Source organism: uncultured Winogradskyella sp. (assembly GCF_947501905.1).
Classification (GTDB): Bacteria; Bacteroidota; Bacteroidia; order Flavobacteriales; family Flavobacteriaceae; genus Winogradskyella.
Map to the genome: position 1 here is coordinate 1 of NZ_CANMXL010000006.1, position 57671 is coordinate 57671.

Sequence of the window (57671 nt, forward strand, 5' to 3'; positions counted from 1 at the left end):
TTCGTAGAAGGTGGTAGTACAGTGATTACTTGGACATTCGATGATGGTAATGGTAATTCTATTGATGTCAACCAAACGTATAACTATGACGATACTACGGCGCCAGTACCTAATGTGATGAGTCTTCCTGATGTTACTGGTGAATGTTCTGCAACTATTGCTACTGCTCCAACTGCCAATGATAATTGTGGAGGTACTATTACGGGTACAACTACAGATTCCCTGACAAGTTCAACTCAAGGTACCGCTACTGTAACTTGGACCTTTGATGATGGCAATGGAAATACATCTACGCAAACTCAAAATATTGTGGTTGATGATAATGTAAATCCTATTTGTGTAACTCAAGACATAACTATTCAACTAGATGGAACAGGTAATGCTACTATTACTGCAAATGATATTGATAATGGATCAAGTGACAATTGTGGAGTAGCATCTATATCTGTATCTCAAACTGCATTTACCTCATTAGATATTGGAGATAATGTAGTGACATTTACAGTTACAGATGTAAATGGCAATTCTTCAATGTGCAATGCTACTGTAACTGTAGAAGATACTGCACTAGGTATTGATGATGATAAATTTGAAGTCTTTAGTATTTCTCCAAATCCATTTAGAGATAATATAGTTATTAAGGTTCCAGCAAAACTATCTGGTGAAACTTTTAATATTGTAATCTATGACTTAAATGGACGAAGAGTATTTAATGAAGTAAAAGGTGTAAACAATAATGAGATTAACCTTAATGGTCTCAGTCGATTAGAAATAGCGCCTTACATAATTAGAATTACTAATACATCTTCAAATAGTGTATTTAGCTCAAGATTAATCAAATACTAATCTAAATAATTATAAAAAAAGTGGTGAAAATTAAAATTTTGCCACTTTTTTATTAAAAATAAATAACTGAAAATCAATTACTTATAAAAAATAAGTGCATTTCATCGAATTTATTTGCATTTCATAGAGTTAGTCGGTATGTTTGTACCGTAATATAGTCCCAAACTATAAAATTTAACCGCTTTATGAAAACTTATTACGCTTACTCAGTAAAGGCACTTGTCTTTATACTATTTGTTTTTTTGGCTTCAAATAATGTATTTGGCCAATGTACTACCACTATTACTTCTTATCCTTATAATGAAGGATTTGAATCTGGAATTGGTTCTTGGACACAAGACACTTCCGATGATAGAGATTGGACTCATCGTACTGGAGGTACTCCTTCTAGTAATACTGGTCCGAGTGGAGCCAATGGAGGTTCTTACTATATGTATACGGAAGCAACTAGTAATTTCAATTTAGTTTTTAATTTTGAAAGTCCTTGTTTTGATTTAACTTCAGAAACAGCCGCTTATTTCTCTTTCTACTATCATATGTATGGTACTAACATGGGAACTCTAGATGTAGAAGTTAGTACAGATGATGGTGCCACATTTTCAGCTCCATTATGGTCACAATCTGGTGAAGTACAAACTAGTAATGGTGCTGCTTGGATTTTAGCCGAAGTAGACTTGAGAGATTATCTTGGTCAAACTATAATGATACGGTTCAATGGTACAACTGGTCCTCAATTTACTAGTGACATGGCTATTGATGATGTTCAACTATCTAATACGCCTAGACCAGAAATAGATATACAGAGTAATGCTATAACCATAGCAGATGGTGATACTACTCCATCAATCTATGACAATACAGATTTTGGAACAACAGACACAGGAACACCAGCTGTCTATACATATACAATACAAAACTTAGGGCTTGCAAACCTAAACTTAAGTTCATGGACAAGTAGTGCTGGAGAATTTGTTGTTAGTGCTCCAGCATCAACAAGTTTAGCACCAGGTGCATCAACAACATTTACAGTAACTTTTACGCCATCTGGTACAGCAACTTATACTGGTACAATTACAATAAATAATAATGATAGTGATGAAGGCGTATATAATTTTGATGTAACTGGTATAGGCGCAGCAGCATTATCTTGTAGTTCTGCCACAATCACTCTACCATACAGCGAAAGCTTTGAAAGTGGCTTAAACGGATGGTCTTCTGGTGGTTCAGATGCTACAAGAGTTAATAGTCCTGGCACATCTTACGACAACAATTATAGTCTTAATATTAGAGCCAACTCTGGCAATGGGTCGTCTTTCTGTTCGCCATCAATAGACATAACTGCTTATGATAAAGTAGATTTTAAGTTTTTCTTTTATGCATCTGGCTTTGAACAAGACGAAACGTTCACAGTTGAGTACAGTTCTAATGGAGGTACTTGGCAAGTTCTAAGAAGTTTTAAAGCAGGAAATACCGCTCCTGCTAGTAAAAGTGGAGATTTTCAACTTGGTACTACTTCTACAAGTTATTATGTAAGAACTGCTACAGTTTTAAAAAGCAACTATACATTTTCTAATGATGTACGTTTTAGAATACAGTCAAAAGCTAGTGATACAACAGATAATATTTATGTAGATAATATATCAATAACTGGTACTACATATAATTCTCCTACCGTCGGTCCTGGTGGTGTAACTTCAGATTTAAGTCTCTGGCTTCAAGCAGATAAATTAAATGGTGCAACAGTTGGTACAGATGGAGCTGCCGTATCACAATGGACAGATACTGGTATTGGTAATAATGCCGAGGTAACAGCATCTGGTCATGAACCAGTTTATAGAAATAATACCGGTAGAAATATCAATTTTAATCCAGTAATAGACTTTACAAATAATAACACTACGGCCTCAGGTGATTTAACATATCTAGATGGACGAGAAGTTTTACAAGGAACTGCAGGTTTTAATAGTAATGACATATTTATGGTAGTAATGCCTGATACACCAATAACAACAACAACCATACCTCTAGATACTTTTACAAGCTATGATATTGTAGATAATCAATCTTATGTAGAAGATGTAACTGGTTTTGGTTTTGGAAATTATTCTGCACGTTTAACTAATGAACTTTTTGGATATGCAATTGGTGCTACTTCTGGATCTTCTCCTTATCCTGGTTTCGGTAAAGGTGCAACTGGTGCAGCAGTAAGTGCTACAAACTTAAACCAAGTAAACATCATAAATACTAGACATACTTCATCTAATACAGATATAGAAATATTCATGAACGCAAATCAGATCAGTGATATCTCAAATGACACTGGTGATTTCTCTACTGTAAGAGAACAGCGTTTTTGGTTAGGTAGAAGTCAGTATTGGCAAGGTAGCTTTGATGGTCGCATTGCTGAAATTATTACTTACACAGCTAGAAAAGATGACGCTAATGCTACTCAAGAACGTAATAGAATACAATCTTACTTAGCTATAAAATACGGAATTACTTTAGAGCCTACAATAACAGCTAGTGTTATACAGGATGGTAATCTTGATTATGTAGATAGTGATGGCACTATTTTATGGGATGTGTCGGATAATTCAGGTATTTACAACTATGATATTGCTGGTATTGGTAGAGATGATGCTTCAGGTCTTGATCAAAGACAGTCTAGTAGTATTAACTCTATTGTTGATGGTACTGGTGAAACCAGAGGAATTGTTACAATGGGATTAACGAGTATAGAAACAACAAATTCAGAAAACAGAACTGTAAACTCTACATCTTCATTTACAGATAAAAACTTCTTAGTCTGGGGTAATAATAATGCTAGTTTAGATGCAGCTCCTTCTACTATAGCTGTAGATATGAGTGCTAATATTTCTGGTTTGAATACCAATGTACAATTTATTGGTATGCAACGTATTTGGAAAGTTGTAGAAACTGGAGATGTAGGTAGAATTCAAATATCAATACCGGAGAATGCCGTAAGAAATATTACACCTCCAGGAAACTACTTAATGTTTATTTCTGAAACAGGAGTTTTTACACCTACTGCTCAATATAGAGTAATGAGCTCTGATGGAAGTGGCAACTTATTAGCTGAATATAATTTTCCTGCAAACTCTGAGAGGTTTATTACCTTTGGATATGCACCAGAAATTATAGTAGAAAGATCAATTAATTTTGATGCTAGTGCTCAAAACTATATCGATGTTGAAGATAATTTAGATTTAGATGAAGATTCTGATGATACAGCTGCACCAGGCGCAAGTGTATTCACCATATCTACATGGATTAAAAGAGAATCTGGTTCAACTAATACGTCTATTGTCTCAAAAAGAGATGTTGCCTATACTGAAGGTTATGATTTAAAAATCAACTCTTCTAATAGAGTAGAAATGAACTGGATAAATGGTTCGACAAGAACTATTCAATCTAGTGTGGCTATCCCTGAGAATGTATGGCACCATATTGCAGTTACCCATGATGGTACAACTGCTAGATTATATATAGATGGTGTTTTAGAAACTACTGAGACATTACCTTTACCTCTTGATACAAGTAGATCTTTCTTAATAGGAGCTGCAGGTAGAGATGGTAGTGCAACAGCCTATTTTGATGGAAACATTGATGAAGTTAGAGTTTGGAATGCAGCTCTTACTGCAGATCAACTTAGATTTTTAATGAATCAAGAATTGGAAGACAATGCTGGTACAATTGGTAAATACTTTGATGACAATAGTATTTTACCAACAAAGAATGATGCTTCTGGTTTAGATTTTACAAACCTTAGAGCTTATTTCCCAATGTCAAGATATACATATACTAACACAAATGACGATTCAGGAAATGACTTAATAGGTTACTTAAGACAATTAAGAACTGTAGATTTTCAAACTGCTCCACTTCCATATATATCAACTCAAGATGGAAACTGGACAGATGCTACCACTTGGACAAATGGAAATGTACAAACTATACCTGGAGCACGCTCATTAGCAGATAATGAGATATCTGTTGATTGGAACATTGTGCAAACCGGACATAATATCACAATAGATAACACATCTTTAGATGATGATACTGTAGTAAATGCCCCTGACCCAGACGGTAATGATAACGAAGGTAACAGAACTGTTTTAGCTCATATTCATGATAATACAGCTGTGTCTCCAGCAATTACTACACTTACTGTAAGTGGTGATAATACTACAAAAACAGGGTTTGGTTACACTGTAACGCATTATCTAGAACTAAATGGTAAAATAGATTTAGAAGGTGAATCGCAATTAATACAGACAACAGATAGTGATTTAGTTATAGGTGCTGATGGTGTTCTTGAAAAAGATCAACAAGGGGTAACAGACACTTACCATTATAACTATTGGTCTGCTCCTGTTGGAGAGACTAGTATCGATCCAACAAATACAGTAAATGAGAATAGATACTCTTACTCCGTAACAGATATTATGTTAGATAATGGTACTACAATTAATTTCTCAAATACAGGTTATGATGGAGATGGTGACACTTCACCTGTAACAATTGCCGATTATTGGATATGGAAATTTGCGAATAATACAGATGGCGATTACTCACAATGGGAACATGTTAGACGCACAGGAACAATTGAACCTGGTGAAGGATTTACTATGAAAGGCCCTGGCCAAGCAATAGTACCTATAGCAGAACAGAATTATACATTCTTAGGAAAACCTAACAATGCAGATATTAATCTTACTATAAATCAATACAATGATTACCTAGTTGGTAACCCTTATGCTTCAGCAATTGATGCAAGACAATTTATATTAGATAATGGCCCAACTTTATTTTATGACGGTAGCGGAGATCCTTCTCCACCAGATCCTTCAGAAGATGCAATTACAAGTGGTACATTGTACTTCTGGGAACATTGGGGTGGTTCTGACCATATATTAGCTAACTATCAAGGTGGTTATGGTACTTACAACTTATCTGGTAGCCTTGAAGCGCCATTTAGTTTGGCTGGAACTTCTGATCCAGATGTGTCAGCAACTGGCTCTGGTACTAAAGCTCCAGGAAGATACATTCAGGTTGGACAAGGATTCTTTGTAGTCGCTGACAATGGTGGTACAATTAACTTTAATAATGGACAACGTGTTTTCAAAAAAGAATCTACAGCTAATGGTGAATTTTTTAGAACTACAGCAACACAAAGCACATCAGATACAACAACTGATGATGCCGACCCTAGATCTAAAATTAAGTTAAGTTATGAGTCTCCTGCTGAACAGCATAGACACTTACTATTAACTATTGATGAGAATACTACTCCTGGAGTAGATTGGGGTTACGATGCTGTAACTTATGATTACAAAGATGATGATATGTTCTGGGGAATAGAAAACAACTTCTATGTTATTCAGGCGTCTGATAATATGAATGATGACACAAGCTATCCTTTAATAATTTATACAGCTACTGATGGTAATAACATCATAAAAATTGAAGAACTAATTAATATAGATGCAGAGCAAGAAGTGTTCTTACATGATATAGAATTAGATTTCTATCAAAACCTTAAAGAAGGAGACTATGAAATTTATCTTAACGCCGGATACTATGATGGACGATTCGAGATAGTGTTTAGTAATCAAAATGCAAGTTTAGGTACAGACGATGACATCTTAAATGATGAGAAATTAGATGTACGCTATGCAAACGCTATAGACAAAGTAGTACTTATTAATCCTCATGGATTAGAGGTAAAAGATATTCAGATATTTAATCTTTTAGGACAACATGTTGTTGCCATAGAAGACATTAAAACTGGAAATATGACAGAATACAATGTTGGGAACTTAAGTTCTGGAGCTTATATCATTAAATTAAATACTGTAAGCGGTTCGGTATCTAAAAAAGTATTGGTAGATTAATCCATAAAAGACTTAAACTCAACTCAAAGAGGCTTTCTGAAAAGATGGCCTCTTTTATTTTTTTGAAACTTATATACCTTCTTCAAAAGAATAAAATCATAGTCTAAATGAGCAAAGATATTTTATGTATAAGCTCATAAATGATTACATTAGAGCACTGAATTGTTCAATTTATCAATCTAACCCACATGAAAATTTCACTTTCTACAAGTATTCTACTTGCAATTATCTTAATGTTTTCTATAGAAACATATGCCCAAGAAGCGGATAAAAAAGATGCAGACTCCACAAAAAAAGCTACAAAGGAGTTACCACTAGAGCCAGAACGAAAAATATCATTTACTACTGATAATGGTACTTGGATTTCTGTAGATGTGCATCCAGATGGCAAAACTATCATCTTTGATATGATGGGAGATTTATACACCATTCCAATTTCTGGAGGCACCGCAAAGCGAATTACAGAAGGCATGCCTTATGATGTACATCCGCGTTACAGTCCTGATGGAAAATCTATAGTTTTTATCTCAGATAAAAGTGGCTCTGATAATGTTTGGACTATGGATTTAGAAACCAAAGAGCAAAAACAATTAACTAAAGACAAAAATAAGTACCACGTATCTGCAGATTGGAGTCCTGATGGAGACTATATCGTTGGCACTAGAGGTCGAAGAAATATAAAACCATTTATTTTGCACAAAGATGGTGGATCAGGAGCTGCATTACTTGCAAAAAATAAAACTCAAAAATTAATTGACCCTGCTTTTAGTGCAGATGGTAATCATATTTATTTTTCTTCCCGAAATGGTGCTTGGAATTATAATGCACGATTACCACAATACCAAATTGTAAGTTACGACCGTGAAGATGGTGATACTGAAACTATAACTTCAAGATATGGTTCTGCATTTACACCTACATTCTCAAATGATGGAAAATGGATGGTATACGGAAGTCGTTTCGAAGAGCATACCGGACTTGTTATTAGAAATTTAAAGACTGGTGATGAGCGTTGGTTAGCTTATCCTGTTCAAAGAGATGAGCAAGAATCTATAGCGCCTTTAGGGGTTTTACCTGCCATGTCATTTACTCCAGATAATAAGAGCTTAATTGCGTCTTATGGTGGAAAAATATATTCAATATCTATAGAAAATAATGAAGCCAAAGAAATTCCATTTACAGTAAATCTGGATATAGATATGGGACCAATGGTGTCTTTTAAATATCCTATTGAAGATACTACAGAAGGCATTGTGACTCAGATTAGAGATGCAGTACCGTCGCCAGATGGTTCAAAAATTGCATTTACAGCATTAAATCGTTTGTATGTCATGAGCTTGCCTGATGGAACACCAAAACGATTAACAAAAAATGATTTTACAGAAGCACAACCAACTTGGTCACCCGATGGTAAAGAAATTGTGTTTACGACATGGAAAAATGGTGGTGGGCATTTATATAAAGTAAACGCTAACGGCGGGAGAACAACTCAATTAACCAATGAACCAGGAATTTACACAAATCCGGCATGGTCATATCAAGCAAATAGAATTGCATTTGTAAAAGGCTCTGCACAGTCCTATGATAATGCAATAGGTCCTTTTGCGGCAGGTGCTGCAGATGAACTCGCATGGGTTTCAACAGATGGCGGAAGCATTAATATTATTGATAAAACTAAAGGACGAAATACGCCACACTTTACTAAAATTAATAATCGTGTATATCTAAATCACGGTAGAAAAGGATTAATCTCTATAAGATGGGATGGTACAGATGAAAAAGAACATCTAAAATTAACCGGCATTAAAACCTATGGTTCTTCAGATGTTTTTGGTATTGAACACGATGTGCATGCAGCAATGCCAACTCATGAAGAAGGTTGGAGAGAAAATAACACGGCATCTAGACCAGCAGTGATTAAAATTTCTCCAGATGGTACACATGCGCTCACAAAGATTAATAATGATGTGTATTCTGTAATTATTCCTAAAATAGGAAAAACACCCTCAATTTCTTTAGCTAAAGCAGAAAGTGCTGCTTTCCCAGCTCATAAATTAACGGTTATGGGTGGAGAGTTTCCAGCATGGTCATCTAATAGTAAAAAAGTGCATTGGTCATTAGGCGCAAGCCATTTTGTTTATGATTTGGAAAAAGGAAAAGCTTTTACGGATAGTTTAAAACTTGCGAAGAAGAAAGAAAAAGAGCTTAAAGACGCTAAAAAGGCAACGGATTCAACAAAAACAGATGACAAAAAGGATAAAAAGAAGAAAGAAAAGCCTCGTTTTAAAGCGGATGAATATAAAGTCATTGTAAAATACAAGCGCTCTATTCCTAATGGAAAAACACTATTAAAAGGCGGAAGAATTATTACCATGGAAGGTGATAAAGTCATTGAAAACGGAGATATATTAATAGATAACAATCGAATAGTAAATGTAGGTGCATCTGGAAGCTTCTCAGTACCAAGTGATGCAAAAGTCATTGATGTCTCTGGTAAGACACTAACACCAGGATTTGTAGATACGCATGCACATATGTGGCCAAATTGGGGTGTGCATAAAAATCAAATTTGGATTTATTCGGCAAATCTTGCATATGGTGTCACTACAACAAGAGACCCACAAACGGCTACTACAGACGTACTTACTTATTCAGATATGGTAGATGCAGGAATGATGCATGGACCTAGAGTATACAGTACAGGACCAGGTGTTGGTTTTTGGGCATATAATATTAAAGATTACGACCATGCCAAAGACGTTTTAAAACAGTACAGTGAATATTATAACACTAAGACTATAAAAATGTATTTGGTTGGTAATCGTCAACAACGTCAATGGGTTATAAAAGCTTGTAAAGAGTTAGAGTTAATGCCAACAACTGAAGGCGGTTTAGATTTTAAACACAATATGGCTAATCTTATTGATGGCTTTCCAGGACACGAACACTCCTTCCCTATTTATCCAATCTATGATGATGTCATTAAAACTGTCGCAGAATCTAAAATGGCAGTGACACCAACCTTATTAGTATCTTATGGTGGTCCTTGGGCAGAAAATTATTTCTACTCAAGAGAGAATCCGTATAGTGATGCAAAAATGCAATACTTCACACCTTATGCTGAATTGGCTCAGAAATCAAGACGTAGGCCAGGTTGGTTTATGGATGAAGAACATGTCTTTAAAAAACATGCAGAATTCATGAAAGACCTCATCGAAGCAGACGGTATTGGTGGTGTTGGAAGTCACGGACAGTTACAAGGTTTAGGTTTTCATTGGGAGCTTTGGGCAGTTGCTAGCGGTGGTATGAGTAATATGGATGCACTAAAAATTGCTACGATAAAAGGTACAGAAGCGCTAGGTCTAGATAATGATTTAGGAAGTCTAGAAACTGGAAAAATTGCAGACATCTTAATTATGGATAAAAACCCATTAGACAATTTAAGACATACAAATACATTAACTCATGTGGTTAAAAACGGCATTGTATACGATGCAAATACACTAGATGAAGTAGCACCAGTTGCTAAAAAAGCTGATAAATTTAATTGGCAAACAAAACGACCAGATAATATTCCAGGTATTAAAAACTAAGCGTTAAAAACAACTCAACTAAAAACGCCTCCAATATGGAGGCGTTTTTTATTTTAATTTAGTCATTAAATCTTCTAAAGTGAGTTTCTGTTGTTCTCCCGAAGACATATCCTTTAAGGTGAAACTATTTGTTTTTAGCTCATCATCACCTACTAATACCACAAATGGAATTTCGCGTTTGTTAGCGTAGTTCATTTGTTTTTTCATTTTAGCAGCATCAGGATATAACTCTGCATTAATACCATTATCTCTTAGCGATGAAACTGCTTTTAAACACGCCATAGCTTCATCTTCACCAAAGTTTATAAACAAGACTTTTGTATTGTCTATTACTGACTCTGGGAACAAACCTAATTCTTCAAGAACTAAATAAATGCGGTCTAAGCCAAAACTAATACCAACCCCACTCATATTTTTTAAACCAAAGATACCCGTTAAATTATCATAACGGCCACCGCCACCAATCGAACCCATATTTACACCTTCTGGTGCAGAAACTTCAAAAATAGCGCCTGTATAGTAGTTAAGACCACGTGCAAGCGTCACATCGAATTGCAGTTGTGCTGTTTTTAATTCTAATGAAGAAATCGCAGTATTAATAAACTCTAATTCTTCTATACCTTTTAATCCAATTTCTGAAGTGCTTAAAATAGATTTTAAACTTTCAATCTGTGAACCAAAATCACCTGTAAGCTCAAATAAAGGCTGAAGTTTATCAATACCAACTTGAGAAATACCTTTACCGAGCATTTCTTCTTTTACCTTCTCCTCACCTATTTTATCTAGCTTATCTAATGCAACAGTAAAATCAATCAACTTATCTTGTGCACCGATAACCTCAGCAATACCTGATAAAATTTTACGATTATTAATTTTTATGGTTGTACCACTAAGATTAAGCGCTGTAAATACACCATCGTACAATTGGATAAATTCAACTTCTTGAAATAAAGAGGCACTACCTACAACATCTGCATCACACTGGTAAAACTCTCTAAAACGTCCTTTTTGCGGTCTATCTGCACGCCAAACAGGCTGAATCTGGTAACGTTTAAACGGAAATTCAATCTCATTTTGGTGTTGCACCACATAACGTGCAAAAGGTACCGTTAGGTCATAACGAAGGGCTTTTTCAGAAATTTTAGGTGTAAGTCTTGATTCCGAACGCTCTTCATAATCAGTATCAGAGATTTTTTTGAGATAATCACCCGAATTCAAAATCTTAAAAATCAAGCGATCACCTTCTTCGCCATATTTACCCATTAAGGTATCAGAGTTTTCGAAACTTGGTGTTTCTATTGGCTGAAAGCCATATATCTTAAATTGCTGCTTTATAGTTTCAGTAATATAACTACGCTTTGCAACAACTTCAGAATTAAAATCTCTAGTCCCTTTTGGTATGCTTGGTTTTTGTGCCATAGTAATTTCCCACTTAGGTGGAAATTCTTTTCGTTAGTCTCAATAAGTCACAAAAATATTATAAATTTTAGAGGCAAACCCAAGTAATTTCAAATTTGTAGTAACTTTATTGACATTAAGTAGTCTTATAGCAAACCGACTCTAACTTTAGGCTTAAAATGAAAGTTTCTCTTTTTAAAGAAAATATAAAAATTGCTCTTGGTTCTATCAAAGGTCAATTACTAAGAACTATACTCACAGTTGTAATTATTGGAATAGGCATTATGGCACTTGTAGGCATCCTAAGTGGTGTTTCTGCATTAGAAAATACCATATCAAGTGATTTTTCCTCAATGGGTGCTAACACCTTTAATATTCAACGCTACGAGTTTAATACACAACGTCAAAGTAGTCGTGAACGCCAGAAAATAAACCCTGTAATTACTTATAGAAATGTAAAAGACTTTCAGGATAGTTATGATTTCCCATTTACAAAAACATCAGTATCATTTATAGGAACTAGAGCTGCAGAGATAAAAACCGAAGCTAAAAAAACCGACCCAGAAGTTAGAATTTTAGGAGCAAACGAACATTTTTTAGAAAATTCTGGTTTAGAAGTTGAAGGCGGTCGTGGTTTTAATGTTTTTGATGTTACTAACAACAATGCAGTCTGTGTCATTGGTAGTGATTTGGTAAAAGCATTGTTTAAAGATGTTAATCCTGTTGGGCAAACTATAAGTGTTAGAGGTTCAAAATTTAAGGTTATTGGACATCTGAAAGAGAAAGGTGCAACCTTTGGTAATAATCAAGATTTAAGAGTTATTCTTCCTATTCAAAAGGCGCGTTCTATTTTTACAAATCCTTTTATTAATTATAGTCTAAGTATAAAAGTCGATAAAAAAGACATGCTTGAAGGCGCGCAAGACGATGCCATACTTACGTTTAGAAATGTTAGAGGATTAAATCCAGTTGAAAAAAATGATTTTGGTTTAGAACGTAGTGAAGATTTAATAAACAGAATTAGTAATATCTCTAGCTACCTGTATTGGGCAGCATGGATTATTAGTATAGTAACCATCTTTGGCTCTACTATCGCCTTAATGAACATTATGCTGGTATCCGTGAGTGAACGTACTCGTGAGATTGGCGTAAGAAAAGCATTAGGTGCAAAACGTAAAACTATAGCTACCCAATTTTTTATTGAAACTGTAGTTATTGGGCAATTAGGTGCGCTTTTAGGAATTATACTTGGTATCTTTATAGGATGGCTTCTTGCTTCGGTATTTGATCTTAAATTCTCTACACCATGGTTTGCTATGTTTTGGGGCGTCACTATTGCATTTATTGTAGCTGTTGTCTCTGGAGTATATCCTGCCACTAAAGCTGCTAAACTAGACCCGATAGAGTCTTTAAGATACGAGTAGTTACTAATGGCTAATGGCTAATGGCTAAACTAAGACTTCTGCCCTATTAGCTTTTCGAAATACTGAAACAATTCGCCTTTAGTGATATTAGCACCTTGCTGAATCATTTTAAAAATGTCCATGTGCTTATCATCTGAATAGTCTTTTTTAGCATTAAAAAACTCAATACTATCTGATAATAGATTATCTCTTAACCACTGAAAGCCTTCTTTTTTTGTAAAATTTATAGCTGTATTATTAATTTTCAGAGCAATAAGATGCATGTCTTTTTCTCTACACTTAAATAAGTGAATTTGTTGTGGTGAAATGTGTTCTAAATACTCAACTTTACTCAGCACTCCAAACCAAACCAAGTCACTAAACACATCCAGCTCCTGCTCTGCTGCTTCAGGTTTATTTACTTTAATATCTTTCCACTCATCTGCCGTAATAGACTGTGTTGCTAAAAAGTTAATGAACTCTAGGTGGAGTTCTTCAAACTGTTCTTTTGTGAGTCTCGTATATTTCATTTTAATAATCTTATTTCTTTATTTCTTTGGCAACTGCAAATGGTCTATCCGTAGCTAACATATCTATGCCAAGATTTAACCAATCACTATATAATTTATCGCCTCTAGCTTCTGCCCTTTTATCTAAGTTACCAAGTGTTCCCAACATGCATAGAATATCATTATCATGCAATTTTTTGAATAATGATTTGTCGGATAATCGTGTCCCTGTAAAAGCAATCAGGTTTTTTGTTGGGATATCTGTACTTAACAAGGCGTTTAATTCTAACTCATTTCTAGCAGAAACTGATAGCATCATATCTGGTGCAAGTGCAAAAGCACTTTCGGCTTGTTTTAAATCGTAAGTAATGATAATGCAAACATCTTCTGCTTTAGCTTCTTTAATGGCTTTAATGACTTCGCTTTGAGGTACACTTCGTTTTATATCTACACTAAGCACAATATTATTTTGCTTGCTCCATTCTAAGACATCCTTAAATAATGGTATTTTAAACTTTGTTTCATTCCCATAATCATCAACGAGATTGTACTTTTTTAGCTGGCTGTAAGTTTTACTCTTGACTAAGCCTGTTCCATTAGTCGTTCTGTCAATAGAATTGTCATGCATTAAGACCATTTTTCCGTCTTTAGTTTTAGCAACATCAATCTCATAAATGGCATCCATATTATCATTTACATACTGAATTGTTTCTAAGCAATTTTCAGGATAATTCTTTATTGATTTTCCGCCACGATGCACACTAATCTTTGGTGCTTTATTGTTAGAGTAACGAAATGTTTCTAATAACACCGAATCTGTTGATGTAACGTTTTTATTTTCAGTCTTGCAACTAAAACAAACCAACCCAATAATGACTAAACCTAAAATTATTTTTCTCATATCGTATACATAAAAAATGCGCCCCTAAATAGGAGCGCAAATTTACAATTATTATATCTATTTTCTTAGAAAATGTAACGCACACCAAACTGTGCTTGCCATCTAGATAAAAGACTTACATCTGCGCTAAATGTTTCAGTTAGGTTACCATCAAAAGTATATGTGGGATTATTACTCGCATCTACAGAAACACCCAGCGGTTGAATACTGTTAGGTACTTTTACTACGCCCCAATTACTATTAATTAAGTTACCAACGTTAAGAACATCTGCACTTAATTGAAGTGTATGAGTCTTTCCACCTACTTTAAAATTAAAGTCTTGTAACACTTTAATATCCCAACGACCTCTCCACGGAGATAACGCGCCATAACGTTCAGCGTAACTTCCTCTATTATCACTTAAGTAATCATCTTGACCAATGAAAGCTTCAAAAGCAGCAGCTTGACCAGCGCCTGAGAAATTCATTTGTTGAACTTCTGCCGAAGTTGGTATGTATATTAAGTCATTAAAGTTAGAACCATCACCATTTAAATCTCCTCCATATGTATAGCTATAACGGCCACCTCTAGCATACTCAAAAAATGTGGAGAATGTAGTTGCAAATTTATCATTGCTGCCATAAGTAAATTTCTTAGATGCAACACCAATAAAACGGTGCTTATCTCCATAACGTGAGTTAGATAATACAGCATCATTAGCATTACCAGAAATTGCATTACCTGCGAAAGCGTCTCCAGTAATCTCTGCTTCAATAGAGTTTACATCTTTAGCATCTAAATAATTATAAGCTAAGCTTGTGTACAAACCATTATCAAATGTTTTTGAAGCTTTTAAAGTGACATTCCATACACGTCCTTGATCATCATTAGTAAACACATACGCATTAGTTGATCCTCCAAACTCATTAGTTGCAATATCACTTGCTTCGTAAACTGGTCTGTTATCTACACCTTGTAAAGTACCCGATGGATTGTTTAATGCCCAATTTTGGACATGAACTCCATTAACATCTTTTGTGTAAGATACATCAGCACTTAAGGTTATACCATTATCAAACCTATGGTCGGCACCAACATTTGTACGCCATACTTGTGGCCATTTAAAATCTGGATCAACTAATTGATAGAAAAAGAAATCTACACCTTGAACTTGATTTCCTAACCATACAAAAGGAAAACGTCCAGTAAAGATTCCTGTACCACCACGTACTTGTGTTTTATTTTCGCCTTTTACATCCCAGTTAAAACCAACTCTTGGAGATACTAGAGGCTTGTTAGATGGCAATTGCTCAGAATCTAAGTTAATTGTTTGTCCTGTATCTGGGTCAAAGTAATCTATTGTTGGCTGGTATGTACCACCAGCAAAAGTATTAGGGTCAAATACACCACCTTTTCTATTAATATTTTCTCTAATTTTTTCAGCAGTATCAAAATATAAAGGTCTATCAAAACGGACACCATAAGTCAGTTTAAAATCTTCAGTAACATTCCATTCATCTTGTAAATAAAAAGCCAATTGACCTACATTAGTTTCTGCTAATGCCCATCCACCTGGATTACCAGTACCAGCAGCAGTAAGAGAACTATTTGCTGCTATTGCACTATTAAATAAACCTTGATAAAAACTTACTAGACCTGCTTCTGCAACCGGGTTACCAGCAGCATCTCTAAACGATTGAATATCTGCAGTTGGAAAAAATACACCTTGTGCGCCATAAGCCCCAAGGTTGAATGAATTGTCAAATTCAAATTTTTCGTAAGACACACCTACTGTATAGGTATGATTTCCTTTTACAAAGTTTAAGTTGTTTGTAAATTGAAATACTTTTTGATCTAATCTATTGTTTATTGAAAATGGCTCATGTCCTGCAATAATATAATTTGCACCATTATTTGTAATTGTAACAGTAGGCGCTGGTGTAGATAATGCATCTCTAAAATCATCAAAAACTGTATAACCTATCTGTAATTTATTACTAATGCCTTCTCCTAAATCACTATTCAATTCTAATTGAAAAGAATCTATATTGTTATTAATTCTATAACCTGTATTTTGAAATTGCAATTGGTTTGGTCCTGGACCTCTAAAACCCAATGCCGATGGATGCGCTGGTTGCTCTCTAGAAGCTTCTAAGAAATTATAGATAAATGCCAATCTGTTTTTGTCATTAATATTCCAATCTAATTTTAAAATTCCTTTTGTAGAATTACTATCATACGTAAATCCTTCAAAAGCACCAGGATTATAAAATTCGCCATTCCCAATGGACACTTGTCTAAGAATATTATCTACTAATTGCAAGTCTGAAGCCAAAACGTTAGACTCACCCGCAACTCCTAAACCTCTATTAGGTAAGAATCCATTAGTTCCTAAATCCGTTCGTTGGTCTTTTTCAAAATTTGCAAAGAAGAATAATTTATTTTTCACTATTGGTCCGCCAATACTAAAACCAAACTGGTTCTGTTCTAAATCTGGTTGTAAAACATCATCTCCATCTACTTTATTACCTGTAAGACTTTCATTTCTAAAAAATCCATAAACGGTTCCATGAAACTCGTTAGTTCCACTTTTAGTAACGGCATTTACACCTGCACCAGTAAAACCGGATTGTCTTACATCATAAGGCGCAATAGACACCTGTATTTGGTCTATAGCATCTAGTGAAATTGGTTGTGCACCACTCTGACCTCCTGGTGTTGGAGAATCTAAACCAAAAGGGTTGTTAAATATTGAACCATCTAATGAAAAGTTATTAAACTGGTCATTTCTACCACCAAAGGAATTACCTGTTGACGAAGGTTCTAGTCTAGTAAAATCAGCAGCAGACCTAGAGATAGTAGGTAAAGTCCTTAATTCTCTACGTCCTACACTTGTTTCTGCGCCAGTTCTATCACTACTAAAAGTTCCATTTACAGAGCCAGTGATTATAATTGCATCAAGCTCTTCTGCATCTGGTGTCATTTGGTAATCGATATTTTCTGTTTTACCTAATACAAGAAATACATCATTGTATACTTTATCCTTAAATCCTACATAACTAATAGTTATTGTGTAAGGACCACCCACTCTTAGGTTAAGTAAGTTGTAGCGACCATCAATATTGGTAGCAGCGCCGTACTTGGTCCCTGTTGGTGTGTGGATAGCAATCACATTTGCACCTGGCAAGGGCTCCGAGTTTTCATCTAGAATTAATCCTTTAATATTAGAAGTTGTTACTTGAGAGTAACCAAAAGTTATAACAACTAAAAAAAGGAGAGAAAGAAATTTTTTCATTACGAGTTGTTGTGTTTTAGTTTGTTAATGATTGTTTAACGTAAAGTTAAGACTAAAAAAAAAGCTACCATATGGTAGCTTTCTATAATTATTAACTGAAAAGTGGAAGTTATTAACTTTCAGCAACCACCTCAAAAGGTAAGTCTACAATCACTTCTCTATGCAATCTTATCACTGCATTGTATTTTCCTAAACGTTTTACGTTACCTCCAATAACATTGATATATTTCTTTTCAATGTCATGACCTTGTTTTTGTAAAGCGTCAGCTACATCAATATTGTTTACAGATCCAAATAATTTGTCTCCAGTACCAACTTTAGATGCTATTTTAATTTCCAAGTTGCTTAATGCGTCAGAAGTTGTCTTAGCATCATCAATTAATTTTTGCTCTTTATAAGCACGTTGCTTTAAGTTCTCTGCTAAAACTTTCTTTGCAGATACTGTAGCTAAAATTGCTTGTCCTTGAGGAATCAAAAAGTTTCTACCATAACCGTTCTTAACTGTTACAATATCGTCTTTAAATCCTAAATTCTCAACGTCTTGTTTTAATATAAGTTCCATTGTTATGATAAATTTATTTTAATAAATCAGCTACATATGGCATTAATGCCAAGTGTCTAGCTCTTTTTACCGCTACAGAAACTTTTCTTTGGTACTTTAAAGATGTTCCTGTTAAACGTCTTGGTAATAATTTTCCTTGCTCGTTTACAAATTTTAATAAGAAATCTGGATCTTTATAATCTACATACTTAATACCAGACTTTTTGAAACGACAGTACTTCTTAGTTTTAGAAGTCTCTATATTTAATGGTGTAAGATATCTAATCTCACCATCTTTTTTTCCTTTTGCTTGTTGATCTATAGATGCCATAATTACGCTTTTTGTTTGTTTCTTTCTCTTCTTCTCTCAGCCCAAGACACAGCGTGCTTGTCTAATTTTACAGTTAAGTAACGCATAAAACGCTCATCACGTCTAAACTCTAACTCTAAAGGTTCAATAGCTTCTCCAGCTACAGTGTACTCAAATAAGTGATAAAAACCACTCTTTTTGTTTTGGATTGGATAGGCTAACTTTTTTAAGCCCCAATCTTCTTTGGCAATCATCTTAGCTCCTTTAGAAACAAGAAAGTCTTCGTATTTCTTTACTGTTTCCTTTATCTGGTCATCAGATAAAACGGGATTTAAGATGAAAACAGTTTCATAATGATTCATAATTAAATTGTTTGTTTATTGTTAAAACGGGTGCAAAAATACACATTATTTAAAAGTGTACCAATTATTTATAGCTAATTTTTAAGTGTGCATTTTATCGGATATTTTGAATAAATTTTACACTTTGTCGATGATTTTTGGTATTTGTCCGAATTTTTTGTACTATTGTCGAAGCTTAACCTAAAAATGAAGAATGTTATGACTTTAAACTGTGTAGTTGTTGATGACTCTGCAATTCAGCGATTATCTATCGTAAAACTTATAGAAAATCACGAGTCCCTTAATCTCGTTGCTGAATATAGCAGTGCATTAGAAACTAAAAATGGATTAAACACTAAAAAAGTAGATTTAATCTTCCTAGATATTGAAATGCCTGTTCTTAATGGTTTTGAATTACTAGACGTACTAAATAATAAGCCCCAAATTATTTTTGTTACTGGTAAGACTGAGTATGCCTTTAAAGCGTTTAACTATGATGCTACGGATTACTTACAGAAGCCCATTACTAAAGAACGTTTCAATACAGCTGTTGAAAAAGCAATAGAGCAACATAAACTAAAATTAGACTTTAACGAGACTGAAGGTGAACACATCTTTGTTAAGAGTAATCTTAAAAAACGTAAAGTTTATATCAGAGATATTAAGTGGATTGAAGCACTTGGTGATTATGTAAAAGTAGTTACTGAAGAAAATAGCTTGGTAGTTTTATCTACTATGAAAGCTTTTGAAAAAGAATTACCTGAAGGTAAATTCTTAAGAATCCATAAATCTTATATTGTAAATCTTGATAAGATAGACCGCTTTAATAGTAAAAATGTTGAAGTTGGTGCATACGAAATTCCCCTGAGTAGAAATAAAAAAACGCAACTTGTTGATGCGTTAAATAATATGTAAATACTATTTAGTAGTTATCTACATTAATGACTACTCTCACAGACCTAAAGTCTTTTATACTCAAGAAGCTATTATGTATTTTACTGATAGCTTCTTTTGTTTTTGATAAAGATTGCTTTTGAGGAATCTTTATCAAAATGTTTTTAAGATATTGGTTTCTAATCCTTGATACTGGTGGAAACTCTGGCCCTAGAACATTAGTCTTAAATAATTGTTTTAAGGATTTTGCATACCAATCTGCAGCCAAGTTTACACGGTTATAATCCTTATGTTTTAATGTGATTTTTATTAATCTATAAATTGGCGGATATTTATAATTATACCTATCATTTAACTGCTCTTTATACATATCGGTATAAGAATTAGTCGAAACTTGCTGTAAAATATTATGATGTGGGTTGTAAGTTTGAATTAAAACTTTACCTCTCAAATCTGTTCTTCCTGCTCTTCCTGAAACTTGCGCCATCAGCTGATAACTGCGCTCATGAGCCCTAAAATCTGGGAAGTTGAGTAAATTATCTGCATTAAGTATACCTACTAATTTAACGTATCTAAAGTCTAAGCCTTTTGTCAACATCTGAGTCCCCACCAAAACATCAATTTCACGTTGCTCAAATCTAGTAATGAGACGTTCAAAACCATATTTACCTCGAGTGGTATCCAAATCCATACGAGCAACACGTTTATCAGGAAACAATGCCTTTACCTCTTCTTCTATCTGTTCTGTACCAAAACCTTTTGTATCTAGTGTAATATTTCCACAAGCTTGACAATTTTGAAGCATTGCAGAATTATAGCTACAATAATGACATCGTAATTGATTTCTATACTGATGATAGGTTAAGCTCACATCACAATTAGGACATTGTGGTGAATGCCCACAAGTTGTACATTCTACAATTGGCGAAAAACCTCTCCTATTTTGAAATAATATAACCTGAAACCCTTCATCTAGAGCTTCAGTCATTTCTTCAATTAATCGGTCACTAAAATGGCCTTTCATACGTTTACGCTTATACTTATCAGCCAAATCCACCAATTCAATATCTGGCATTAAAACATTATTGTAACGCTTGGTAATTTCTACTAAACCGTATTTGCCATCAGAAGCATTATAATAACTCTCTATACTTGGCGTAGCAGTTCCCAATAAGGTTTTAGCTTGGAATAAATTTGCCAAAACTATAGCAGCATCTCTAGCATGATAGCGTGGTGCAGGGTCAAATTGCTTGAAAGATTGTTCATGTTCTTCATCTACTATAATTAATCCCAAGTCTTTGAATGGTAATAACAATGCTGACCTCGCTCCTATTATAATTTGTGCTTTTTCTGTATTATTAAGAATATTGTTCCAAGCTTCTACTCGTTCATTGCCTGAATAACGTGAGTGAAATACTGCTACTTTTTCTCCAAAATAGTCTTGCAAACGAGAAACTAATTGTGTAGTTAGTGCTATTTCTGGTAGTAGATATAGTACTTGCTTTTGTTGCTTTAATTGAGCTTCAATGAGTTTTATATAAATCTCCGTTTTACCTGAAGATGTCACACCATGCAATAGCACAACAGATTTTTCTTCAAAAGATAAATTAATCTCATCTAAGGCTTTTTGTTGATGCTCATTAAGTAATTTTTCATGAGTTCTAGCTTCACCCTTAAAAGTCACTCTATCTGTTTGGATATGATACTCTTCAAGTATATTCTTATCAATTAAAGCCTTAATAATTGCCGAAGAAGCACCACTTTGTGTAGCTAGCTCTGAAACTTTTATAGGTTGATTAGACATCGCTTCCATCTGAAATAGACTTAGAACAACTTCTCGTTGTTTTTTTGCACGGCTTAACAATTCTAATAAACCTTGAAGCTTTTCTTCTGTTTTATGATTTGGATGTAATCTTACATAACGTATTAATTTAGGCGTGTACTTTTGATAAATTTCTTCTTGCAGTTGTACCACACCTCTTTCAACTAACGTATTGATTATAGGCAATACTCTCTTTCTATCTAGTATAGAAACTATATCCTGAATCTTCAATGATGATTGATGCATTAATGCTTCATAGATTAAAAACTCATCATCCTTTAATTCAGAATCTTTGACTTCGGTATCCTCAACCTTAGAGATTATAGTTTCACTCTCAAGAATAAAAGCATTAGGCATTGCTGCCCGCATTACCTCGCCTAAACTACACATATAATAACTAGAAATCCATTGCCAATGTTCTAATTGCGTATTGGTAACCAATGGCTTTTCATCCAGAATCTGATGAATGGTTTTTGCATCATAAGCTGTCGGCGGATTATTATGAATCTTATAAACTAATGCCGTATAAATCTTACTTTTCCCAAAAGGCACAGCAACTCGCATTCCAGGCTTAAGAAAACCAGCTTCAGCCTCAGTAATATGATAAGTAAACGCTTTTTGAAGCGGAATAGGTAATATAACATCGACAAAATCTGTCATTAGTTAACGCGTTTCCAGTATTGTGTTTTATAAAAAAATGCTACATAACCTCTAACCTGTAATAGGTTGTTATTCTCTTCAAGTTTGAGCTGGCATTTATAAACTTTCCCATTAGAAGGGTTAAGAATTGTACCGCTTTCAAATACATCATCGCTCAATTCCATATCTTTAATAATGGTCATACCCAAAACGGGCTTGTCCTTGTTTTCACCTTTACAAACTTCACACAAAGGATTAGGCCGCTTTGGATTAATTAACTCAACGATGTCTCCAAAATATTTCCCATCTTTCATATAAATATTTACTATAGACTTTTCTTTTCCTGTTTCATCATCAATAGTTTTCCATTTACCAAGGATACTCTGAGAGTATAAACTAGATGTAAAACAAAATAATATAACCCATAAAATATGCTTCATGATTTACTATTTAATTTATGAAGTCTTCTTAATGTAGCATTAAGCTCATAACCCAATAACAAGATATTAGAATTGAGCCATAAATATAATAGCAGAATTAATAAAGCGCCTATAGAGCCATAAAGCTCATTGTACTTAGAAAAATTATCAATATAAATTCCGAATAGATATGAGGTTAAAATGATGAGCAAAGTGGTTAATAATGCGCCAATAGAGAAGAAACGTGTTTGTCTACCTTCTTTTGTCCCAAAATAATACAATGTTGCTGTTGCAATATAAACCATAACTACAAAAAAGAGATATTTCGCTACTAAAATCCATTGTGTATTCGTTGCTTCTTCAGTACTGAAAGCTTCATTTAATGGTACAATAATATAGACTTGCGTGTAAATAAAAACAGCTACCGTAAACAACACTAAAAATGCCAAGATAAGAGCTATACCCAAGGCATATAAATACTGCTGAAATACATTACGTGTCAATTGCTCGTGATATGAGTTTTCAAAACCAGAAAATACCGCATTTACACCGTTTGCCATCAAAAACATGGATAACAAAAATACAGACGATAATAAACCCGCTTGACTATTGCCCTCTAAGTTTTCAAAAATATTTGTTTGAAAAAAGTCAGAAGTCTGTGGTGGTAAAAAAGACTCTAAAAAATCTAAAAATTGAATATCAAAACCTTCTATAGGAATTATTGGAATAAGAATAATAACGAATAATAAAAACGGAAAAATAGCAGTAAAAAAACTAAACGCAATTGCACTAGCACGAGTTGTCAATGTTCCTTTTACAATACCTAAACCATATAGTTCTAATAAATCATAAAGCGATAAACCTTCAAAGCCTGGAAGTTTAATCTTTAGGCAAATACCTACCAAAACATTAATTCCTGGGATTTTTTTAAGCTTATCTTCTATTGATTTTGGCATAAATAGCTTTTAATTTTTAAACAGCCTTAAGACTTAAATCCATATTGTAAACCGAATGTGTCAAGGCTCCTGATGAAATATAATCAACACCACACTCTGCGTAATGTCTGACTGTTTTCTCATTGATACCACCAGAAGATTCTGTAAGACACTTATCTCCTATTAACGCAACAGCTTTACGTGTATCTTCGAAATTAAAATTATCTATAAGGATTCTATAAACGCCGCCACAGTCTAAAATCTCTTGTATTTCTTGAAGATTTCTGGCTTCAACAATAATCTTTAAATCTCTATCGGTCTCTTTTAAATAAGACTTTGTTTTATTTATCGCTTTAGCAACACCTCCAGAAAAATCAATATGATTATCCTTAAGCATAATCATATCATACAATGCGAATCTATGATTAGTACCACCTCCAATTTTTACAGCCCACTTCTCTAACGCTCTAATGCCTGGTGTTGTTTTGCGAGTGTCTAAAATTTGAGTACTTGTACCTTCTAACAAATCGACAAATACTTTAGTTTTTGTAGCAATAGCACTCATACGCTGCATGGCGTTAAGCACAAGTCTTTCTGCCTTTAAAATAGATTGAGAAGCACCTTCTACATAAAAAGCGATATCGCCATACTTGACCTTAGAACCATCTTCAATTAGGGTTTCAACTTTCATATCTGCATCAACATATGTAAAGACCTTTTTAGCAAATTCTATACCTGCAATTATACCTTCATCTTTAACCAAAAGTTTAGCCTTTCCATTTGCTGAAGCTGGAATACATGCTAAAGAACTATGGTCACCATCACCGACATCTTCTCGTATAGCATTTGCAATTATGAGTTCTATTTCTTTATCGAATTGTTCTTTTGAAATCATTAGTAATCTTATTTAACGTAAAAATAGCAAATACATTTACCATATGCGATTTTAGAATTACGAATTGAATGAGAAAAAATGAAATTGTAAATTTGAGCATGCAAATAAAACTTATTGCCATAGGCAAAACAGATAACAAACAGCTTCATTCTTTAATCGAAGATTATCAAAAACGCCTAGGTTTTTATATCAAATTTAATCTAGAAATTATTCCAGATATTAAAAAAGTGAAGCATTTATCTGAGGCGCAACAAAAAGAAAAAGAAGGCGAGCTTATTTTAGCCAAAACACAAAAATCTGATGTTGTGATTCTATTAGATGAAAATGGCAAGCAAATGGATTCTGTTGTATTTAGTAACTACTTACAGAAGCATCTTAATTCGGGCATTAAGCAACTCATTTTTGCTATTGGCGGTCCTTATGGATTTTCTGATGCTGTTTATAAACGTGCCAATGGTAAACTGGGACTTTCACAAATGACATTCTCTCACCAAATGGTGCGTTTATTTTTTATTGAGCAATTGTACCGTGGTTTTACCATATTAAAAAATGAGCCTTATCACCATAGATAAAAAAGCCCGAAGCATATAACTTCGGGATTTTGTATAATACTAATATACTTTGTAAACTTCTTTTCGCTTTTCTAGTTGGCGTCTTAAGTCATTTATAGTGGCACTTACAGCCAATTCATATTCTCGTTCATTAGATTTTGCAAAAATTCGTGGTCCAGGTAAACTCAATTCTATATTACAAATTTTTCCCGCTTGGTGGTCTTTATCATCATGTTTAAAATAGACTTGAGCCGATATTAAAAACTCAAATTTATTATTTAATTTCTCCAATTTTTCTTTTGTGAATTGCGAAAGTGTTTCACTTACATCTGTGTTTACATACTGAAAATTTACCGTCATAGTCATTCTATTTTTTGGGTTAAACTTATATCTCTAAGATACGATTTTAAACAGGAATAGTAACTAACATTTATCATAAAAAAGATTTAAAAAAGTATATAAACTGAAAGTTACTTAGCGTCATTACGTCTACTGTTTTGTTAACCAGTTAATTAATAGTAAAATGGAAAAAGATATTATAATTTTTGATGGCGAATGTAACCTTTGCAATGGCGTTGTAGGTTGGCTATTAAAATTTGCTCCAGAAGATTTGTTTCAGTTTGTTGCCTTTCAATCGGCTTACGGACAACAACTACTTAGAGAATATGGATTTCCGACTGAGCAATTAGAAACTGTTATTCTAATCGACAACAATGGTGTAAAAACACATTCAGACGGCTTTTTAAAGATTATATCTAAAATACCTAAATGGAAACGTGTTGCTGCACTACTTGGGTTTATTCCTAGATTAATACGTGATTACATCTATAAAACAGCATCAAAAAATCGTGTAAAGTGGTTTGGTATTGCAAATAGCTGTACGATTGATTTCAGATAGAGTTTATAAAGTTACGCTTATCGGTCTAGTATATGAAAAGTTGCGGATTAAAAATAGAGCACTTTTCAGATTACTGAAAGATAATAAAAAAGTGAAAACCAAATGGCTCGCACTTACCACTATTTCTTATATACGTTGTTGTGGTACGTTTTATATTAATTAGCATTTTTTCAAAAAGTGATTCTTTTACCTCTCTTACTTTTAACAATAATTTAATTTTATCATTAATATCACAATTGCCCTGATTATTCTATTAAGAACTTTTAGATCAAATTAGCAATGAATACGCCAAAACATATCACTAATAATTTAGAAAAATTAAACTTATGTCCTTCACCAGTTTCAAACAAAATAGTAGTAGAGATATGTAAAAAGATACCTATCACTATTGCATTAACATAATCTACATATTCTGACGCTAATATTATATTATTAGATATAAAGGAGCCTAAAGGCATCATTAGTGTAAATACAAGTAAGAAACTAAAAATTTGGAGTTTACTATAGTTCGAATGAAATAAAAACGTAGTTATTAATGTGGCTATTGGAATTTTATGAATTAACACGCCATATATCATATCGTTGTGATGATGAATTGGAAACCCTTCTAATAAGCTATGAATACAAAGACTTATAAATAGCACCCAAGGAAATTTTTTATCATCTTTAAGGGTGTGTTCATGACCATGTTCTACGCCTTGTGATAAAAACTCTAAAATAATTTGCAGTAAGATACCGCACATTATAAAGAATCCTGTTCGCTTTGCATCTAAATGATAATACACTTCTGGCAATAAATCAAAAAGTGTTAATGCCAATAGAAAAGCACCACTGAATGCTAGTAATAGTTTAGTGCCCATTGACTTTTGTTTTTTGGTTACAAAAGCAATAATAACTCCAATAACAATGGCAAAAACTGGAAGTAAATACGTACTCATGATTACATCTATAAAAATTTCACTTGGGTCTGCTTATTTTTTTATTATTTTGAGCTTTTCACTCTTGTAGAATAAGTTTTACTAACAATTTTCCACGTCCCATCAATTCTTAGCAAATGCATAAAATCAATGTAAGAAAAGGTGTCGTATTCCAATTCTAACTGAGCATTGGCCGCATCTCCTGATATATTTATAGCCACAATGCTTGTTTTTGTCTTTACAGGATCATTGGCTTTGACATACGAACTTAATGCTTCAACTGCATTAACTTCCTCATATTTTTTGTCTATCCACTTCATGGTGGCATTTGGATGGAATGCCTTTTCAAAAGATTCTGCGTTGTGCGTTATCATTCCGTCGAGGTAATAATTGATTGTATTTTCAATCAATTGTAAATCGCTGTTTTGTGCTTGTATTTGTGTCATAAAAATTGTGATTAAGATAAATGTGAAAAATATTTTCTTCATAATAAATTATGTATTTGATTTTAAATTTTTGATGCGAAAATGTTAAGGACGTAATGCCACTTTTAGTGTTCCTGAAGAACGATCACGCATCAAATTATATCCTTTTTTGGCCTCTGATAGTGGTAAAATATTAGTAAAAATTTTGCTAGGGTCTATCACTCCTCTTTCTACTATTGGAAGCAATTTTTTCATATATGCTGCTACATTTACTACACCAGCATGAATGGTTATATTTCTAAATAATGCAGATGAATAAGGTTGCTCAACTGGTTCGTAAAGATGACCAAAACCAAGTACGCTTATTGATGCCCCAGCTTGAGTTATTTCCATACCTTGCGCAATTGCTGTTTTATTACCTACAGAATCTATTACAGAGTTTGCACCTCGTCCTTCAGTAAGTGATTTTACAAATTCAACGGGGTCTTCATTTTTTGAATTTACCACATGAGTTGCTCCTATAGTTTTAGCCAATTCTAATCGACTATCGTGACGTCCTACTAGTATAATTGTAGAGGGACCAAATAGCGTAGCGGCCATTACAGCACTTAATCCAACAGCACCATCACCAATTACAACTACAGTTTCTCCTGTCTTTATATTTGCATTTAATGCGCCATGGTAGCCAGTAGCAAAATTATCTCCCAGAGGAAGGACTTTTGTGTCATGCTCATCTCCTGTTAAACTTTCGGGAAGTTTAAATAGCGAAGAATTACCATAAGGAACACGTATAAATTCGGCTTGACCTCCTTGAATATCATCGCCACCATGTTGAGCGAAAAGCGGAGTTCCAAATAAGCCTCCATGATCACATGCTGAAGGTAAATCGCGTTTACAATAGTAACAATCTCCATCAATAAACATAGCCGAAGCAATAACTCTGTCTCCAACTTTTAGGGTATGAATATCTTTGCCTACTTGGTCTATTACACCAACAAATTCATGTCCAATTCGCATGCCTTCAAACAAACCCATTTCTGGTCCGTTTTGAGTGAATTCTAAATCTGCTCCGCATATACCTGCTAGTGTAATGCGTACGATGACATCATCATCTTTTAATAATTGTGGTTTTGGGATATCTACCACCTCAATTTGAGATCTTTCTTTATAAACAACTGCTTTCATAATTATTTTTTTAATTTGTTTTATTTTTTGAAATGATTACGATTTAGTTTTACAGAACTAAGTCAAGTAAAACTTAAACTCAATTTGTTAACTATTAACATGACAAAATTGCGTCATATATAAAGAGATAAATATGACCAGTGGTAAGAAAAATGCTTGACTTTTATCAAGGAGTAAAATTGATATATATCAATTTTTAGTTATGAACGTGATCGAATTCTACTTATTGATTCAGGAGAAATGCCTAAGTATGATGCTAAGACGTACTGAGGTACTCTGTTTGCTATTTGAGGGTATTTATTTACGTACTCCCAATAGCGTTCTTCGGAAGTTTTGCTAATATTGGAAATAGTTCTTTTATAAGAATGAGCCATAGACCTTTCCGTAAATAATCTAAAATATTCAGAAATAGAATGTATTCTAGCGCAAAGTTCTTCAACATCATCATATTTCATTTGTAAGATGAGAGAGTCTTCAAGTGCTTCAGCATAATACTCGGCAGGAGTTCTATTCAAATAACTATAAAAATCTGTAAAAAACCAATCTTCTATTGCAATAATTATAGTGTGCTCTTTTCCTGAATCATCTAAATAGAAAACTCTAACAGCGCCTTCTACAATATAGTTTCGATATTCAGAAACAAACCCAGGTTGAACAATAAATTGTCTTTTCTTTACTCTAGTAGTTTTTAATATTGAAATGAACTCTTTAATTTCATTGTCTGATAATTTAACATATCTGGCAATGTGATCCAATATTCCCTTGTATATACTCATCGATTTATCTTGTTTTTACTTCACTAATAAACTTTAAAGATTAGATTTTGTTCTTTTTTTCTCAAATGTCCACAACGTTAAGATAAGTTCAGTTGATACTGAAACAGGTTCAGCACAAGTAAGCGAAGTTAGTTTTTTACAAGCTTATAATCCATAAACTATACAAACTTTGCCAATTCCAGCTCATTAATTGCACCATGCGAAGCATGTGCCATAGCAACACCATTACGTATAATTAATAACTGCGGCGATTGATGCAATACTTGAAACTTATAACCTGTTTCATTAGAGACGTCGCGATAGTTTAATAAATCTAAGTAGTATAAATCGGCGTTAATATCTATAGCATACATAGACACAAACTGATTCATCACCATACGGCTAATGCCGCAACGTGTAGAATGCTTAAATATCAATTGAGTTTTAGCTTGAGAGCGTTTTTCAATTTCTGCTAATTGATTAACCGCAGTTAAGGCTTGCCAAGGCAAGACTTTCTCTTCTTTAGGCTCAGATGAAGAATTAAATAATTTATTAAATAGTCCCATATATGTTTTTCTTTTTCAATTGAGTCGAAAAATAAATCTCGACTTACACACAGACAAAAAGTCATTAAAAATGCAGTGTTTACGGACATTTTGTCGTTCATCCAGATAGCTATCGGGATTGGTAAGATAATTGAAATATAGCTAACAGAAAAAGAAACATTTAAGATTATGAACTTTAATAACTATACAATTAAATCACAAGAAGCCATACAACAGGCGCAGCAAATTGCGCAGAGTTATGGTCATCAGCAAATAGAAAATGAGCATATCTTTAAAGGTATTCTTAATGTTGATGAGAATGTATTGCCTTTTATACTCAAAAAACTGAATGTAAATGTCAATTTACTAGAACAGATACTAGATAACGAATTAGAGAGTTATCCTAAAGTTAGCGGGACAGATATCATGCTCTCTAGAGAAGCCGGTAAAGCAGTAAACGAAGCGTCAATCATCGCAAAAAAAATGAATGATGATTTTGTGTCTATTGAACATTTATTACTTGCTATATTCAAATCTAAAAGTAAAATTGCGCAGGTTCTAAAAGACCAAAGCGTTACTGAGAAAGCTTTGAAAGCTGCTATAGAAGAATTACGCAAAGGTGATAGAGTCACATCGCAAAGTCAAGAAGAGACTTATAATTCATTAAATAAATATGCAAAAAACCTCAACCAATTAGCAGAAGACGGAAAATTAGATCCCGTTATTGGTCGTGATGAGGAGATTCGTAGAATTCTTCAAATTTTATCTAGACGAACAAAAAACAATCCTATTTTAGTTGGTGAGCCCGGAACAGGTAAAACTGCTATAGCCGAAGGTTTAGCACACAGAATTATTGATGGGGATATTCCTGAAAATTTAAAAGACAAACAAATCTTTGCTTTAGATATGGGCGCACTAATAGCAGGTGCAAAATTTAAAGGAGAATTTGAAGAGCGCCTAAAGGCTGTTATCAAAGAAGTCACTACTAGTGATGGAGATATTGTTTTATTTATAGACGAGATACACACACTTGTTGGTGCCGGTGGCGGACAAGGCGCTATGGATGCAGCAAATATTCTAAAACCAGCTTTAGCGCGAGGTGAATTGAGAGCTATTGGGGCTACGACTCTAGATGAATACCAAAAGTATTTTGAACAAGACAAAGCTTTAGAGCGTCGTTTTCAAAAAGTAACAGTTAATGAACCTGATACAGAGAGCGCTATTTCAATACTCCGTGGCATTAAAGAAAAGTACGAAACACATCACAAAGTGCGTATTAAAGATGAAGCTATTATTGGTGCTGTAGAATTATCTAACAGATATATTACCAATCGTTTTCTACCAGATAAAGCCATTGACTTAATGGATGAAGCAGCTTCTAAATTACGTATGGAAATCAACTCCAAACCCGAAGAATTGGATGTTCTGGATAGAAAAATCATGCAATTAGAAATTGAGCATGAAGCCATAAAGCGTGAAAAAGATGAAACAAAATTAAAGTCTTTAAAAGCTGAATTAGCAAATCTTAAAGAAGAACGCAACGAGCTAAATGCCAAGTGGAAAAATGAAAAAGAAGTTGTCGAAAATGTTCAGAATATAAAACAAGATATTGAAAACTATAAACTTGAAGCTGAACGTGCCGAGCGTGATGGTGATTATGGTAAAGTAGCTGAAATCCGTTACGGTAAGATTAAAGAAGCTACTGAAGCTTTAGAAAAATTTCAAAAGCAACTCGCAGAGCAGCAAGAAACGGCTTTGATTAAAGAAGAAGTGACTTATGAAGACATTGCAGATGTCGTTGCCAAATGGACAGGTATTCCAGTAACCAAAATGATTCAGAGTGAACGTGAAAAGTTGCTAAGACTAGAGGATGAATTACACAAGCGTGTTGTTGGACAAGAAGAAGCTATAATTGCTGTAAGTGACGCCGTGAGACGTTCTCGAGCTGGATTGCAAAACCCGCAAAAACCAATAGGTACATTTCTATTTTTAGGAACAACTGGTGTTGGTAAAACGGAATTAGCTAAAGCTCTGGCTGAATATTTATTCGATGATGAAAATGCATTAACACGCATTGATATGAGTGAATACCAAGAGCGACATGCAGTAAGCAGATTAGTTGGTGCGCCTCCAGGATATGTAGGTTATGATGAAGGCGGACAATTAACTGAAGCTGTACGTAGAAAACCATATTCTGTAGTCTTATTAGATGAAATTGAAAAGGCACATCCAGATACATTCAATATTTTATTGCAAGTACTAGATGAAGGTAGATTGACGGATAATAAAGGACGTATTGCAGATTTTAAAAACACAATTATTATTATGACGTCTAATATGGGAAGTCATATTATACAAGAGCGTTTTCAGGCAACTAAGGATATCCCTTCTGCTATGGAATCTGCTAAAGTAGATGTACTAGGCTTGTTAAAGCAAACAGTAAGACCAGAGTTTTTAAACCGTATAGATGATACTATAATGTTTACGCCATTATCAAAAGATAATATCAAAGACATTGTAGACTTACAATTAAAATCGGTTACCAAAATGATTGCACAACAAGGCATAACCTTTGACGCAACAGATGAAGCAAAAGCATATTTAGCAGATAAAGGTTATAATCCTGAGTATGGCGCACGACCAGTAAAACGAGTGATTCAGAAGGAAGTCTTAAATCAGTTAAGTAAAGAAATACTTGCAGGAAAGGTAACAACGAATAGCATTATTCTACTTGACGAATTTGATAGTCAACTGGTTTTTAGAAATCAAGGAGATTTAGTTATCGAAGAATTTTAGATATTTCTGTAACAAATGAGCCGCTAAACAGTCTATATAATGATTGGTTGGTCTGCTTAGCGGCAGACAATTTAAGGCAGCGCAAAAATACGTTTGAGACGTCCAAACTAAAGTAGCGCTGCCTTTTTATTTTCAAAACTTTGAAAAACTTGTAACAAGATTACAATTACCACTACTTATCTTCAAAACAAATTCAACTATGAAAAAAATTAAAACTTTATACTCAGCAATATTAGTTGCTATTATTTCAATATTTACAAGTAATGCACAGCAATTAGAGAATTCTACACTCTGGAAAATTACAGGAAATGGTCTAGAGCAACCTTCATATCTTTTTGGCACCATACACATCACTTGTGATGCAACACTAGATGATGATGTTAAAAAAGCATTGGATGAGACTACACAAGTTGTTTTAGAATTAGATATGGATTCTGGAGATATGCAATCAAAAATGATGCAGAACATGTATATGAAAGACGGGCAAACATTAAAAGATTTAGTTTCTGAAGAAGATTATAAAGCCATTGATGAGATGTTTAAAAAACATATGGGTGTTTCAGTACAGATGATGCAAAACATGAAACCTATATTTTTAACTGCGGCATTATATCCAAATCTTATTGATTGTCCAATGCAATCCTTTGAAGAAGAGTTATTAAAAGTTGCAAAAAAAGAAGGTGAAGAAATAAAAGGACTAGAAACTATACAAGACCAATTAAATGTCTTTGACGAAATACCATATAAAGAGCAGGCAAAAGATTTAGTACGTTCTGCAAAAGATGATTTAGCTTATGACAAAGCCACTTTCTCTAAAATGATGGAAACTTATAAAAATGAAAATATTACGGAGATGATTGATATGATGAATGACGATAACTATTCTTCGGTCGCTGAATATCAAGACATTCTTTTGGATAACAGAAATAAAAACTGGATTCCTAAAATAGGCGAATTTGCCAAAGAACAACCTACTTTTTTTGGTGTAGGAGCTGGACATTTAGCAGGCAAAAATGGAGTTATCAAATTATTACGAAAAGAAGGATACACCGTTGAAGCTGTAAAATAAACTGTAAAATTTATATAAGAATAAAAAAAATATACCAATTGGTATATTTTTTTTATATTTGAATTATGCTAACAAAAGCTGAATACACAAAACTACATATCTTAGAGACGGTTGCACCAATTTTTAATAAAAATGGTTATGCAGCAACAAGCCTGAGTGATGTAACTAAGGCAACCGGCTTAACTAAGGGTGCTATCTATGGTAATTTTAAAAATAAAGAAGAATTAGCAGTCGCGGCATTTAAACATACTGTTAAGAAATTAATGTCTCTTATATCTTCACATATTGAAAAAAGTGAATCTCCAATCCAAAAACTATATCTCATAGCAGATTTTTATAAAAGTTACTATAGCTTGAGTAAAACTTATGGTGGTTGTCCTGTGTTGAATATTGGTGTAGATGCCAACAATCAAAATTCAGATTTATTAGAAAAAGTACGAGTTGTTATTGAGCGTATACAAGACCAAGTTGCAACGATTATAGAAGATGGTATTGAAGCTGGTGAAATTTCGACAGAAATTAATGCTATGCAATACGCAAAGCGTATAGACTCAATGATTCAAGGCGCTATTTTTATGACCTATACTATGGATGATGAATTTTATATGAAAGATACCATGAAGCAGATAGAAGATATGATTACTAATGAATTAAAAGCTTAATTTTTTTTTAATCAATAATATACCGATTGGTATATTTTAAAAACAACTAAAAAATGAACTTACCAAAAACTGTAGAGAGTAAAACAAAAATTAGATTTCAAGATTGTGACCCATTCAATCATTTAAACAATGGTAAATACATAGATTATTTTATGAATCATCGTGAAGACGAATTAATAAACGCTTATGATTTTGATATTTATAAGATGGCAAAATTACAAGGCAAAAGTTGGGTGTCTAGCAGCAACCAAATCGTTTATTTAAAACCAGCTTTGCTTATGGAAACAGTTACTATCGAATCGCAACTTATATATTTTGATAATAGTCATCTAAAGGCAGAAATGAGAATGTATAATAAAGACAAAACTCAATTAAAATCTATTATTTGGTGCGGTTTTACACATTACAATCTAATGACACAAAAAAGAGAAACACATTCTGAAGATATGCTTAACTTATTTAATCGTATTGTAAATCCAATAGAGCAAAACACTTTTGAAAATCGACTATTAAGCTTCAAATCTTAACATTTAACAAATTAATTTACAATTATTTACAAATTATTCGATGAAATGCATAGTAAAAAACCAGTAAATGCTTTCATTTCATCGGATAAATTGTTAATTTAGTCGAGCTAATTAATTCCAATACAGCTTTAATACAAGTTTAAATTCTTGTCAAAGTTTCCCTTTACTCTTATAGAGTATAAACCCTTTTTAAAGTATCTAAATCATGGAATTAAACGCACATATAGACCACACATTATTAAAATCTACAGCTACAGAAAAAGAGATTATCAAACTATGTAATGAAGCGATCACCTATAATTTCCATTCTGTTTGCGTAAATAGTTGCTACATTCCTATTGCTAAGCAAGTATTAAAAGAAACACCAGTAGGTATTTGTGCTGTTGTTGGCTTTCCTTTAGGTGCTATGTCTACTCAAGCAAAAATTTATGAAGCCAAACAAGCCATTGAAAGTGGCGCTACAGAGATTGACATGGTCATGAATATTGGGTTTCTAAAAAGCAGAAATTATGTTGCTGTCTTAAAAGACATTAATGATGTTAAATCTGCAATTGGTACTACACCATTAAAAGTTATCTTAGAAATTAGTGAACTTTCTAAAAATGAAATTGTTAGAGCTTGTGAAATTTGTATTGATGCCAAAGCAGATTTTGTAAAAACCTCAACTGGTTTTTCTGGAAGTGGTGCTACACTAACTGCTGTAAAAATTATGAAAAAAACAGTAAAAGGTCAAGCTAAAATAAAAGCCTCTGGTGGTATTAGAAGTTATGCTACAGCTTTAAAATATTTTGAAGCAGGTGTAGACAGAATAGGCACTTCGTCTAGCGTAGCTATGATGAATAATCAAAATCTTAAAGTCGCGAACTAAAAAATAGTTCTCAACACATCGCAACCTTCTGAGGGTTTTCACATCTATATGATAAATCCAATCATTATGAGAAAACATTTTTTATTTTTATTTATAGCATCTATTCTTTTTATCAATTGTGATACTAATAACGATACAGTTACAAATCAACATCCTATTGTTGGTGATTGGCAGCTAATTGAAACTCGTGATGGTTTTGGTGGGGGTTCTACATTTTATAATCAGAATGATGTTATTTACAAATTTAATTCTGACAATACATTAGAAGTTATTAGTACTATTACTGAATTTGAATCTCAAATTTCGACTTACGAAATAAGTGTTGATTGCTTTATTGAGGGTTGTCCTGGAAATAATGGTAATATTACAGATATTATAACTATAGATTCTGATAGAAATATAATAGAACAACTAGATGATAATAATTTATGGTTTGGACAACAAATTTTTGATGGTTTAGATTTAATATTTGAGCGTCTTCCTTAGTTTTTAACATAGCTTTAAAAGCAACTACAAATTTCTAAGTTATATTTGAAGGAATCTTTCATTCAATATAACCATGAAATCAACCATTACTACCCTATTATTACTATTCACTTTTATAAGCTTTAGTCAAGATTTATCTGATAAAGCTCAGATAGAAGTTACACTAAATAATTACATAGACGGTTTTTACCAAGGTGATACCCTAAAATTAAAGGCTGCTCTAAAACCAAGACTTTACAAATTTGGTTATCTAAAAGACAAAGAAACTGGAGACTACAAATATTACCAAGACTTACCCTATGATAAAGCTTTAACATTAGCACAACGCATAAAAGACCAAGGTATGACACGTGCCGAGACAGAAATGCGCGGCGTAAAAGTTTTGGAAATTGCCAATCATATTGCTACAGCGAGAGTTACTGGTGCTTGGGGTTTAGATTATGTCTTATTATCTAAAGACGATAACAAATGGATGATAGAGCAAGTTATTTGGGAAGGCCCATATCTAAAAGAATATAAGGAAGATACAGCAACTACCTATTACCTCATCAGACATGCAGAAAAAGACCGTTCAGATAAAACCAATCGTAATCCTCATTTGACAGAAAAAGGCTTAAAACGTGCTGACAATTGGGCAACTGTACTCAAAGACGTAAAATTTGACGCAGTATATTCCACAGACTACAATCGTACTAAGGAAACGGCTTTACCTACTGCAAAGTCCCTTGGTTTGGAGTTACAATTTTATGACCCTCGCAATATGGACATGAAACAATTCATTAAAGATACTAAAGGAAAAAAAGTATTAATTGTTGGTCATAGTAATACAACACCTCTATTTACCAATGGCCTATTGGGCAAGAAGAAATATGATATGATGGACGATAATAATAATGGTGGTCTATACATTGTTAGTATAGCTAATGGTGACAAATCATCAATGTTATTACAGGTCAATTAAATCTACCTCAACATTTTCGAGCTCTATTTTAGAAAGTAATTTTAGTTGATTACTATCAAAAGCTTTAGCTAAATCTTGAAGCTTAATTTCAGGCGCTTCACTTTTGTAATTATTATAATCTACAAAGCGTAGACCTTTGATATAGCGCTCGTTATAAGCCTCTCTAAAACGCATGCCTTTGCCATCATCTTCGTTATAAGAATAAGCCAAATAATCTGGTTTATAGGTCGCTTTATTTACCCAATAGATAAAGACATCTTCAAAATCTTCACCACCCCCTTCTTGGTCAAACGTGACTAGTATTTTGTAATAATCTTTTGCTTTGATACGCTCCTCGCCTATTAAATTTTTATTGACTGCTTTATCATTTAAACCATAAGGTAATACAGAAAAATAATGCACAGAGTTTACAGAAGCGCTGTAAGATTGTATCTTTCCGTCTGAAACATGAAGCTCTATTTGATCAACGTACCTCTGAAAACCATTGTTATTAATTACATCTTTTATAACTGAGAGTGAATCTTTAAAAGTCCGATTGAATTCAAAACGCCCACCATTTCGTTTTGCTTTATAAGTCTTATCTCTAAACTTAAACGTCAAAATAGAATTTCCATAATTATCTCCACCAGCTACTTCAATTGACTTGTTTACCACTTCATCAGCCGTTAATGTTTTTACTTCAGCTTTAGAGGTTTCATTTTTACAGTTTAAAAACAAAAATGCAATTAAGACAATATGTAAATATTTCATTTTCAAAATTTAAAATTTTGTTGTCGCAAAAATAAACTATTCCTTACAGGATAGCGTCCATAAACTTTTCACTTATAACTTTTCACTTATAACTTTTAAAACTACATTTGTCACGCATGCAACAGAAGATTAACATACTTAACAAAAAGGCTAAATTCCAATACGAAATCTTAGATAGATATACCGCTGGAATTGTGTTGTCTGGAACAGAAATAAAATCCATTCGTTCTAGTAGAGCTTCTATTACCGAAAGCTTCTGTGAATTTAATGAACAAGGCGAACTTTTTGTCATAAACATGACTATTGAAGAATATGCTCATGGTAATTACTACAATCATGCACCTAAAGCGACTCGCAAACTTCTCCTCAACAAACGTGAGCTTAAAAAGTTAGAAAAAGAGGTGAATGTAAAGGGAAACTCTATTATTCCACTACGTTTATTTATCAACGAAAAAGGATTGGCTAAATTAGATATTGCTCTAGCTAAAGGAAAAAAACTCTTCGATAAGCGCGAGACCATTAAAGACCGTGACAACAAGCGCAACTTAGACCGAATTAAGAAAAATTTTAAATAAATTTAGCATACTTCTAACGTTACATCGCAAGACTTTAATCTAAGTTTGATTTTTGTAGACAACCTTTTTAAAAATTAAAGCGTCTATATAAATAAATCATCAAATCATACTCATGCAAAAACTTCTACTTTCAATTGTATTACTTTTTACAACACTATTATCTTTTTCTCAAATCAGAGGAAATATTACTGATAGTAAAAACCAAGCACTTCCCTTTGTAAATGTATTTATAGAAAACACTTACAAAGGAACTACCACTAATGATGCTGGTTATTATGAGCTTAATATTACAGAGAAGAAAAGCTATAATTTGGTATTTCAATACCTAGGTTATAAAACAGTAAAGAAATCAGTTGATATTACGGAATTGCCTTTTACTCTAAATATTACTCTAAAAGAAGAAAACGTATCACTTGATGAAGTGGTTATTAATACCGAAGAAAATCCGGCAAATATCATTATGCGTCAAGTCATAGCAAAACGAAAAGAAAATCTTGAAAAGATAGAAAGCTTTAAAGCAGATTTTTATTCTCGTGGGTTAATGCGAATAAAAGACGCACCTGAGAAGTTTTTTGGCCAAGAGGTAGAAATCGAAGGCTTAGATTCTACACGTAGTGGTATTCTTTACTTATCTGAAACGATTTCAAAAATTCAATATTTAAGACCAGACCGTCTTAAAGAAAAGATAACTGCATCAAAAGTTAGTGGTGATGACAACGGTTTTAGCTTCAACAATGCGCAAGATGTAGATTTTAACTTGTATAACAATACTATTTCTTTAGGGAACGAAATTATCTCTCCTATTGCAAATAATGCTTTTGGATACTACCGTTATAATTTAGATGGTGTTTTCTATGATGATCGTGGCAACCTCATCAACAAAATAAAAGTCACTCCTAAACGAGAGAACGATCCTATTTTTTCTGGTTACATATATATAGTTGAAGACCAATGGACATTATACGCTTTAGAATTAGACATCACAGGTGAGCAAGCTAGAATTCCTGTTGCAGATATTATTACATTAAAACAAAACTTCTCTTACTCCGAAACAAATGGTATTTGGGCTTTAATTTCTCAAAGTATAGACTTTAGCTATGGCATATTTGGTATTAAAGGTGATGGTCGTTTTACAGCGGTTTATAGTAATTACGAATTTAATTTACCACTCACCAAGAAAGATTTTGGTCGCGAATTGGTAGCTTTTGAAAACGAAGCCAATAAAAAAGACTCCTTATTCTGGAATACTATTAGGCCTGTACCACTTACCAAAGAAGAAAAAGTAGATTATGTAAAAAAGGATAGTATTCAACTCGTAAAAGAATCTAAACCATATCTCGACTCTATTGATAGAGCTCGAAATAAATTTAAACTTGGTAACCTTTTAGGGTATACTTATCAAAATTCTCATAAAGATTACCGCCTTGGTTTTGATATTCCTATTGGTGGTGTTCAATTCAATACCGTGCAAGGATGGAACGCCAGAGCTAATGTATTTTATAGAAAAAATTATGACGATTTTAAACGTTACTTCTCTGCTAATGGCTCTATTAACTATGGAATTTCTGATGACCGCTTGCGCGCAAGAGGCTCACTAACTTATAAGTTTAATGATATCAGTCGTTCATTTTTAACGCTTTTTGGAGGAGTTGAAACCAGACAATTCAATGGGTCTAATCCAATTAGTCCAATCGAAAATACTGTGGCTTCGTTAGGCTTTATAGAAAACTATTTAAAAATTTACGAACGTCAATTTGTTCAGCTTAATTATTCCGAAGAATTGTTTAATGGTTTTAGACTATATTCTGATATAAGCTATGAAAAACGAAACGCACTATTCAATACTACTGACCAAACCTTTTACCCTGAAGACGATAAATCCTATACAAGCAATAACCCAATCAATGAAACTGCTTTTGGCGTAGCGCCATTCCAAAATCATAACATTATAAAATTTAATGTTTCGGCAAGAATCAATTTTGGTCAGAATTACTTGAGTTATCCTGATAGTAAATTCAATATATCAAGTAGTAAATACCCAACACTTTTTGTGGGTTACGAGAAAGGACTGGGCGCTACAAATAGCGATTATAATTTTGACCAAATCAAAGCACGATTATATCAATCTTTCACTATTGGAAACAAAGGACGTTTTGCCTATAACATAAGAGGTGGAAAGTTTTTTAATGCTGATGATATAGCCTTTATGGATTTTCAACATTTTAATGGCAACCAAATTAATTTTAGTCGTCGTGGCAACTATACTAATGTCTTTAACAATCTAGGTTATTACGATTTAAGTACAAATGACAGCTATCTAGAAATGCATGCCGAACATGATTTTAATGGTTTTATTTTAGGTAAGATTCCATTATTGAATAAATTAAATTTTAACCTCGTTGTTGGTGCGCATAACCTAGCGACACCAGATAACAAACCTTATCAAGAATTTAGTATTGGCTTAGATAATATTGGTTGGGGAAAATGGCGTTTTTTAAGATTTGATTATATTAGGTCATACCAAAACGGGTATCAAGGTGATGCATTTGTTTTTGGTTTGAAATTTTTCTAAGTAAAAAATTGAATCATGAAAAAATTAATACTTCTCTTTATTCTTGCCATAGGATTTAATCTTTCTGCGCAAGAAACAGAAACTCAAGACTATTCCAAAAACGTAGCCACGCTTGACAGCACTATTGAAACTTTATATTCAGTTATTTCAGGAGACAAAGGCGTAGAACGCAATTGGGAGCTATTCAAGCATTTATTTCATCCAGATGCAAAATTGATTCCTACCGGAAAAAATAGAGAAGGTCAAACCATTGCGCGTTACATGGCGCCAGATGACTATATAAAAACTTCTGGGAAATGGTTGTTCGAAAATGGTTTTCATGAAGTAGAACTTAACCGAACGACTGATACTTTTGGTAATATTACACAAGTATTTAGTACATACGAATCTTTTAGAAGCAAGAGTGATACTAGCCCTTTTATGCGAGGTATTAATAGTATTCAATTACTAAACGATGGTAAACGCTGGTGGATAGTAAATATTTATTGGATGCAAGAATCTGAAGCCTCACCTATTCCTGAAAAGTATCTTCAGAAAAACTAACTTTTTCATTTAATCCATATCAATAATTATTGCATCAGTCATTTCGACCGTAGAGAGAAATGACATAATTGTGGTTGTACGTAACGTGATATTGCAGGATGCGATGTCTCCATTCGTCGACATGACTGAGTACTCGGATTTGTACTTTTCAAAATCAACAAGTAACCCAACAAAATCTTAAAGTCATTTGAGGTCTGCGATATAGTACTTACATTTAGCATCCTTAACACAAACCTTTACTCATGCAAAATTCATTTTCGGCTAAAGCAATACTATTTTTAGCTCTTTCAGTTTCATTTGTATCTATTTCACAAGAAAAAGCAAAACCAATTTTTAAAGATGGTGAAGCGCAAATTGTTGAAGCTTTTAGCGATACCTCAAAATATTTAAGACATGACCTTTGGGTAGAAACAGAATTTGATACCGATGGTGATGGTGAACTAGACCGCATGCACGTCTCTGTGACACGACCAGAACAAACAGAAACAGAAGACTTAAAATTACCTGTAATTTATGTCACAAGCCCTTATTTTGCTGGTGTAGCAGGTGACGAACCTGGAACCATGTGGGATGTAAAAATAGAATTGGGAGCATCTGCCAAAGAGCGTCATCATCCTGAAGTAACACGTCGCGGGAAACGTCCGATTATTTCAAATTCTCATATAAGAAAATGGGTGCCAAGAGGTTATATCGTTGTACACTCATCTTCTCCAGGAACAGGTTTATCTGATGGTGCTCCTACAATTGGTGGACTCAATGAAGAGTTAGCACCTAAAGCAGTTGTACAATGGTTGACAGGTAAAGCAAAAGGGTTTACTGAGCGTAACGGAACTGAAGAAGTAAAAGCCTATTGGTCCACTGGAAAAGTTGGCATGACTGGTACATCTTACAATGGGACGCTTCCATTAGCAGCAGCCACAACTGGTGTTGATGGTTTAGAAGTTATTATACCGATTGCACCAAATACATCATCTTATCATTATTACCGTTCTAACGGTTTGGTACGTTCGCCAGGTGGTTATTTAGGAGAAGATATAGATGTGCTTTATGATTTTGTACATAGTGGTGATGAAGACAAACGTGCTTACAACAATAAAACGATTAGAGATACAGAATTAATGAACGGTATGGATCGTGAAACTGGAGACATGAATGATTTTTGGTATAATCGCGACTATTTACCAAAAATGAAGAACATGAAAGCTGCAATGCTGATGTCTCATGGTTTTAACGATTGGAATGTAATGCCAGAACATAGCTATCGTATTTACATGAAAGCTAAAGACATGGGCTTACCAACAGCAATATACTATCATCAAAATGGCCATGGTGGACCGCCACCAACATCTATGATGAACAAATGGTTTACAAAATACTTACATGGTATTGACAATGGCATTGATAATGAAGAAAACAAAGCTTACATCGTAAGAGAATATGATGATAGGCAAAAACCAACAGCATATAAAGATTACCCAAATCCCGAGGCTGAAGATGTGACTTTAAATTTAACTTCTGGTGGAAACACTTCTGGAGGTCTTACAATATTGAAAGGAAATAAAGCAACAGAAAAACTTATTGACGATGTGAGTTTTAGCTACAAAGATTTGGCAAAAGCTGAAACATCTCAAAATCGTTTATTATATGTTACAAAACCATTAAAAGAAGACTTGCATATTTCTGGAGTTCCAAAAGTAAGTGTAACGCTAAGCAGCAGTAAAAAAGCAGTGAATCTTTCGGTTTATTTGGTATCTCTACCATTAGCTGATGGAAAAATTACTGACAATTTAATTACCAGAAATTGGGCTGACCCAAAGAATTACAAGTCCTTAACTGACGAGGAAGATTTAAAACCCGGGAAGTTTTACACCGTAAATTTTGATTTACAACCAGACGACCAAATCATTAAAAAAGGACAGCAAATTGGCTTCATGATTTTCTCTAGTGACCCAGAATTTACACTGCATCCAAAAGCAGGAACGGAGTTATCCATTAAACTAGATAAAACCTCAATTACATTACCAGTGGTTGGTGGGAAATCGGCTTACTCAAAAGCGGTAAACTAATTCTTATCCTCCAAAAGCGGTACAAAGCGGAACTCACCAAGTTCATGCTTTTCAAATTCTTTAGGCCCTTTTCTTATAAAAAGGGTCATTATTTGTATAGCATCACCTACTGGTATCACCAAACGTCCTCCTATTTCTAATTGAGATAACAATGGATTAGGTACAAAAGGCGCACCTGCTGTGACAATAATACTTTTAAAAGGCGCTTCTTCTTCGAAACCTTTGTAACCATCACCAAAAATTAACTTCTTAGCACGGTAACCAATCTTGGGTAAAAACTTTGAAGTTTTCTTAAACAATTCTTGTTGGCGCTCAATACTAAATACCTTGGCACCGAGTTCTAACAAAACAGCAGTTTGGTAACCACTGCCTGTTCCAATTTCTAAGACTTTATCGCCACGTTTTACTTCCATTAATTCAGATTGAAACGCCACAGTATATGGTTGAGAAATCGTCTGGTCTGCTGCAATAGGAAATGCTTTATCTTGATACGCATGGTCTATAAATCCTGAATCCATAAACAAATGCCTCGGAATTTTTCCAATAGCCGCTAACACGTTTTGGTCTTTGATGCCTTTTTTTACAAGTGTTTCGACCAATTGTTGGCGCATACCTTGATGCTTAAATGTATCTTTCAAAATGGTAGTTTAGTTGTTGCTAAAATAATTCAACAAAAAGCAAATTCCAACATAATTTTAATCTTCAAACCATTATATAATTAATAGTTTTTTATAAGCTCATTTTCATATTTTTCAATGAAAACGATTATTTTTGTGAAAAACAGAAAAACATGCTAAATGCTGGTGTTCTCGGTGCTGGTCACCTTGGGAAAATTCATCTAAGATTACTTAATCAATCTCATAAATATAATCTAGTCGGCTTTTACGATGCAGATCCAGAAAATGCTCAAAAAGTTGTTGAAGAGTTCGGTTACAAATACTTTGACACTATTGATGCTTTAATTGAAGCCGTAGATGTTGTAGATATCGTAACACCAACACTTAGTCACTACGATTGTGCAAAACAGGCTATTGCTAAAGGTAAGCACATCTTTATAGAAAAGCCAATTACAAATACTGTAGAAGAAGCAGAAGCCATCAGAACTTTAGTAGCTGAGCATGGTGTAAAAGGACAAGTTGGGCATGTTGAGCGATTTAATCCTGCCTTTATTGGTGTAAAAGACCAAATAGAAAATCCTATGTTTATTGAGACACATCGTCTCGCTGAGTTTAATCCTCGCGGAACAGATGTGCCAGTTGTTTTGGATTTAATGATACATGATATAGATATTATCTTAAGTGTTGTCGATTCTCCTGTAAAGCATATTTCGGCAAGTGGTGTTTCTGTTATTAGCGAAACTCCTGATATTGCAAATGCTCGTATTGAGTTTAAAAACGGGTGTGTTGCTAACTTAACGGCAAGTCGTATTTCATTAAAGAATATGCGAAAAACGCGCTTCTTTCAGAAAGATGCATACATTTCTGTTGACTTCTTAGAAAAGAAATGCGAGGTCGTAAAAATGAAAGATGCACCTGAAAGTCCTGGTGATTTTGATATGATTCTTCAAAATGCTGAAGGCATAAAAAAGCAAATCTATTTTGATAACCCTGAAATAGAAAATAACAATGCCATTTTAGATGAATTAGAAACATTTGCAGATGCCATTAATAATAATACCAAACCTGTAGTAACACTACATGATGGTACTGAGGCATTGCGTGTAGCCAATATGATTATCAATCAGTTTTAATTCTCACAAAACAATTCAAATAAATTCTTATCAAAATAAGAGCAAAATATAATTTTCAATGAAAAACGTAGCAGTCATAGGCGCAGGCACAATGGGTAACGGAATTGCCCACACATTTGCACAATCTGGTTTTAAAGTACAATTAATAGACATAAGCGAAGCCTCATTAAAAAGAGGCATAGATACCATTGCCAAAAATTTAGACCGAATGGTAGCCAAAGAAAGAATCACAGAAGCTGAAAAAGCTGAAACTTTAGAAAATATAGAAACCTTTACAAGTATTACTGAAGGTGTAGAATATGCTAGTTTAGTGGTTGAAGCTGCTACAGAAAATTTAGATTTAAAACTTAAAATATTTAGAGAACTAGATGAGGCTTGTCCTGATGATACTATTTTAGCCACAAACACATCCTCAATTTCAATTACACAAATTGGTGCAGTAACATCTAGACCAGAAATGGTTATTGGTATGCACTTTATGAACCCTGTGCCAATCATGAAGTTAGTTGAAATTATCAGAGGTTACAACACCAGTGATGAAGTGACTAATACTATTATGGAATTATCTAAAACATTAGGTAAAGTCCCTACAGAAGTTAATGATTATCCAGGCTTTGTTGCAAACCGTATTCTAATGCCAATGCTTAACGAAGCCATTGAAACATTATACAATGGTGTTGCTGGTGTTACGGAAATTGACACCGTTATGAAACTTGGTATGGCACATCCAATGGGACCATTACAACTAGCAGATTTTATTGGTTTAGATGTTTGTCTTTCTATCTTAAATGTGATGTACAACGGTTTTAAAAACCCAAAATACGCACCATGTCCATTATTAGTAAATATGGTTATGGCAGGAAAATTAGGTGTAAAATCTGGTGAAGGCTTTTACGATTATTCCGAAAGTAGAAAAGCAGAGAAAATAGCAAAACAATTTGCTTAATACTATAATGATTTGGCCAAGATAATTCCGTTTAAAGCTGTACGCCCTACAAGAGATAAAGTAAGTCTTGTAGCATCACGCTCCTATCAAAGCTATACACAAGCAGAACGCGAAGCTAGACTGGATTATAATCCATATTCATTTTTACATATTGTTAATCCTGGTTATAAATATGACAAGGAAATCTCAGGAAAAGAACGTTATCAACTTGTAAAAAATAGATATCAAGAATTTAAAGAAGATGGTGTTTTTGTTCAAGATAAAAAGGCGGCTTTTTATATCTATCGTATTGTTGATAGAGATCATCAGATCTTTAATGGTATTGTTGCTGCTGCAAGTGTTGAAGATTATAAAAATGATTTAATTAAAAAGCACGAAGACACAATCGAAAGTCGTGAAATTGTGTTTAAAGACTATCTTAATACTGTGGGGTTTAATGCAGAACCCGTACTTCTCACCTATCCTGATAATGATAATATTTCAATCATAATTTCTGAAATTCAGAAGCAACGTGCCGAGTTTGAGTTTACTACCACATATCGTGACACACATTACCTTTGGCAAATAGATAATCAAAATGATATCAAAGTTATTTCTGATGCATTTGCAGAAATGAAAGTACTTTATATCGCTGATGGGCATCACCGTTCATCTTCTTCAAGTTTGCTTTGTGAGCATCAAAAGACTGAAAATCCTAATCATTCTGGAGAAGAAACCTATAACTACTTTATGAGTTTTCTAATTCCAGAATCCGAATTAAGACTCCATGAATTTTACAGAGTTATCAAAGATTTAAACGGATTAACAAAAGAAGAGTTTCTAATTCGGCTAGATACGATGTATCGCATAGAGAATCGCGGCATTATGCCATATAAACCGTCAAAACCACATCATTTTAGCATGTATTTAGATGGAGAATTTTATTCGTTGTATTTACGCAAACATAATTATGACTTTAAAACATCGCTAGATGATTTAGATGCACAATTACTCTATCAAACTATCCTAAAACCAATTTTAGGAATTGATGATTTACGCAATAATACACGTATAGATTATTTAAGTGGAAAAAAAGATGTCGTAAACTTAAAAAGTATGGTTGATACTGGAGAGTTTAAAGTTGGTTTTGGTATGATTCCTGCGACTATAGAACAAATGAAGGCTATTGCTGACGAAGGTTTAAAAATGCCCCCAAAAAGCACTTATATTGAACCAAAATTAAGAAGCGGTGTTACCATTTATGAGTTTTGAAAATGAATATTAAAGAGAATCTTAGTCAAATAAAATCTCAGTTACCAGAGTATGTTAATCTCGTAGCTGTTTCTAAAACAAAACCAGTTTCTGACTTAATGGAAGCCTACGAAGCTGGTCAACGCATTTTTGGAGAAAACAAAATCCAAGAAATGGCAGAGAAATGGGAAGAAATGCCAAAGGATATTCAGTGGCATATGATTGGTCATGTACAGCGTAACAAAGTGAAATACATGGCGGAATTTGTGAATTTAATTCACGGCGTAGACAGCTTAAAACTACTAAAAGAGATAGACAAACAAGCAAAAAAGCATGATCGTTTAATTGACTGCTTATTTCAAATTAAAATCGCTGAAGAAGACAGTAAGTTTGGTTTATCTGAAGAAAATGTAAAAACAATTATCGCTTCAAGTGAATTTTCAGAATTAGAAAACATTAAAATTATTGGTTTAATGGGCATGGCGACCTTTACTGATAATATGCAACAGGTTGAGAATGAATTCAAATTTTTAAAATCTGCTTTCAACAATTTAAAACGGCATACAACATTAAACTTTAAGCTAGAAACTTTAAGTATGGGCATGAGTGGCGATTACAAATTAGCTATTGACTGCGGCAGTAACATGGTAAGAGTTGGGAGTAGTATTTTTGGTTCTAGAAATTACAATTAAATGGCCTTTGATACTTTTATAAATACACCTATCTTTCCTATTAATTATAAATTATATTTCTAGACAGATTTACGCAATACTAGACATAGAAACCACCGGTGGAAAATTCAACGAAGAAGGCATAACAGAAATTGCCATATACAAATTTGATGGTCACGAAATTACCGATCAATTTATTAGTCTAGTAAATCCTGAAAAAGAAATTCAACCTTTTGTAGTCAATCTTACTGGTATTAATAACAAAATGCTTCGCAATGCACCAAAATTCTACGAAGTAGCCAAGCGTATTGTTGAGATTACTGAAGATTGTATTGTTGTAGCACATAATTCTTCTTTTGATTACAGAATTTTGAAGACAGAATTTCAACGTTTAGGATTCCCTTTTAAAAGAAAAACGCTTTGTACAGTAGAGTTATCCAAACAGTTAATTCCGGATATGCCATCTTATAGCTTAGGCAAACTCACTAGATCTCTTGGTATAGCCATAAGTGATAGACATCGTGCGGATGGTGATGCAAAAGCCACTGTAAAGCTTTTTAAAATGCTTCTTAATAAAGACCTTAAAAAGGAAATTATTACTCAGGCAGTAAAAACAGAACAGAAATCTAAAATAGCCGCCAACTTAAAATCTATTATTGAAGAATTGCCCACAGAAACTGGCGTATATTATATTCATAATGGAAACGGTGATATTATTTATATTGGGAAAAGCAATAACATAAAAAAAAGAATTACCCAGCATTTTACTGGTACAAACTCTAAGTCAAAGAAAATTCAAACTTTAGTTAGTTCTGTTACTTATGAGCGTACTGGTAGTGAACTCGTTGCTTTATTAAAAGAAAGCGAAGAAATTAAAAAGAACAAACCCATTCTCAATAGAGCGTTACGTAAAACCATTTTTACACATGCCTTATACCAATTTACAGACCAAAACGGGTATATTAATCTCAAAGTAGACAAAGCTAATAGAGAAGAATTACCTATAACAACATTTACAAACAGGCAAAGTGCTAAAAGCTTTATGCATAGCATCTCTGACAAATACGAATTATGTCAAAAGCTAATAGGATTATACAACACAAATTCCAGCTGTTTTAAATATGAGGTAAAAGAATGTGATGGAGCCTGTATACAAGAAGAACCCATTGATTCTTATAACAAGAAGGTGAATGCTTTAATAGAACTTCACTCCTATGAAAATAAGAATATGTTGATTATTGATAGAGGCAGATATATTGATGAAAAAAGCGTCGTTGTTGTAGAAAATGGCATTTTTAAAGGCTTAGGATTCTTTGATTTAAACCATCAAATAAATAACACTGATGTTTTACTCTCATTAATTACACCAATGTCCAACAATAAAGATCATCAGCACATTATTCAAAGTTATGTAAGGCGGCATAAAAAAAGACTAAAAATCACTACCTTCTAAATATGAAAAGACTCTGTTTCTGGATTTTAATTTTGCTTTCATTTGTATCATTTTCTCAAGACGATGATCAGAAATTTAAAATAACTAGATCAGATTTAGAAATCTCTGTATACGATAAAGATTCTACAGCAAATGCATTTGTAATGCATGAAAAAGGTATAAGTTTTGTTGAAAATAAATCATTCAAACTTGTAACCATAATAAGGAGAAAGGTTAAAATTCTTAATAAAAATGGGTTTAACAAAGCCAATATTGAAATTCCAATTTTTGGAAATAAAAATGGCTCTGAAGGTGTTGGTAATATTAAAGGCTCTACTTATAATATAGAAAATGGGATTATAACCAAAACCTCTTTAAAGAAATCTGAAATATATGTAGACAATAAAGGAGGTTTTTCAGTTGTTAAATTTCCAATGCCAAATGTACAAGAAGGTTGTGTTATAGAATATAGTTATACCATTACATCTCCATTCATGTTTAAATTTAAAGAATGGTATTTTCAAGAGGATATTCCAAAATTATATAGCGAATATATTACTAGTATTCCTGGTAATTATGAATACAATATAAAGCTAGTAGGGTTTTTGGATTTTGATAGTAAAGAATCAGAAATTGACAACGCATGTTTAACTACTCGTGCTGGTGGAAAAGCGTCATGTGCAGTTACGAAATATGTAATGAAAGACATCCCGGCTTTTATTGAAGAAAGTTATATAACATCACCAAATAATTACTTATCAAGACTAGATTTTGAATTAAAAAAGACAAAAAGCTTCTATGGTAAGACTACAAATATTACGAAAACATGGAAAAGTGCTGAGAAAGAATTTAAGTCTAGTAATTTTTTTGGGAAACAAAGCAACAAAAAGAAGGTTACAAGTAATATTTTACCTGATAGTATTAAATTATTAGACAAGAGCATAGAAAAAGCTAAAGACATCTATGAATATGTAATAAATAACTATAGATGGAACGGTACATATTATAATGGTAATTCTACTATCAGAGAGGTAAAAAAAGATAAAACTGGCAATGTTTTTAGTATTAATCTACTGCTAAAAAACATTTTAGAGAGCCAAGGTTTTGATACAAAGCCAGTACTATTATCAACCAGAAAAAACGGGTTTGCAACCAAACTATATCCAGTAATATCAGACTTTAATTATCTAGTAATAAATCTAAAATTAAATAATGAGTCTTATTTGTTAGATGCCACAGACTCCTATCTTCCTTTTGGCGAATTACCTTTTAGATGTCTAAATGGGTATGGTAGACAATTCGATTTTAAAAATGGAAGTAATTGGATAGATATTGAAGCTCCAAATTATTCTATTCATCAATATAAATTTAAATTAGAATTAGCCGAAGATAACACGTTCTTTGGCAATATAAATAGTAAAACAACAGGTTACCCATCTCATAACACAAGAAGAGCTTTCTTTGATAATCCTGAGAATTACTATGCATCATATAGAGAAGAAAACCCTATCATAGATATAAATAAACATGAGGTTTTGACAAAACAAAAAAATGACTTAAGTTTTGAAGAGCTGATAGAAATTAACCATCAACCAGATATTATAGATAATAAAATATATTTTAATCCTTTCCTCATCAAGTTTTTTGATGAAAACCCTTTTAAGTTAGAACAAAGAACTTACCCCGTAGATTTTGGCTATAAAGATATTTATCAATACAGTATGGAAATTGATTTAAAAAATCATTTAAAAATTGTAGAGACACCAGACACTGTTAATATTGCTTTACCAAACAAAACGGGCTCAGCGATATTTTCTACAGCAGCTAAGAACAATAAGCTGACCATTTTCTTTAAAATAAAGTTTGATAAAGCTATATATGAACCAGAATATTATGAGGCATTAAAATCTTTTATGAGTAAAATTGTTGAAATTCAAAACAACACTGTAATTATATTAGAAAAACAGTAAGTATTTTTATAAGATTAAATTGACTAACTACTATATTACTAAACATAAAAAAAGACTAAAATTACTACCTTCTAAATATGAAAAGACTCTGTTTCTGGATTTTAATTTTGCTTTCATTTGTATCATTTTCTCAAGATTATGATATAAGTATGAATGTTACAAAAACTGACTTAACAAATAATAGCTTTGAAAAAGACCCTAATGCCGAAGCTATATTAATATATGATTATGGCAATGCTTTCTTTAATAAAAAAACATGGCGGTTAAATATAGACTATAAACAAAAGATAAAAATACTTTCAAAAGAAGGGTTAGATAGAGGTCAAATAGAAATCCCGCTTTACATAGGGAAAAATTCTAGAGAAAACATAAAAAATATCGTAGTAAGAATCTATAACTTAGAAAACGATCAATTGATTGTCTCAAAAATGGATGATAGTGCTATCTACAGAGAGAAGAATGAAAATTTCGAAATTGTAAAATTAGTGTTTCCAAATGTAAAAGTAGGTAGTGTAATAACATATAGTTATACAAAAACAACTTCCTTTATAAATAAATATGCACCATGGTACTTTCAGCTAGATATCCCATCGCTCTATAGCGAATACAATGCAAGTATACCTGGCAATTATGACTATCACATAAAATTAGTAGGCACTTTACCATTAAAAGAGAATAAAAGTAGTATAGAATATAATTGTTTAGAGGCAGGAAGAGGTGCAAATGCAAATTGTGCAATTTATAAATATGTAATGACAGATATTCCTGCATACAAAGAAGAAAAATATACGACTACGGAAAAAAATTACCTCTCAAGGATTGAGTATGAGCTTAGTGTAGTAAAACAATTTAACGGAGAGGTTAAGAAAATTTCAAAAACATGGCAAGATGTGGATAGTGAGTTAAAAGCTGATTCGGATTTTGGTAGGCAAATAAATAAGAAAAAACTGGTAAAAGACATTTTACCAAGCTCAATAATAAATATTGTAGATGATACCGAAAAAGCTAAGGCCATATATCAGTTTGTTCTTGACAATTATAAATGGAATAAAAAATCTGGAAGATATGACGCTTCAATAAAGCGTTTGCTTGAAGAAAAAGGCGGTAATGCATTTGAAATTAACTTACTACTTCAAAATCTATTATATTCTCAAGGCTTAGAATCTTACCCTATGTTATTATCCACAAGAGATAATGGTTTAGCCACAAAAGTTTATCCAGTAATAACAGATTTTAACTATGCAGTAATAAAACTAGTTCTAGAAGATCAGACATATTATTTGGATGCAACTATGCCATACTTAAATTTTGGAGAGTTACCTTTTAGGTGTCTTAACCAATATGCAAGAGTTTATGATATAGAATATGGAAGTTATTGGGAAGATATAATTCCAAAAGATTATTCATCCACTCAAATTGGGATAAAATATAAACTAGGTGAAGATAATCTTATTAGTGGTAAACTAAGTAGAAATATTATAGGTTATAATTCTCATTCTTATAAAAAACTCTATTATGAAAATGCAAATCTTTATAGAGAGAATTTAAAAAGTCAGATATCAAATAGCACTATAAAAAGCCACAAAGTGCTTTCAAAAAGTATAAGTGACAAAAGATTTTCAGAGGAGATAGAACTAACTCATGAGGAAGAATTTATAGGAGACAAAATTTATTTTAATCCGTTTTTATATAAATTTTACAGTGAGAACCCTTTTAAATTAGAAAAGCGAACCTATCCGATAGATTTTGGATTCAAACAGGCATTTCTATATTCTTTAGAGATTGATTTGGGTGAAAAATTAAGCGTTGTTGAGTTACCAAAAGATTCAAATTTAGTATTACCTAATAAAGCTGGTTTAGTTACTTTTTCTTTTAAAGTTAATGGAGATAAGCTCTCTGTTTATACAAGAATAAAACTAGACAAAGCTATATATGAATCTGAATATTATGATGCGTTAAAATCTTTTATGAGTAAGATTATCGAAACCCAAAACAACACTGTAATTGTATTAGAAAAAAAGTAAAATTTACTTTTCGTAAATTTAAAACGTGAAAACAAACAATAAACATAATTGGCGTAAAAAGCTTCATGAAATAATTTATGAAGCTGATACTCCTGCCGGAAAAACCTTTGATTTAAGCTTATTAATACTGATAATTACTAGCATCATCTTGGTTATGTTAGAGAGTGTCTGTGCTGATGGTTGTTCACCAAAAAATTTTGGCATCAATCCTGAATCATTTTTTGCCGATTTTGTAAATCTATTATCTGACAATTTTTTTTATTACTCTGAATGGATAGTAACAATAATATTTACAATAGAATATATAGCAAGAATTATTACCGTAAATAAACCTAGTAAGTATATTTTTAGTTTTTATGGTATAATAGATTTTCTGTCCACTATTCCAATGTATTTATCCTTTTTTATTGTTGGCTCTCAATCTTTAGTAGCATTAAGAGCTCTAAGACTCATGAGGGTTTTCAGGATATTGAAGTTAACTAGATATATAGGCGCATCTACAAACTTTGTTAGGGCTCTAAAAACGAGTCGTGCAAAAATTGCTGTTTTTCTTTCATTTGTTGTGATACTATGCGTCATTCTTGGTACTGTAATGTACCTCGTAGAAAGCAAAGAGAGCGGATTTACTAGTATCCCTAGAAGTGTCTATTGGGCTATTGTAACCTTAACTACTGTGGGCTATGGAGATATAGCGCCTGTGACTCCCTTAGGACAATTTATAGCTTCTATAATTATGATTATGGGTTATGGAATAATTGCCGTTCCGACAGGAATTGTATCTTCAGAAATGACAAAAGTTAATAAACATGAAGTACAAATTAATACGCAATCATGTTCAAATTGCTTAGCAAGTAATCATCGTGATGAAGCTCAGTTTTGTCATAATTGTGGAGACCATTTACATGAGAACTAAAATTCTTATTTCTATTGTTGGCCCTACTGGCATTGGCAAAACCGCACTTAGTATTAAACTTGCTAATTATTTTAATACTGAGATTATTTCTTCAGATTCTAGGCAATTCTTTAAAGAGATGGCTATTGGCACAGCTGTACCAAATAAAGAAGAGCTTAGCTGTGCAAAACATCATTTTATTCAGCATATATCAATCAAAGACACCTACAATGTCGGTCAATTTGAAAAAGATGCTCTTCAATTATTAGAACAACTATTCAAAAAACATGACGTAGTAATTATGGTTGGTGGCTCTGCTTTATACTCCAATGCAGTTATTAATGGTCTTGATGAGTTTCCTAGAGTTCCAATAGATATAAGACAAAGTCTTAATAAAAAACTACAAACTGATGGTATAGAAAGCCTACAAGAAGAACTTAAAATTCTAGATAAGAAAAGCTACGAAACTATTGCTATAGATAACCCTCAACGACTTATTAGAGCTTTAGAAATATCTATAGGTACTGGAAAACCTTATTCAAGCTTTTTATCTAACCCCAAACGAAAGAGACCTTTTGAAACTATTAGCATTGGTGTTAAGGCTGATAGAGAAACTATTTACAAAAGAATAAATCAACGTGTGGACATCATGCTAGAAAATGGTTTGATAAATGAAGTGAAAAAATTGCAGAAGCATAAAGACTTAAATGCACTAAATACAGTAGGCTATAAGGAATTATTCAAATATTTTGAAGGCGAATGGACTTTAGATTTTGCAGTATCTGAAATTAAGAAAAACACAAGACGGTTTGCAAAACGCCAACTGACATGGTATAGAAAAGATGAAAGTATTTCATGGTTTGATTATCTAACCAATGTAAATGAAGTGATAGAACACATAGAAAATAGCATAAAAAAACCAGCTAAATAGCTGGTTTTTTAATTAACACTGATTATTCTAATTATTTATTTATCACCAAACGGAAACCTTCTCCATGAATGTTTAAAATTTCAACATTTGGGTCTAACTTTAAGTACTTACGTAATTTGGCGATATATACATCCATACTACGAGAAGTAAAGTAATTATCATCTCTCCATATTTTTGTTAATGCTAATTCTCTAGGCATTAAATCATTTTCATGAAGCGCTAATAATCTTAATAATTCGTTTTCTTTAGGTGATAATTTTTCTGGGTCACCACCATCAAAAGATAAGAAACGTAGCTTAGAATTTAAATGGAATCTACCTATAACAAACTCAAACTGTTTGCTATCTGCAACACTATCAGTAGCTTTACGCTGCATAATTGCTTTTATCTTCATTAATAAGACTTCGCTATCAAAAGGCTTATTTAAATAATCGTCTGCTCCTACTTTATAACCTTTAAGTACATCTTCTTTCATAGCTTTAGCCGTTAGGAAAACGATAGGCACATCCGTATTTTTTTCACGAATTTCTTTAGCTAATGTAAAACCATCTTTATAAGGCATCATTACATCAAGGATACAAAGGTCGTAATCGTCTTTTTTAAACTTTTCAAAACCTTCCATACCGTTTTTAGCATGTACAACATCAAAGTCATTCATGATTAAATAGTCTTTAAGAACTGTTCCGAAATTTGGATCGTCCTCTACTAGCAGTATTTTTTTATTTTGTTCTTCCATAGTCTTATGATATTAATGGGAGTCTTATTATAAAGGTACTTCCCTTTCCTTTTTCACTTTCTACTGATATATGACCTTGATGGTCGTCTATAATTCGTTTTACATAGGCCAGACCTAAGCCATGACCTTTTACATTATGTACATTCCCGGTGTGTTCTCTATAAAATTTTTCAAACACGCGTTTTTGTACTTGTTTTGACATGCCGCTACCTTGGTCAGAAATTTTTAAGAGAATATTGTTACCAATATTTTCTGTAAAAACATCTATTTTAGGCGCATCATCAGAATACTTTACAGCGTTATCAAAAATATTTACAATCACATTGGTAAAATGTGTTTCATTTGCCAAAACTGATGATTTTATAGCATCAAGATGCAGTTTTATGTAGCCTTTTCTGTCTTCGACAATTAATTGTACATGCGTCATTGCATCTTCAACTATGTCGTGAAGCTTTAAGCGTTCCTTACTAATATTTAGCTCATTTTTTTCAAGCTTAGATATTCTAAGAACATTTTCTACTTGGGCATGCATACGTTTGTTCTCATCTTTAATCATACCTAAGTAACGCAACACCTTTTCTTTATCATCAATAATTTTGGGATTCTTAATAGAATCTAAAGCTAAGTTTATTGTTGCAATAGGCGTTTTAAACTCATGTGTCATGTTATTAATAAAATCTGTCTTAATCTGCGATATCTGACGCTGTTTTATTAATTGATATATAGCACTTGTATAAGCTACTATAATTACACTTGTAAAAATGATTGATAAAACTATCATCCAAAGAATAGAAGAAATCAAAAACTTATTACGTTCTGGAAAATCTACCCATAAATTAAACGTACTTTCATTGTTATTATCTAGAAATATTGGAACACCATATGAGCTAACCGTTTTATCGAAATTGTCACTCCTTATTTGTGTAGAGAGATCTTGATCATATATGGCGTATTCAAAATCTATGTCAACACCTTCATTTTTAAGATTTTTTTTTAGCAACATTTCAACAATCTCAGGACCAATCCTTTTGTTTATAGGATAATCGTAAACAGACATCAGTTCTTTAAAAGTTTCCTTCTGTAAAAATTTTTGAGCATCTGTAGGCATACTATTAACTTGCCTATATTGCTTTAAAGGTGTTGTAGAACCTCTGTCTAACGCACTATTACTATATACTTCTGTAACACGCTCGCTAGTTAATTTACTAACGCTCATGCTATCTGCATCTATTTCAAAGAACAATGATGGTATTTTAAAACGCTCTTCTAAAATTATATTTTGATGAACAATTGTTTGGTCAT

At 33.0% G+C, this 57671-nt stretch carries 48 protein-coding genes (1 of these 48 running past the window's edge); 27 read left to right on the forward strand and 21 right to left on the reverse strand.

The window, feature by feature from the left end; translation table 11 throughout:
• The 3 genes from Q0770_RS13450 to Q0770_RS13460 all read left to right on the forward strand — a co-directional run.
• Nucleotides 1–846: T9SS type A sorting domain-containing protein (locus Q0770_RS13450; protein WP_299117827.1), on the forward strand; the 846-nt coding region annotated here is incomplete at its 5' end.
• Between the two features lie 185 nt (nt 847–1031).
• The gene (locus tag Q0770_RS13455; RefSeq protein WP_299117829.1) at nt 1032–6761 is read left to right on the forward strand and encodes a LamG-like jellyroll fold domain-containing protein; all 5730 of its coding nucleotides are present in this window, start codon (nt 1032–1034) and stop codon (nt 6759–6761) included.
• 188 nt (nt 6762–6949) lie between these two features.
• On the forward strand, nt 6950–10354 hold the full coding sequence (locus Q0770_RS13460) for an amidohydrolase family protein (RefSeq protein WP_299117830.1): 3405 nt from the start codon (nt 6950–6952) through the stop codon (nt 10352–10354).
• Between the two features lie 48 nt (nt 10355–10402).
• Here the strand turns inward: Q0770_RS13460 and hisS are convergent, their stop codons facing one another.
• Nucleotides 10403–11773, reverse strand: a complete 1371-nt coding sequence (gene hisS / locus Q0770_RS13465) for a histidine--tRNA ligase (protein ID WP_299117831.1) — start codon at nt 11771–11773, stop codon at nt 10403–10405.
• A gap of 158 nt (nt 11774–11931) precedes the next feature.
• Between hisS and Q0770_RS13470 the strand changes: the two genes are divergently transcribed.
• The gene (locus Q0770_RS13470; protein WP_299117832.1) at nt 11932–13176 is read left to right on the forward strand and encodes an ABC transporter permease; all 1245 of its coding nucleotides are present in this window, start codon (nt 11932–11934) and stop codon (nt 13174–13176) included.
• A 29-nt stretch (nt 13177–13205) separates the two neighbouring features.
• Here Q0770_RS13470 and Q0770_RS13475 read toward each other — a convergent pair whose 3' ends face one another.
• The 6 genes from Q0770_RS13475 to rpsF all read right to left on the reverse strand — a co-directional run bounded on the left by Q0770_RS13475 (nt 13206) and on the right by rpsF (nt 19053).
• On the reverse strand, nt 13206–13685 hold the full coding sequence (locus tag Q0770_RS13475; RefSeq protein ID WP_299117834.1) for a DUF6495 family protein: 480 nt from the start codon (nt 13683–13685) through the stop codon (nt 13206–13208).
• 10 nt (nt 13686–13695) lie between these two features.
• Complete coding sequence (locus Q0770_RS13480) at nt 13696–14565, reverse strand: glycerophosphodiester phosphodiesterase family protein (protein WP_299117836.1); 870 nt, start codon at nt 14563–14565, stop codon at nt 13696–13698.
• Between the two features lie 65 nt (nt 14566–14630).
• The gene (locus Q0770_RS13485; RefSeq protein ID WP_299117838.1) at nt 14631–17840 is read right to left on the reverse strand and encodes a TonB-dependent receptor; all 3210 of its coding nucleotides are present in this window, start codon (nt 17838–17840) and stop codon (nt 14631–14633) included.
• Nucleotides 17841–17952: 112 nt separating this feature from the next.
• A complete protein-coding gene (rplI, locus tag Q0770_RS13490; protein WP_299117840.1) occupies nt 17953–18402 on the reverse strand; it encodes a 50S ribosomal protein L9 in 450 nt (149 codons plus the stop codon).
• Nucleotides 18403–18415: 13 nt separating this feature from the next.
• Nucleotides 18416–18715, reverse strand: coding sequence for a 30S ribosomal protein S18 (rpsR, locus tag Q0770_RS13495; RefSeq protein ID WP_188375349.1), 300 nt, complete (start codon nt 18713–18715; stop codon nt 18416–18418).
• Nucleotides 18715–19053: a 30S ribosomal protein S6 gene (rpsF, locus tag Q0770_RS13500; RefSeq protein WP_299117842.1), complete on the reverse strand. Its 339-nt coding sequence runs from the start codon at nt 19051–19053 to the stop codon at nt 18715–18717. Before rpsF ends, rpsR begins: the two co-directional genes overlap by 1 nt.
• 198 nt (nt 19054–19251) lie before the next feature.
• Between rpsF and Q0770_RS13505 the strand changes: the two genes are divergently transcribed.
• Nucleotides 19252–19947, forward strand: coding sequence for a LytTR family DNA-binding domain-containing protein (locus Q0770_RS13505; protein WP_188375274.1), 696 nt, complete (start codon nt 19252–19254; stop codon nt 19945–19947).
• 7 nt (nt 19948–19954) lie between these two features.
• Here the strand turns inward: Q0770_RS13505 and priA are convergent, their stop codons facing one another.
• From priA to nadC, 4 genes are read right to left on the reverse strand one after another with little or no spacing between them, the layout of a single operon-like run.
• Nucleotides 19955–22408 carry a primosomal protein N' gene (priA, locus tag Q0770_RS13510; RefSeq protein WP_299117844.1) on the reverse strand — a complete coding sequence of 818 codons (2454 nt, stop codon included), beginning with the start codon at nt 22406–22408 and terminating at the stop codon, nt 19955–19957.
• Nucleotides 22408–22827: a DUF2147 domain-containing protein gene (locus tag Q0770_RS13515; protein WP_299117845.1), complete on the reverse strand. Its 420-nt coding sequence runs from the start codon at nt 22825–22827 to the stop codon at nt 22408–22410. Before Q0770_RS13515 ends, priA begins: the two co-directional genes overlap by 1 nt.
• Nucleotides 22824–23762, reverse strand: coding sequence for a YihY/virulence factor BrkB family protein (locus Q0770_RS13520; protein WP_299117846.1), 939 nt, complete (start codon nt 23760–23762; stop codon nt 22824–22826). The genes Q0770_RS13515 and Q0770_RS13520 overlap by 4 nt, the downstream gene beginning before the upstream one ends.
• A 16-nt stretch (nt 23763–23778) precedes the next feature.
• The gene (gene nadC, locus Q0770_RS13525; protein ID WP_299117848.1) at nt 23779–24636 is read right to left on the reverse strand and encodes a carboxylating nicotinate-nucleotide diphosphorylase; all 858 of its coding nucleotides are present in this window, start codon (nt 24634–24636) and stop codon (nt 23779–23781) included.
• A 98-nt stretch (nt 24637–24734) separates the two neighbouring features.
• Here nadC and rlmH point away from each other — a divergent pair, with 98 nt between their 5' ends.
• Nucleotides 24735–25208, forward strand: a complete 474-nt coding sequence (gene rlmH, locus Q0770_RS13530; RefSeq protein WP_299117978.1) for a 23S rRNA (pseudouridine(1915)-N(3))-methyltransferase RlmH — start codon at nt 24735–24737, stop codon at nt 25206–25208.
• A 39-nt stretch (nt 25209–25247) separates the two neighbouring features.
• Here rlmH and Q0770_RS13535 read toward each other — a convergent pair whose 3' ends face one another.
• Nucleotides 25248–25547 (reverse strand): HPF/RaiA family ribosome-associated protein, encoded by a 300-nt coding sequence (locus Q0770_RS13535; protein ID WP_299117849.1) that lies wholly within the window; start codon nt 25545–25547, stop codon nt 25248–25250.
• A gap of 163 nt (nt 25548–25710) precedes the next feature.
• On the opposite strand from Q0770_RS13535, the gene Q0770_RS13540 reads away from it, so the two are divergent.
• Entirely contained in the window at nt 25711–26085 is a 375-nt protein-coding gene (locus Q0770_RS13540; protein WP_299117851.1) for a thiol-disulfide oxidoreductase DCC family protein, read from the forward strand.
• 263 nt (nt 26086–26348) lie between these two features.
• Here Q0770_RS13540 and Q0770_RS13545 read toward each other — a convergent pair whose 3' ends face one another.
• The 5 genes from Q0770_RS13545 to ytxJ form a co-directional block, all read right to left on the reverse strand.
• Nucleotides 26349–27023 (reverse strand): ZIP family metal transporter, encoded by a 675-nt coding sequence (locus Q0770_RS13545; protein ID WP_299117853.1) that lies wholly within the window; start codon nt 27021–27023, stop codon nt 26349–26351.
• Between the two features lie 44 nt (nt 27024–27067).
• Nucleotides 27068–27448, reverse strand: a complete 381-nt coding sequence (locus Q0770_RS13550) for a nuclear transport factor 2 family protein (protein ID WP_299117855.1) — start codon at nt 27446–27448, stop codon at nt 27068–27070.
• 84 nt (nt 27449–27532) lie between these two features.
• Nucleotides 27533–28612, reverse strand: a complete 1080-nt coding sequence (locus tag Q0770_RS13555; RefSeq protein ID WP_299117857.1) for a zinc-binding dehydrogenase — start codon at nt 28610–28612, stop codon at nt 27533–27535.
• A gap of 200 nt (nt 28613–28812) precedes the next feature.
• Entirely contained in the window at nt 28813–29388 is a 576-nt protein-coding gene (locus tag Q0770_RS13560) for a Crp/Fnr family transcriptional regulator (protein WP_299117859.1), read from the reverse strand.
• A 158-nt stretch (nt 29389–29546) separates the two neighbouring features.
• Nucleotides 29547–29933, reverse strand: a complete 387-nt coding sequence (gene ytxJ / locus Q0770_RS13565; protein WP_299117861.1) for a bacillithiol system redox-active protein YtxJ — start codon at nt 29931–29933, stop codon at nt 29547–29549.
• A 168-nt stretch (nt 29934–30101) separates the two neighbouring features.
• Between ytxJ and clpB the strand changes: the two genes are divergently transcribed.
• The 7 genes from clpB (at nt 30102) to Q0770_RS13600 (ending at nt 37281) form a co-directional block, all read left to right on the forward strand.
• Nucleotides 30102–32708 carry an ATP-dependent chaperone ClpB gene (clpB, locus tag Q0770_RS13570; RefSeq protein WP_299117863.1) on the forward strand — a complete coding sequence of 869 codons (2607 nt, stop codon included), beginning with the start codon at nt 30102–30104 and terminating at the stop codon, nt 32706–32708.
• 199 nt (nt 32709–32907) lie between these two features.
• Nucleotides 32908–33777, forward strand: coding sequence for a TraB/GumN family protein (locus Q0770_RS13575; RefSeq protein ID WP_299117865.1), 870 nt, complete (start codon nt 32908–32910; stop codon nt 33775–33777).
• 65 nt (nt 33778–33842) lie between these two features.
• Nucleotides 33843–34439 (forward strand): TetR/AcrR family transcriptional regulator, encoded by a 597-nt coding sequence (locus Q0770_RS13580; RefSeq protein ID WP_299117867.1) that lies wholly within the window; start codon nt 33843–33845, stop codon nt 34437–34439.
• Nucleotides 34440–34492: 53 nt separating this feature from the next.
• The gene (locus Q0770_RS13585) at nt 34493–34966 is read left to right on the forward strand and encodes a thioesterase family protein (RefSeq protein ID WP_299117869.1); all 474 of its coding nucleotides are present in this window, start codon (nt 34493–34495) and stop codon (nt 34964–34966) included.
• Nucleotides 34967–35171: 205 nt separating this feature from the next.
• Nucleotides 35172–35834 (forward strand): deoxyribose-phosphate aldolase, encoded by a 663-nt coding sequence (gene deoC / locus Q0770_RS13590; protein ID WP_299117871.1) that lies wholly within the window; start codon nt 35172–35174, stop codon nt 35832–35834.
• 66 nt (nt 35835–35900) lie between these two features.
• Nucleotides 35901–36320 carry a hypothetical protein gene (locus Q0770_RS13595; protein ID WP_299117873.1) on the forward strand — a complete coding sequence of 140 codons (420 nt, stop codon included), beginning with the start codon at nt 35901–35903 and terminating at the stop codon, nt 36318–36320.
• A 73-nt stretch (nt 36321–36393) separates the two neighbouring features.
• The gene (locus tag Q0770_RS13600) at nt 36394–37281 is read left to right on the forward strand and encodes a histidine phosphatase family protein (RefSeq protein ID WP_299117875.1); all 888 of its coding nucleotides are present in this window, start codon (nt 36394–36396) and stop codon (nt 37279–37281) included.
• Here the strand turns inward: Q0770_RS13600 and Q0770_RS13605 are convergent.
• Complete coding sequence (locus Q0770_RS13605; protein ID WP_299117877.1) at nt 37267–38031, reverse strand: DUF6503 family protein; 765 nt, start codon at nt 38029–38031, stop codon at nt 37267–37269. The two genes, Q0770_RS13600 and Q0770_RS13605, sit on opposite strands and share 15 nt — an antisense overlap.
• A gap of 116 nt (nt 38032–38147) precedes the next feature.
• Between Q0770_RS13605 and smpB the strand changes: the two genes are divergently transcribed.
• From smpB to Q0770_RS13625, 4 genes are all read left to right on the forward strand, one after another.
• Nucleotides 38148–38606 (forward strand): SsrA-binding protein SmpB, encoded by a 459-nt coding sequence (gene smpB / locus Q0770_RS13610; protein ID WP_299117879.1) that lies wholly within the window; start codon nt 38148–38150, stop codon nt 38604–38606.
• 112 nt (nt 38607–38718) lie between these two features.
• Nucleotides 38719–41178: a DUF5686 and carboxypeptidase regulatory-like domain-containing protein gene (locus Q0770_RS13615; RefSeq protein WP_299117881.1), complete on the forward strand. Its 2460-nt coding sequence runs from the start codon at nt 38719–38721 to the stop codon at nt 41176–41178.
• A 15-nt stretch (nt 41179–41193) separates the two neighbouring features.
• Entirely contained in the window at nt 41194–41721 is a 528-nt protein-coding gene (locus Q0770_RS13620) for a hypothetical protein (protein ID WP_299117884.1), read from the forward strand.
• Nucleotides 41722–41963: 242 nt separating this feature from the next.
• The gene (locus Q0770_RS13625) at nt 41964–43787 is read left to right on the forward strand and encodes a Xaa-Pro dipeptidyl-peptidase (RefSeq protein WP_299117886.1); all 1824 of its coding nucleotides are present in this window, start codon (nt 41964–41966) and stop codon (nt 43785–43787) included.
• Here the strand turns inward: Q0770_RS13625 and Q0770_RS13630 are convergent.
• Nucleotides 43784–44425 carry a protein-L-isoaspartate(D-aspartate) O-methyltransferase gene (locus Q0770_RS13630; protein ID WP_299117888.1) on the reverse strand — a complete coding sequence of 214 codons (642 nt, stop codon included), beginning with the start codon at nt 44423–44425 and terminating at the stop codon, nt 43784–43786. The genes Q0770_RS13625 and Q0770_RS13630 overlap by 4 nt on opposite strands.
• A gap of 152 nt (nt 44426–44577) precedes the next feature.
• On the opposite strand from Q0770_RS13630, the gene Q0770_RS13635 reads away from it, so the two are divergent.
• The 9 genes from Q0770_RS13635 (at nt 44578) to miaA (ending at nt 55633) form a co-directional block, all read left to right on the forward strand.
• A complete protein-coding gene (locus Q0770_RS13635) occupies nt 44578–45537 on the forward strand; it encodes a Gfo/Idh/MocA family protein (RefSeq protein WP_299117890.1) in 960 nt (319 codons plus the stop codon).
• Nucleotides 45538–45595: 58 nt separating this feature from the next.
• A complete protein-coding gene (locus tag Q0770_RS13640) occupies nt 45596–46483 on the forward strand; it encodes a 3-hydroxyacyl-CoA dehydrogenase family protein (RefSeq protein WP_299117892.1) in 888 nt (295 codons plus the stop codon).
• A 12-nt stretch (nt 46484–46495) separates the two neighbouring features.
• Entirely contained in the window at nt 46496–47734 is a 1239-nt protein-coding gene (locus Q0770_RS13645) for a DUF1015 domain-containing protein (RefSeq protein WP_299117894.1), read from the forward strand.
• 2 nt (nt 47735–47736) lie between these two features.
• Nucleotides 47737–48405: a YggS family pyridoxal phosphate-dependent enzyme gene (locus tag Q0770_RS13650; protein ID WP_299117896.1), complete on the forward strand. Its 669-nt coding sequence runs from the start codon at nt 47737–47739 to the stop codon at nt 48403–48405.
• A 67-nt stretch (nt 48406–48472) separates the two neighbouring features.
• The gene (locus tag Q0770_RS13655; protein WP_299117979.1) at nt 48473–49837 is read left to right on the forward strand and encodes an exonuclease domain-containing protein; all 1365 of its coding nucleotides are present in this window, start codon (nt 48473–48475) and stop codon (nt 49835–49837) included.
• A gap of 2 nt (nt 49838–49839) precedes the next feature.
• Complete coding sequence (locus tag Q0770_RS13660; RefSeq protein WP_299117898.1) at nt 49840–51786, forward strand: DUF3857 domain-containing protein; 1947 nt, start codon at nt 49840–49842, stop codon at nt 51784–51786.
• Between the two features lie 77 nt (nt 51787–51863).
• Nucleotides 51864–53810, forward strand: coding sequence for a DUF3857 domain-containing protein (locus tag Q0770_RS13665; RefSeq protein WP_299117900.1), 1947 nt, complete (start codon nt 51864–51866; stop codon nt 53808–53810).
• A gap of 25 nt (nt 53811–53835) precedes the next feature.
• Nucleotides 53836–54723: an ion transporter gene (locus tag Q0770_RS13670; RefSeq protein ID WP_299117902.1), complete on the forward strand. Its 888-nt coding sequence runs from the start codon at nt 53836–53838 to the stop codon at nt 54721–54723.
• On the forward strand, nt 54713–55633 hold the full coding sequence (gene miaA, locus Q0770_RS13675) for a tRNA (adenosine(37)-N6)-dimethylallyltransferase MiaA (protein WP_299117904.1): 921 nt from the start codon (nt 54713–54715) through the stop codon (nt 55631–55633). The genes Q0770_RS13670 and miaA overlap by 11 nt, the downstream gene beginning before the upstream one ends.
• Nucleotides 55634–55664: 31 nt before the next feature.
• Here the strand turns inward: miaA and Q0770_RS13680 are convergent, their stop codons facing one another.
• Both Q0770_RS13680 and Q0770_RS13685 read right to left on the reverse strand, forming a co-directional pair.
• Nucleotides 55665–56369, reverse strand: coding sequence for a response regulator transcription factor (locus Q0770_RS13680; protein WP_188375302.1), 705 nt, complete (start codon nt 56367–56369; stop codon nt 55665–55667).
• Between the two features lie 4 nt (nt 56370–56373).
• On the reverse strand, nt 56374–57671 hold the 3' portion of the coding sequence (locus tag Q0770_RS13685; protein ID WP_299117905.1) for a sensor histidine kinase KdpD. The gene runs 277 nt beyond the window's last position; 1298 of the gene's 1575 nt are visible here — the last part of the coding sequence; its start codon lies off the right edge, out of view — the gene reads right to left on this strand; it ends in the stop codon at nt 56374–56376.

Bases quoted from the DNA above. Each gene is read 5' to 3' on its own strand.
- Q0770_RS13455 (WP_299117829.1), top strand. From the start codon at position 1,032: ATGAAAACTTATTACGCTTACTCAGTAAAGGCACTTGTCTTTATACTA.
- Q0770_RS13460 (WP_299117830.1), top strand. From the start codon at position 6,950: ATGAAAATTTCACTTTCTACAAGTATTCTACTTGCAATTATCTTAATG.
- hisS (WP_299117831.1), bottom strand. From the start codon at position 11,773: ATGGCACAAAAACCAAGCATACCAAAAGGGACTAGAGATTTTAATTCT.
- Q0770_RS13470 (WP_299117832.1), top strand. From the start codon at position 11,932: ATGAAAGTTTCTCTTTTTAAAGAAAATATAAAAATTGCTCTTGGTTCT.
- Q0770_RS13475 (WP_299117834.1), bottom strand. From the start codon at position 13,685: ATGAAATATACGAGACTCACAAAAGAACAGTTTGAAGAACTCCACCTA.
- Q0770_RS13480 (WP_299117836.1), bottom strand. From the start codon at position 14,565: ATGAGAAAAATAATTTTAGGTTTAGTCATTATTGGGTTGGTTTGTTTT.
- Q0770_RS13485 (WP_299117838.1), bottom strand. From the start codon at position 17,840: ATGAAAAAATTTCTTTCTCTCCTTTTTTTAGTTGTTATAACTTTTGGT.
- rplI (WP_299117840.1), bottom strand. From the start codon at position 18,402: ATGGAACTTATATTAAAACAAGACGTTGAGAATTTAGGATTTAAAGAC.
- rpsF (WP_299117842.1), bottom strand. From the start codon at position 19,053: ATGAATCATTATGAAACTGTTTTCATCTTAAATCCCGTTTTATCTGAT.
- Q0770_RS13505 (WP_188375274.1), top strand. From the start codon at position 19,252: ATGACTTTAAACTGTGTAGTTGTTGATGACTCTGCAATTCAGCGATTA.
- priA (WP_299117844.1), bottom strand. From the start codon at position 22,408: ATGACAGATTTTGTCGATGTTATATTACCTATTCCGCTTCAAAAAGCG.
- Q0770_RS13515 (WP_299117845.1), bottom strand. From the start codon at position 22,827: ATGAAGCATATTTTATGGGTTATATTATTTTGTTTTACATCTAGTTTA.
- Q0770_RS13520 (WP_299117846.1), bottom strand. From the start codon at position 23,762: ATGCCAAAATCAATAGAAGATAAGCTTAAAAAAATCCCAGGAATTAAT.
- nadC (WP_299117848.1), bottom strand. From the start codon at position 24,636: ATGATTTCAAAAGAACAATTCGATAAAGAAATAGAACTCATAATTGCA.
- rlmH (WP_299117978.1), top strand. From the start codon at position 24,735: ATGCAAATAAAACTTATTGCCATAGGCAAAACAGATAACAAACAGCTT.
- Q0770_RS13535 (WP_299117849.1), bottom strand. From the start codon at position 25,547: ATGACGGTAAATTTTCAGTATGTAAACACAGATGTAAGTGAAACACTT.
- Q0770_RS13540 (WP_299117851.1), top strand. From the start codon at position 25,711: ATGGAAAAAGATATTATAATTTTTGATGGCGAATGTAACCTTTGCAAT.
- Q0770_RS13545 (WP_299117853.1), bottom strand. From the start codon at position 27,023: ATGAGTACGTATTTACTTCCAGTTTTTGCCATTGTTATTGGAGTTATT.
- Q0770_RS13550 (WP_299117855.1), bottom strand. From the start codon at position 27,448: ATGACACAAATACAAGCACAAAACAGCGATTTACAATTGATTGAAAAT.
- Q0770_RS13555 (WP_299117857.1), bottom strand. From the start codon at position 28,612: ATGAAAGCAGTTGTTTATAAAGAAAGATCTCAAATTGAGGTGGTAGAT.
- Q0770_RS13560 (WP_299117859.1), bottom strand. From the start codon at position 29,388: ATGAGTATATACAAGGGAATATTGGATCACATTGCCAGATATGTTAAA.
- ytxJ (WP_299117861.1), bottom strand. From the start codon at position 29,933: ATGGGACTATTTAATAAATTATTTAATTCTTCATCTGAGCCTAAAGAA.
- clpB (WP_299117863.1), top strand. From the start codon at position 30,102: ATGAACTTTAATAACTATACAATTAAATCACAAGAAGCCATACAACAG.
- Q0770_RS13575 (WP_299117865.1), top strand. From the start codon at position 32,908: ATGAAAAAAATTAAAACTTTATACTCAGCAATATTAGTTGCTATTATT.
- Q0770_RS13580 (WP_299117867.1), top strand. From the start codon at position 33,843: ATGCTAACAAAAGCTGAATACACAAAACTACATATCTTAGAGACGGTT.
- Q0770_RS13585 (WP_299117869.1), top strand. From the start codon at position 34,493: ATGAACTTACCAAAAACTGTAGAGAGTAAAACAAAAATTAGATTTCAA.
- deoC (WP_299117871.1), top strand. From the start codon at position 35,172: ATGGAATTAAACGCACATATAGACCACACATTATTAAAATCTACAGCT.
- Q0770_RS13595 (WP_299117873.1), top strand. From the start codon at position 35,901: ATGAGAAAACATTTTTTATTTTTATTTATAGCATCTATTCTTTTTATC.
- Q0770_RS13600 (WP_299117875.1), top strand. From the start codon at position 36,394: ATGAAATCAACCATTACTACCCTATTATTACTATTCACTTTTATAAGC.
- Q0770_RS13605 (WP_299117877.1), bottom strand. From the start codon at position 38,031: ATGAAATATTTACATATTGTCTTAATTGCATTTTTGTTTTTAAACTGT.
- smpB (WP_299117879.1), top strand. From the start codon at position 38,148: ATGCAACAGAAGATTAACATACTTAACAAAAAGGCTAAATTCCAATAC.
- Q0770_RS13615 (WP_299117881.1), top strand. From the start codon at position 38,719: ATGCAAAAACTTCTACTTTCAATTGTATTACTTTTTACAACACTATTA.
- Q0770_RS13620 (WP_299117884.1), top strand. From the start codon at position 41,194: ATGAAAAAATTAATACTTCTCTTTATTCTTGCCATAGGATTTAATCTT.
- Q0770_RS13625 (WP_299117886.1), top strand. From the start codon at position 41,964: ATGCAAAATTCATTTTCGGCTAAAGCAATACTATTTTTAGCTCTTTCA.
- Q0770_RS13635 (WP_299117890.1), top strand. From the start codon at position 44,578: ATGCTAAATGCTGGTGTTCTCGGTGCTGGTCACCTTGGGAAAATTCAT.
- Q0770_RS13640 (WP_299117892.1), top strand. From the start codon at position 45,596: ATGAAAAACGTAGCAGTCATAGGCGCAGGCACAATGGGTAACGGAATT.
- Q0770_RS13650 (WP_299117896.1), top strand. From the start codon at position 47,737: ATGAATATTAAAGAGAATCTTAGTCAAATAAAATCTCAGTTACCAGAG.
- Q0770_RS13660 (WP_299117898.1), top strand. From the start codon at position 49,840: ATGAAAAGACTCTGTTTCTGGATTTTAATTTTGCTTTCATTTGTATCA.
- Q0770_RS13665 (WP_299117900.1), top strand. From the start codon at position 51,864: ATGAAAAGACTCTGTTTCTGGATTTTAATTTTGCTTTCATTTGTATCA.
- miaA (WP_299117904.1), top strand. From the start codon at position 54,713: ATGAGAACTAAAATTCTTATTTCTATTGTTGGCCCTACTGGCATTGGC.
- Q0770_RS13680 (WP_188375302.1), bottom strand. From the start codon at position 56,369: ATGGAAGAACAAAATAAAAAAATACTGCTAGTAGAGGACGATCCAAAT.